Origin of the sequence: Chitinophaga filiformis, from assembly GCF_900102545.1 — a bacterium.
GTDB classification, from domain to species: domain Bacteria; phylum Bacteroidota; class Bacteroidia; order Chitinophagales; family Chitinophagaceae; genus Chitinophaga; species Chitinophaga filiformis.
The window spans coordinates 461371-519041 of record NZ_FNBN01000005.1 but is presented as its reverse complement, the minus strand read 5'-3'; the positions used below and the strand labels follow the sequence as shown (position 1 = coordinate 519041).

56 protein-coding genes (2 of these 56 only partly in view) are annotated in these 57671 nt (G+C 45.9%); 26 read left to right on the top strand and 30 right to left on the bottom strand.

What is annotated here, in order from left to right:
- The 5 genes from BLR32_RS22325 to BLR32_RS22305 form a co-directional block, all read left to right on the top strand.
- A protein-coding gene (locus BLR32_RS22325) for a DUF2339 domain-containing protein (protein ID WP_176842388.1) crosses the window boundary here: on the top strand, positions 1 to 104 show its 3' portion. The gene continues 2296 nt to the left of window position 1, outside the view; only the last 104 of its 2400 coding nucleotides appear in the window; its start codon lies off the left edge, out of view; it ends in the stop codon at positions 102 to 104.
- On the top strand, positions 82 to 963 hold the full coding sequence (locus tag BLR32_RS22320; RefSeq protein WP_089835065.1) for a hypothetical protein: 882 nt from the start codon (positions 82 to 84) through the stop codon (positions 961 to 963). Before BLR32_RS22325 ends, BLR32_RS22320 begins: the two co-directional genes overlap by 23 nt.
- 80 nt (positions 964 to 1043) lie before the next feature.
- Complete coding sequence (locus tag BLR32_RS22315) at positions 1044 to 1691, top strand: HAD family hydrolase (protein ID WP_089835064.1); 648 nt, start codon at positions 1044 to 1046, stop codon at positions 1689 to 1691.
- A gap of 339 nt (positions 1692 to 2030) precedes the next feature.
- Entirely contained in the window at positions 2031 to 2663 is a 633-nt protein-coding gene (locus tag BLR32_RS22310) for a DUF4136 domain-containing protein (RefSeq protein ID WP_089835063.1), read from the top strand.
- 24 nt (positions 2664 to 2687) lie between these two features.
- Positions 2688 to 3308, top strand: a complete 621-nt coding sequence (locus tag BLR32_RS22305) for an outer membrane beta-barrel protein (RefSeq protein WP_089835062.1) — start codon at positions 2688 to 2690, stop codon at positions 3306 to 3308.
- Positions 3309 to 3372: 64 nt separating this feature from the next.
- Here BLR32_RS22305 and BLR32_RS22300 read toward each other — a convergent pair whose 3' ends face one another.
- The 3 genes from BLR32_RS22300 to pyrF all read right to left on the bottom strand — a co-directional run bounded on the left by BLR32_RS22300 (position 3373) and on the right by pyrF (position 6585).
- Positions 3373 to 4395: an FAD:protein FMN transferase gene (locus BLR32_RS22300; protein WP_176842387.1), complete on the bottom strand. Its 1023-nt coding sequence runs from the start codon at positions 4393 to 4395 to the stop codon at positions 3373 to 3375.
- Positions 4396 to 4449: 54 nt separating this feature from the next.
- Positions 4450 to 5628 (bottom strand): acyl-CoA dehydrogenase family protein, encoded by a 1179-nt coding sequence (locus tag BLR32_RS22295; RefSeq protein WP_089835060.1) that lies wholly within the window; start codon positions 5626 to 5628, stop codon positions 4450 to 4452.
- Positions 5629 to 5757: 129 nt separating this feature from the next.
- Complete coding sequence (gene pyrF / locus BLR32_RS22290; RefSeq protein WP_089835059.1) at positions 5758 to 6585, bottom strand: orotidine-5'-phosphate decarboxylase; 828 nt, start codon at positions 6583 to 6585, stop codon at positions 5758 to 5760.
- Between the two features lie 288 nt (positions 6586 to 6873).
- Between pyrF and BLR32_RS22285 the strand changes: the two genes are divergently transcribed.
- Both BLR32_RS22285 and BLR32_RS22280 read left to right on the top strand, forming a co-directional pair.
- Positions 6874 to 7668 (top strand): sugar phosphate isomerase/epimerase family protein, encoded by a 795-nt coding sequence (locus BLR32_RS22285; protein ID WP_176842386.1) that lies wholly within the window; start codon positions 6874 to 6876, stop codon positions 7666 to 7668.
- Between the two features lie 21 nt (positions 7669 to 7689).
- Positions 7690 to 9045, top strand: coding sequence for a Gfo/Idh/MocA family protein (locus BLR32_RS22280; protein WP_089835057.1), 1356 nt, complete (start codon positions 7690 to 7692; stop codon positions 9043 to 9045).
- 72 nt (positions 9046 to 9117) lie between these two features.
- Here BLR32_RS22280 and BLR32_RS22275 read toward each other — a convergent pair whose 3' ends face one another.
- The gene (locus BLR32_RS22275) at positions 9118 to 10215 is read right to left on the bottom strand and encodes an Mrp/NBP35 family ATP-binding protein (RefSeq protein WP_089835056.1); all 1098 of its coding nucleotides are present in this window, start codon (positions 10213 to 10215) and stop codon (positions 9118 to 9120) included.
- A 168-nt stretch (positions 10216 to 10383) separates the two neighbouring features.
- Between BLR32_RS22275 and BLR32_RS22270 the strand changes: the two genes are divergently transcribed.
- On the top strand, positions 10384 to 11049 hold the full coding sequence (locus BLR32_RS22270) for a carboxypeptidase-like regulatory domain-containing protein (protein WP_245705499.1): 666 nt from the start codon (positions 10384 to 10386) through the stop codon (positions 11047 to 11049).
- Positions 11050 to 11085: 36 nt separating this feature from the next.
- Positions 11086 to 11988 (top strand): 3-hydroxybutyryl-CoA dehydrogenase, encoded by a 903-nt coding sequence (locus BLR32_RS22265; protein WP_089835054.1) that lies wholly within the window; start codon positions 11086 to 11088, stop codon positions 11986 to 11988.
- A 93-nt stretch (positions 11989 to 12081) separates the two neighbouring features.
- Here BLR32_RS22265 and BLR32_RS22260 read toward each other — a convergent pair whose 3' ends face one another.
- Genes BLR32_RS22260 through ribD form a run of 3 tightly spaced genes read right to left on the bottom strand, consistent with a single transcriptional unit; the run spans position 12082 to position 15273 of the window.
- On the bottom strand, positions 12082 to 12678 hold the full coding sequence (locus BLR32_RS22260) for an IMPACT family protein (RefSeq protein WP_089835088.1): 597 nt from the start codon (positions 12676 to 12678) through the stop codon (positions 12082 to 12084).
- Between the two features lie 4 nt (positions 12679 to 12682).
- Entirely contained in the window at positions 12683 to 14215 is a 1533-nt protein-coding gene (locus tag BLR32_RS22255) for a hypothetical protein (RefSeq protein ID WP_176842385.1), read from the bottom strand.
- Positions 14215 to 15273 carry a bifunctional diaminohydroxyphosphoribosylaminopyrimidine deaminase/5-amino-6-(5-phosphoribosylamino)uracil reductase RibD gene (gene ribD / locus BLR32_RS22250; RefSeq protein WP_089835052.1) on the bottom strand — a complete coding sequence of 353 codons (1059 nt, stop codon included), beginning with the start codon at positions 15271 to 15273 and terminating at the stop codon, positions 14215 to 14217. The genes BLR32_RS22255 and ribD overlap by 1 nt, the downstream gene beginning before the upstream one ends.
- Positions 15274 to 15359: 86 nt before the next feature.
- On the opposite strand from ribD, the gene prmC reads away from it, so the two are divergent.
- The gene (gene prmC / locus BLR32_RS22245) at positions 15360 to 16217 is read left to right on the top strand and encodes a peptide chain release factor N(5)-glutamine methyltransferase (protein WP_089835051.1); all 858 of its coding nucleotides are present in this window, start codon (positions 15360 to 15362) and stop codon (positions 16215 to 16217) included.
- Positions 16218 to 16285: 68 nt separating this feature from the next.
- Here prmC and BLR32_RS22240 read toward each other — a convergent pair whose 3' ends face one another.
- From BLR32_RS22240 to pepT, 3 genes are all read right to left on the bottom strand, one after another.
- Positions 16286 to 16696: an ExbD/TolR family protein gene (locus tag BLR32_RS22240; protein ID WP_089835050.1), complete on the bottom strand. Its 411-nt coding sequence runs from the start codon at positions 16694 to 16696 to the stop codon at positions 16286 to 16288.
- Positions 16697 to 16723: 27 nt separating this feature from the next.
- The gene (locus BLR32_RS22235) at positions 16724 to 17440 is read right to left on the bottom strand and encodes a MotA/TolQ/ExbB proton channel family protein (RefSeq protein ID WP_089835049.1); all 717 of its coding nucleotides are present in this window, start codon (positions 17438 to 17440) and stop codon (positions 16724 to 16726) included.
- Positions 17441 to 17560: 120 nt separating this feature from the next.
- The gene (gene pepT / locus BLR32_RS22230; protein ID WP_089835048.1) at positions 17561 to 18805 is read right to left on the bottom strand and encodes a peptidase T; all 1245 of its coding nucleotides are present in this window, start codon (positions 18803 to 18805) and stop codon (positions 17561 to 17563) included.
- Positions 18806 to 19039: 234 nt separating this feature from the next.
- Here pepT and metE point away from each other — a divergent pair, with 234 nt between their 5' ends.
- The 3 genes from metE (at position 19040) to BLR32_RS22215 (ending at position 22157) form a co-directional block, all read left to right on the top strand.
- Entirely contained in the window at positions 19040 to 21346 is a 2307-nt protein-coding gene (gene metE, locus BLR32_RS22225) for a 5-methyltetrahydropteroyltriglutamate--homocysteine S-methyltransferase (protein WP_089835047.1), read from the top strand.
- 155 nt (positions 21347 to 21501) lie between these two features.
- The gene (locus tag BLR32_RS22220) at positions 21502 to 21783 is read left to right on the top strand and encodes a cysteine-rich CWC family protein (RefSeq protein ID WP_089835046.1); all 282 of its coding nucleotides are present in this window, start codon (positions 21502 to 21504) and stop codon (positions 21781 to 21783) included.
- A complete protein-coding gene (locus tag BLR32_RS22215) occupies positions 21762 to 22157 on the top strand; it encodes an acyl-CoA thioesterase (protein WP_089835045.1) in 396 nt (131 codons plus the stop codon). Before BLR32_RS22220 ends, BLR32_RS22215 begins: the two co-directional genes overlap by 22 nt.
- Before the next feature lie 85 nt (positions 22158 to 22242).
- Here the strand turns inward: BLR32_RS22215 and BLR32_RS22210 are convergent, their stop codons facing one another.
- Positions 22243 to 22671, bottom strand: a complete 429-nt coding sequence (locus BLR32_RS22210) for an FKBP-type peptidyl-prolyl cis-trans isomerase (protein WP_089835044.1) — start codon at positions 22669 to 22671, stop codon at positions 22243 to 22245.
- Positions 22672 to 22807: 136 nt separating this feature from the next.
- On the opposite strand from BLR32_RS22210, the gene BLR32_RS22205 reads away from it, so the two are divergent.
- Both BLR32_RS22205 and fmt read left to right on the top strand, forming a co-directional pair.
- Positions 22808 to 23974 (top strand): exo-beta-N-acetylmuramidase NamZ family protein, encoded by a 1167-nt coding sequence (locus BLR32_RS22205; RefSeq protein WP_089835043.1) that lies wholly within the window; start codon positions 22808 to 22810, stop codon positions 23972 to 23974.
- Positions 23964 to 24911, top strand: a complete 948-nt coding sequence (gene fmt / locus BLR32_RS22200) for a methionyl-tRNA formyltransferase (RefSeq protein WP_089835042.1) — start codon at positions 23964 to 23966, stop codon at positions 24909 to 24911. The genes BLR32_RS22205 and fmt overlap by 11 nt, the downstream gene beginning before the upstream one ends.
- Before the next feature lie 81 nt (positions 24912 to 24992).
- Here the strand turns inward: fmt and BLR32_RS22195 are convergent, their stop codons facing one another.
- The 5 genes from BLR32_RS22195 to BLR32_RS22175 all read right to left on the bottom strand — a co-directional run bounded on the left by BLR32_RS22195 (position 24993) and on the right by BLR32_RS22175 (position 30480).
- A complete protein-coding gene (locus BLR32_RS22195) occupies positions 24993 to 26030 on the bottom strand; it encodes a LysM peptidoglycan-binding domain-containing protein (protein WP_089835041.1) in 1038 nt (345 codons plus the stop codon).
- Positions 26031 to 26078: 48 nt separating this feature from the next.
- Positions 26079 to 27473 (bottom strand): methyltransferase RsmF C-terminal domain-like protein, encoded by a 1395-nt coding sequence (locus tag BLR32_RS22190; protein ID WP_089835040.1) that lies wholly within the window; start codon positions 27471 to 27473, stop codon positions 26079 to 26081.
- Positions 27474 to 27580: 107 nt separating this feature from the next.
- Positions 27581 to 28975 (bottom strand): NAD(P)(+) transhydrogenase (Re/Si-specific) subunit beta, encoded by a 1395-nt coding sequence (locus BLR32_RS22185; RefSeq protein WP_089835039.1) that lies wholly within the window; start codon positions 28973 to 28975, stop codon positions 27581 to 27583.
- 20 nt (positions 28976 to 28995) lie between these two features.
- Entirely contained in the window at positions 28996 to 29310 is a 315-nt protein-coding gene (locus BLR32_RS22180; RefSeq protein WP_089835038.1) for an NAD(P) transhydrogenase subunit alpha part 2, read from the bottom strand.
- Positions 29311 to 29349: 39 nt separating this feature from the next.
- Positions 29350 to 30480 (bottom strand): Re/Si-specific NAD(P)(+) transhydrogenase subunit alpha, encoded by a 1131-nt coding sequence (locus tag BLR32_RS22175; protein ID WP_089835037.1) that lies wholly within the window; start codon positions 30478 to 30480, stop codon positions 29350 to 29352.
- 182 nt (positions 30481 to 30662) lie between these two features.
- Here BLR32_RS22175 and BLR32_RS22170 point away from each other — a divergent pair, with 182 nt between their 5' ends.
- The gene (locus tag BLR32_RS22170) at positions 30663 to 32117 is read left to right on the top strand and encodes a baeRF7 domain-containing protein (protein WP_089835036.1); all 1455 of its coding nucleotides are present in this window, start codon (positions 30663 to 30665) and stop codon (positions 32115 to 32117) included.
- A 63-nt stretch (positions 32118 to 32180) separates the two neighbouring features.
- On the opposite strand, the gene BLR32_RS22165 is transcribed toward BLR32_RS22170, so the two are convergent.
- The 6 genes from BLR32_RS22165 to hemH all read right to left on the bottom strand — a co-directional run bounded on the left by BLR32_RS22165 (position 32181) and on the right by hemH (position 38601).
- Positions 32181 to 33233: a hypothetical protein gene (locus BLR32_RS22165; RefSeq protein WP_089835035.1), complete on the bottom strand. Its 1053-nt coding sequence runs from the start codon at positions 33231 to 33233 to the stop codon at positions 32181 to 32183.
- A 131-nt stretch (positions 33234 to 33364) separates the two neighbouring features.
- Positions 33365 to 34144 (bottom strand): Fpg/Nei family DNA glycosylase, encoded by a 780-nt coding sequence (locus BLR32_RS22160; protein ID WP_089835034.1) that lies wholly within the window; start codon positions 34142 to 34144, stop codon positions 33365 to 33367.
- 9 nt (positions 34145 to 34153) lie between these two features.
- A complete protein-coding gene (locus BLR32_RS22155; protein ID WP_089835033.1) occupies positions 34154 to 34900 on the bottom strand; it encodes a hypothetical protein in 747 nt (248 codons plus the stop codon).
- 4 nt (positions 34901 to 34904) lie between these two features.
- Positions 34905 to 35645: a DUF72 domain-containing protein gene (locus BLR32_RS22150; protein ID WP_089835032.1), complete on the bottom strand. Its 741-nt coding sequence runs from the start codon at positions 35643 to 35645 to the stop codon at positions 34905 to 34907.
- Between the two features lie 563 nt (positions 35646 to 36208).
- On the bottom strand, positions 36209 to 37537 hold the full coding sequence (gene hemG, locus BLR32_RS22145; protein ID WP_089835031.1) for a protoporphyrinogen oxidase: 1329 nt from the start codon (positions 37535 to 37537) through the stop codon (positions 36209 to 36211).
- A 32-nt stretch (positions 37538 to 37569) separates the two neighbouring features.
- Entirely contained in the window at positions 37570 to 38601 is a 1032-nt protein-coding gene (hemH, locus tag BLR32_RS22140) for a ferrochelatase (protein WP_089835030.1), read from the bottom strand.
- Positions 38602 to 38805: 204 nt separating this feature from the next.
- On the opposite strand from hemH, the gene hemA reads away from it, so the two are divergent.
- From hemA to hemL, 7 genes are read left to right on the top strand one after another with little or no spacing between them, the layout of a single operon-like run.
- Positions 38806 to 40098: a glutamyl-tRNA reductase gene (hemA, locus tag BLR32_RS22135; protein WP_245705498.1), complete on the top strand. Its 1293-nt coding sequence runs from the start codon at positions 38806 to 38808 to the stop codon at positions 40096 to 40098.
- Positions 40099 to 40101: 3 nt separating this feature from the next.
- Positions 40102 to 41025 (top strand): hydroxymethylbilane synthase, encoded by a 924-nt coding sequence (gene hemC, locus BLR32_RS22130; RefSeq protein WP_089835028.1) that lies wholly within the window; start codon positions 40102 to 40104, stop codon positions 41023 to 41025.
- Positions 41012 to 41818, top strand: coding sequence for a uroporphyrinogen-III synthase (locus BLR32_RS22125; protein WP_176842384.1), 807 nt, complete (start codon positions 41012 to 41014; stop codon positions 41816 to 41818). Before hemC ends, BLR32_RS22125 begins: the two co-directional genes overlap by 14 nt.
- Positions 41819 to 41823: 5 nt before the next feature.
- Positions 41824 to 42849 (top strand): uroporphyrinogen decarboxylase, encoded by a 1026-nt coding sequence (hemE, locus tag BLR32_RS22120; RefSeq protein WP_089835026.1) that lies wholly within the window; start codon positions 41824 to 41826, stop codon positions 42847 to 42849.
- Between the two features lie 12 nt (positions 42850 to 42861).
- Positions 42862 to 43773, top strand: a complete 912-nt coding sequence (hemF, locus tag BLR32_RS22115; protein ID WP_089835025.1) for an oxygen-dependent coproporphyrinogen oxidase — start codon at positions 42862 to 42864, stop codon at positions 43771 to 43773.
- Between the two features lie 21 nt (positions 43774 to 43794).
- On the top strand, positions 43795 to 44760 hold the full coding sequence (hemB, locus tag BLR32_RS22110; protein WP_089835024.1) for a porphobilinogen synthase: 966 nt from the start codon (positions 43795 to 43797) through the stop codon (positions 44758 to 44760).
- 45 nt (positions 44761 to 44805) lie between these two features.
- The gene (gene hemL, locus BLR32_RS22105) at positions 44806 to 46095 is read left to right on the top strand and encodes a glutamate-1-semialdehyde 2,1-aminomutase (protein ID WP_089835023.1); all 1290 of its coding nucleotides are present in this window, start codon (positions 44806 to 44808) and stop codon (positions 46093 to 46095) included.
- Between the two features lie 129 nt (positions 46096 to 46224).
- Here the strand turns inward: hemL and BLR32_RS22100 are convergent, their stop codons facing one another.
- The 3 genes from BLR32_RS22100 to BLR32_RS22090 all read right to left on the bottom strand — a co-directional run bounded on the left by BLR32_RS22100 (position 46225) and on the right by BLR32_RS22090 (position 48670).
- Positions 46225 to 47031: a carboxylesterase family protein gene (locus BLR32_RS22100; RefSeq protein ID WP_089835022.1), complete on the bottom strand. Its 807-nt coding sequence runs from the start codon at positions 47029 to 47031 to the stop codon at positions 46225 to 46227.
- An 89-nt stretch (positions 47032 to 47120) separates the two neighbouring features.
- On the bottom strand, positions 47121 to 47912 hold the full coding sequence (locus BLR32_RS22095; RefSeq protein ID WP_089835021.1) for an O-methyltransferase: 792 nt from the start codon (positions 47910 to 47912) through the stop codon (positions 47121 to 47123).
- A 17-nt stretch (positions 47913 to 47929) separates the two neighbouring features.
- A complete protein-coding gene (locus tag BLR32_RS22090) occupies positions 47930 to 48670 on the bottom strand; it encodes a glycosyltransferase family 2 protein (protein WP_089835020.1) in 741 nt (246 codons plus the stop codon).
- Positions 48671 to 48939: 269 nt separating this feature from the next.
- On the opposite strand from BLR32_RS22090, the gene BLR32_RS22085 reads away from it, so the two are divergent.
- Positions 48940 to 50205, top strand: a complete 1266-nt coding sequence (locus tag BLR32_RS22085; protein ID WP_089835019.1) for a hypothetical protein — start codon at positions 48940 to 48942, stop codon at positions 50203 to 50205.
- 235 nt (positions 50206 to 50440) lie between these two features.
- Positions 50441 to 51388, top strand: a complete 948-nt coding sequence (locus tag BLR32_RS22080) for a hydrogen peroxide-inducible genes activator (protein WP_089835018.1) — start codon at positions 50441 to 50443, stop codon at positions 51386 to 51388.
- A gap of 74 nt (positions 51389 to 51462) precedes the next feature.
- On the opposite strand, the gene BLR32_RS22075 is transcribed toward BLR32_RS22080, so the two are convergent.
- From BLR32_RS22075 to prmA, 3 genes are all read right to left on the bottom strand, one after another.
- Positions 51463 to 52269: a M48 family metallopeptidase gene (locus BLR32_RS22075; RefSeq protein ID WP_089835017.1), complete on the bottom strand. Its 807-nt coding sequence runs from the start codon at positions 52267 to 52269 to the stop codon at positions 51463 to 51465.
- 199 nt (positions 52270 to 52468) lie between these two features.
- Positions 52469 to 53122 (bottom strand): glycerol-3-phosphate 1-O-acyltransferase PlsY, encoded by a 654-nt coding sequence (plsY, locus tag BLR32_RS22070; protein WP_089835016.1) that lies wholly within the window; start codon positions 53120 to 53122, stop codon positions 52469 to 52471.
- 130 nt (positions 53123 to 53252) lie between these two features.
- A complete protein-coding gene (prmA, locus tag BLR32_RS22065; protein WP_089835015.1) occupies positions 53253 to 54074 on the bottom strand; it encodes a 50S ribosomal protein L11 methyltransferase in 822 nt (273 codons plus the stop codon).
- Between the two features lie 160 nt (positions 54075 to 54234).
- On the opposite strand from prmA, the gene BLR32_RS22060 reads away from it, so the two are divergent.
- Positions 54235 to 54822 (top strand): hypothetical protein, encoded by a 588-nt coding sequence (locus BLR32_RS22060; protein ID WP_089835014.1) that lies wholly within the window; start codon positions 54235 to 54237, stop codon positions 54820 to 54822.
- 100 nt (positions 54823 to 54922) lie between these two features.
- Here the strand turns inward: BLR32_RS22060 and BLR32_RS22055 are convergent, their stop codons facing one another.
- On the bottom strand, positions 54923 to 55735 hold the full coding sequence (locus BLR32_RS22055) for an NIPSNAP family protein (protein WP_089835013.1): 813 nt from the start codon (positions 55733 to 55735) through the stop codon (positions 54923 to 54925).
- 171 nt (positions 55736 to 55906) lie between these two features.
- Positions 55907 to 57671, bottom strand: partial view of a polyribonucleotide nucleotidyltransferase gene (locus BLR32_RS22050; RefSeq protein ID WP_089835012.1) — the 3' portion only. The gene runs 605 nt beyond the window's last position; only the last 1765 of its 2370 coding nucleotides appear in the window; its start codon lies beyond the right edge, outside the window — the gene reads right to left on this strand; the stop codon is at positions 55907 to 55909.

Genomic DNA, 57671 nt, shown 5'->3' with positions numbered 1-57671 from the left:
TCGCAGCATTTATTTCCTTAGGTATTATCCTGCTGATCATTTCTTTTATGTATCAGCGACTGAAAAAAATATTGCTAACAGATGAGAACCAAACGAACGGTTAAGTTCATTCAATTATTCACGTTCCTGTTCACCATCACTGGTATACTACCTGCCAGCGCACAACAATTTACCTGGCAGGCAGGGCTACCTGCTATTAGTGAAACAGGCTTTTATAATATCTCTCTGCAACCGGCATTCATTGCTAAAAGTGATGATACTGCGCTGACAGATGTGCGGCTCTTTGACCGGGAAACAGCTGTTTCCTACATTTTGCGGCGCGATACCCCCTACGTTGTCCTGCCTTCTCCGGTGATAACTACCAGGAACGATGCGACATCCAGGAGAACAGTCATTCAACTGCAATTCAAAGAGGAATATCTTATCGAGCGACTGACACTGAGAGTGGCCACTCCGGCCTATTTTAAACGGTATGTATACATTACGGAGGATACCACCGGAATAACTCCTGGACAGGAATTTGTCCTCGTGTCTGGCCAGGCGGCTGTATTTAAATTACATACACCGCTCAAAACAAAGCAGTGTTTCATCATTATCAAAAATGAAGACAATCCTGCCCTGCATGTAAAAGACATCAGCGCCTGGCAGCAGCATATTTATCTTACTGCCTGGCTGGAACAAGGGAAAAGCTACCTGCTGAAGACAGGTGTTCCTGACCTACCGGCGCCGGTTTATGACCTGCCTTATTTCGCCAATAAACTACCGGATAAGATCACTATGCTAGAGGCAGGCAATATCACACCCATTCCGGCCGTTATAAAAAATATGCCTTCACCGGCAGCTGAAACAAATTCTACCGTTTTCACGAGTAAAGTGTGGATCTGGGCAGGGATATGCAGCATTATTGTGCTCATTGCCCTCCTAAGCATCAGACTACTCCGGGATATGCGGGAGCGGAAATAAAGAAGATATCTGAGATATCTTTTTAAATTGCAACAATTTATATTTTTCCATAATCTGTAAAATAGATTATCTTTATCCACATGAAGACTGCTGCTGTTAAAAATTATTCCAATCTCGTGTTTGATCTGGGCGCTGTGCTGATAGACTGGAATCCCCGTTATCTCTATAATAAGATCTTTGCGACAGCCGCAGAAACCGACTTTTTCCTTGCCAATATCTGCACCTCTGCCTGGAACGAGGAACAGGATGCCGGCAGAAGCCTGCAGGAAGCTACCGAGATGCTGGTAAGCGAGTTTCCGAAGTTTGAAGCGGAAATACGGGCTTATTATGGCCGCTGGAAAGAAATGCTGGGCGGGCCTATCCAGGAAACGGTGGATATTTTACAGGAACTGAAAGAAAGCAATCAATATAAACTCTACGCACTCACCAACTGGTCTAACGAAACCTTTCCGCTGGCTCTCCTGAATTACCCATTCCTGCAATGGTTTGACGGTATTGTGGTATCTGGCAGGGAGAAGATCCGTAAGCCAGACCCTGCGTTTTACAATTTGTTGCTCGAACGCTATGAACTGGATGCCTCAGCATCCCTCTTTATTGACGATAATGAGCGCAATATACGCGGTGCCGCAGCCTGTGGCATAGATGGTGTCCATTTTACCTCTGCAGCGCAATTAAAGGCCATTCTGGGGGAGAAATCAATCCTCCCTATCTCCTTGCTTCATTCGTAATTTTTTTTCACACAAACGTTGTTTCCCAGGTCAACGGACCAGCGCTACATATAGCACTTGTCAGTGGCAAGCTGAAATGCAGTGAATGCTCCTGTAAGCAGGATGGTATTAATTTCTCCGCCATGCTCTGCCTGCTATTCAGGCTTATCTTTCTATTTTAGGAATACCTTAACATTTCACAGATAAACTTCATGTAACATCCCCTGTTCAAATACGTTAAAAGGTTGTGCTACTCTGCTAACCAGCTGTTGGCACATTTCCTGTTAATGATCATAACAGCCTGTCTCATTTTCCTCCCTCTACCTGCCTGAAATAGCAACAAAATAAAAACCCGTGAATATGAAAAGAGTAATGTTATTAATGAGCGCAGCATTGGGCCTGGTAGTGTCATTCAGCAGCTGTGGGAAAGACCCACTCAAAGATATGACAGACGAAGAATCAAGAATTTACGTAACAAACCGTGCAGACAGTGTTGATTTTAGTTCCTACAAAACTTTTAGTATTGTCGACTCCGTAGCAGTCGCCTCTAATTCCAATAACGATGAGCGTGCCCTGACGGACTATGACAAGAAACTGATTGCGGATGTTACACAGTCATTAACAGCAAGAGGTTACACAATGGTGAGCAGAGCAGCCAAACCAGACCTCGCCGTAAACCTCACCCGTATTGACAACACCTACAGCGCTGTTTATTACGACCCCGGTTACTGGAGTGGTATAGGCGGTTATTTTGACCCATTCTACTGGGGCTATCCAGGCTATGGCTATTACTGGCCAACTTATTACCAGGTGTACCAGAAAGAACGTGCAGTATCCGTTGACATTGTTGACCTGAAAAATCCGAAGAACAACAAGCTGGTGGCCATATGGAATGCCATGTTGCGTGGCAGCGGTGTATGGAACATCAGTAATGTGGACAGTATGATATCTGCTGTTTTCGCACAATCTACTTACCTGAAGGCAAACAGTTAATGATTCACTTTAAAAAAGACAGAGATGAAAAGTATGAAGCTTTGGATACTGACGATGATCGCTTTCCTGGGAGTACAATCTGCTTTTGCACAGGTACGCTCTCCTTTATCCATTAATGTAGATTATTCAATAGGGCAACCGCTTGGTTCGCTGAAAGATTATACCGATAAAACCAGTTTCCGTGGCTGGCGGGCAGGCATACAATATCAGATAAACGACCAGCTGGCTGTTGGTCTCAGAAGCGGCTATCAGCAGTTCTATGAAAGAATGCCACGCGCAGTATATCCCACAAAGGGTGGAGATATTTCGGCAGTACAATCCCGCTCACTGGAAGTTACACCGATACTGGCTACTGTACAGTATCAGCTCACGAAACCTGATGCTGCCATTATTCCTTATGTAGGATTAGGCGTGGGTACAGTGAATATGTTGTACAATAAATACTGGGGGGAATTTACTGACAGGGATAACAGCTGGCAATTTGCCGCTTCACCTGAAGTAGGTATCAATATTCCTTTTGGCAAGGGCTCTCCACTGTTGTTCAATGCCAGTGTACAATATACTTATTCGCCATACAAGCTACAGGAAATTACAAGTTATAATGTGGTGCAGGCCAATGTCGGGCTGAGACTACATATCAACTAAGCAGGCATATTCTATAAAAAACCACTTTTCCGGAGAAGGTCCTGTAGCGATACGGGACCTTCTTTTATCTGATCAGTAACTTCTCAAAGCCGGGAGAAAAGCGTTCCTGTATTTTACCTTTCTCATCCTTGAAGATAAAATAAGCTTCCAGCCCGTATTCCGGATGCTGGCTGATAAAAGATAGTCCGCGCTCCACTCCCATTAAGATCAGTGCATTATCAAATCCATCCGCCGTGATAGCATCACGGGCAATGACCGTTACGCTGATAATATTACTATGTAATGCCTCGCCGGTAGCAGGGTTTATACTATGTGCAAAACGGGTACCTCCCTGATCGAAGAAACGACGGTAATTGCCACTGGTTGTAATGGCCTTATTATCAAGCGCCAGTAATGCCTGTACCGGATAATCATTATCGTCTGTGGCAGGACGTTCAATTCCTACGGTCCATACTTTGCCATGCTGGTTATGTCCTCTGCTGCACAATTCACCACCTACATCCACGAGGTAATTCGTGATCCCTTTCTGTTCCAGTAAACGCGCCATTACATCGGAAGTATATCCCTGTGCGATACCATTACAATCAATCTCCACACCTTTTTTCTTCTTCGTGAGTTGCTGACCGCGCACCTGTAAATACCTGTACCCTACATACTGCAGGACACGACGCAAAGTATCAGCCGCTGGTATTTTTTGTACTGCAGGTTTACGTACACCAAATCCCCAGACATCCACCAAAGGTTTTACAGTGATATCAAAAGCGCCATTGCTTGCTTTGCTGATCTGTAATGATCTTGTGACAACAGCCTGCATATGATGATCCATCTGCACCCCAATCCCTTCATTAAAACGATTGATAAGAGAACCCGGTTTGTATAGGGACAAAGACTGATCTATATCTGCAAAAAGGGAATCTATCGCATGCTGCAGCGAAGTCGTATCGTCAGACAGGTATTTGATGATGTAATAGGTGCCCTGCGCCTTTCCTTCCACTGTTACCAATCGCTGCGCGGAAGTAGCGGCACTGATGCAGAGGATAAAACACAAAATAAGCAGCTGTTTTACAATTGCCAGTCTGTTCGTCATTATATACATGAGCCTTTTGCCGAAAATTTTATTTACGAAAGATAGACAACTATATCAATGAAATGCATCCAGGCCGGTGATATCCTGCCCGGTAATCAGCAGGTGTATTTCATGAGTGCCTTCATAGGTGATTACGCTTTCCAGGTTCATCATGTGGCGCATGATGGAGAATTCTCCCGTAATGCCCATGCCGCCTAATATGCGACGGGCCTCCCTGGCAATATTGGTGGCTATTTCGCAGGCATTACGCTTGGCCATAGAGATCTGAGCAGGAGTGGCCTTTCCTTCATTTTTCAGTACGCCCAGGCGCCAGTTCATCAGCTGCGCTTTGGTGATCTCTGTGATCATTTCCGCCAGCTTTTTTTGCGTAAGCTGGAAACCGGCAATAGGTTTATCAAATTGAATGCGTTCTTTAGCATACCGTAAAGCGGTATCATAGCAATCCATAGCAGCACCTGTTACTCCCCAGGCAATCCCGTAACGGGCAGAAGAAAGGCAACTGAGCGGTCCCTTAAGGCCTTTTACGTTTGGCAGGATGTTTTCCTTTGGTACTTTTACATTGTCAAATACCAGCTCGCCTGTAGCGCTGGCCCTAAGGCTCCATTTGCCCTTCGTTTCCGGTGTAGAGAACCCTTCCATCCCTCTTTCCACGATGATACCTCTGATAACACCCTCTTCGTCTTTTGCCCATACTACTGCTATCTGTGCAAAGGGAGCATTGGAGATCCACATCTTGGCACCATTCAGAATCACATGGTCGCCGGCATCTTTAAAATGGGTGATCATTCCGGAAGGATTGGAGCCAAAATCAGGCTCTGTCAGTCCGAAGCAACCCATCCATTCTCCTGAAGCCAGTTTAGGCAGGTATTTACGCTTCTGCTCTTCACTACCGAAGGTAAAGATCGGGTACATGACGAGGGAGCCCTGTACTGAGGCGGTAGACCTTATCCCGCTGTCCCCCCTTTCGAGTTCCTGCATCATCAGTCCGTAGGCAATATGATCCATCCCTCCGCCGCCGTATTCCTGCGGAATAGTGGGGCCAAAGCAGCCTAATTCGCCCAGGCCTTTGATAATATGTGAGGGAAAGGTAGCGTGCTGGCAGGCATCTTCAATAATGGGAGAAATTTCTTTTTTCACCCATTGCCGTACGGCGTCACGCACCATCAGATGTTCTTCGGTCAACAACTCGTCTACGTGGAAATAATCGGGGGATTGAAACAGGTCTTTAAGCATGTGGAACACGTTTTATAAGTCTTTCTCAATTTAAGACTTCATCCACAAAAAAAGTCCATAGTCTGAAGAACATTCCCAAAAGGGACAATTCTACTGACTATGGACTGCATTATGATTGCCAACAGCAGATCAGCTGTTGGCTAAAGTCTGTTTTGCATCCAGGCACTCAGCCATTTCCTGCTGCAGCTGGAGGGCAGCAGCGCGGGCATCGTTGGCAAAGTCTTCACCGTTTCCAGCGTAGATAATTGAACGACTGGCATTTACCAGCAGACCGCAGTCTTTGTTCATGGCCTGGGATGAAATATCCTGCAGGTTACCACCCTGAGCACCAACACCGGGCACCAGGAAGAAATGGTCTGGCACCAGCTGGCGGATATAGCCTAACTGGGAAGTCTGGGTAGCACCCACCACAAACATCAGATTATCAGGCGTTCCCCAGCTCATACCGGCTTTCATGACCTTTTCATAAAGAAATTCATCACCGGACTGCTGTAACTGGAAGTCCTGGCTGCCCTCATTGGAGGTGAGGCCCAGCATGATAGTCCACTTTTCGTTGAAAGACAGAAAAGGCAGTACGCTGTCGCGGCCCATATAAGGCGCCACGGTCACTGCATCGAAATTGTATGTTTCAAAGAATGTTTTGGCGTATTGCGTGGAAGTATTGCCTATGTCACCACGCTTTGCATCAGCAATGGTAAACAGGCCGGAAGGGATGTACTCAACCGTGCGTTGCAGGCTTTCCCATCCGCGAATGCCCATACACTCGTAAAAAGCAGTATTGATCTTATAGGACACACAAAGATCCTTTGTCGCATCAATGATCGCTTTGTTAAAAGCAAATACGGGGTCGGGATGAGAGAGTAAATGGCGGGGAATCTTATGAAGGTCCGTGTCTAATCCCACACAGAGATAAGATTGCCTCTCCTTTATCAGATTCACCAGTTCCTGTCTGTTCATAAATGATTGATTTGGGGCGCAAAGTTAAGTAAAACTTAAGCAATGCCGTTTGAAATGAAATATTAGCAAATTCCGGAATATTGTTTCCGCTCTTATATAAATATAACAAAAGAATCTGAAAACAGCCTGACAGGTTATCCAGATACCGCTCATCCCGCACCCATTTGGATTTTTAAAATAATGTTCCTAACTTTTAGGCACTGCGTTTATGAAAAAAAAGATATGAAAAACTGTTCCGGATTGATTTTTTTAGCCCTCTTCCTTTGTGTTTTGCAATCGAATGCACAAGTGAAGGTTCCCTTGGTCGGAGTTGCTACCTCCCGTACGAATGATAGTCTTCTGCATGCTGCCGGCTATGATTACATTGAAGAAAATGTACAAAAACTCTTATCTCCCGCCATACCGGAAGATACTTTCCGCCTCCATCTTGCACAATTGCAGAAAATGCAGTGTAAGGTACAGGCATGCAATGTCTTCTTTCCCGGAGAGATCCGGCTAACAGGTAACAACGTCAACGAGCAGCAGGTGCTCACTTATGTGGATGGGGTAATGGCCAGGGCCAAACAGGCAGGCATCAGCGTGATCGTATTGGGCAGCGGCGGTTCCCGCAAACTGCCGGAGAACTACAATAAGGACACGGCGACGCTGCAATTCATCAATTTATGTCGCAAAATGGCTGTTGTGGCAGGGAAATATGACCGCGTAATCGCCATTGAAAACCTGAACAGTACAGAGACCAATTTCGTGAATACCCTGGCGGAAGCCGATGCTATCGTAACAGCCGTACATCATCCCAACTTCAAACTGACAGCAGACATCTATCATATGCTGAAAGAGCATGAATCGCCCGATATGATCAAAAAGGCCAGAAAGAACCTGGTGCATTGTCATATTGCGGAACGGGAGAAGAGAACAGCTCCGGGTTCCACCGGCAATGATGTAGCGCCTTATATCACAGCACTGGCAAGTATTCAGTATACCGGCAGGATCTCGCTGGAATGCCGTTGGGAGAATATGGCTACGCAGGGAAAACCTACGCTGGATTATATGCGTAACCAGATAAAAATGGCCTATAAACAATAAACCTCTTAAATCTATATAGAAATGAAATCACGTCGTGAATTCCTGAAAGATTCCCTGCTCACCGGTGCAGGTGTTACACTGAGTGCAATGGGGCTGCCCGCCAGCAGCTATGCCCGCATTATGGGCGCCAATGACAGGGTCAACGTAGGACTCGTAGGATTTTCTGATCGTGCGAGACAGACCTTGCTTCCCTGCTTCTTTAACAATCACAAGGAGCTGAACTTTGATATTATTGCCGTATCAGATATCTGGAATCGCAGACGTGAGGAAGGAAAGGCATTCCTACAGAATAAAGCCGGGCATGACATAAAAGCCTGCGTCAATAATGATGAATTATACAAAATGAAAGACCTGGATGCAGTGATCATTGCTACCGCCGATTTCCAGCACGCCTTTCATACTATTGAGGCAGTGGGTAACAGAATGGACGTATACTGCGAAAAACCATTCGCAGAAACCATGGACGATGCGCGGAAAGCATTGAAGGCAGTAAAAGCTTCAGGAAAGATATTCCAGGTGGGTACACAACGTCGTAGTGGCGACAGCTACCATGCTGCCAACAATTTCATTAAAGAAGGCAAGTTTGGTCCGATCACCATGGTGGAAATGACCTGGAACGTGAATCAACCCGGACGCTGGCGCAGACCATCACTGGTAAATGAGATCCGCGAATCAGACACCGACTGGCAACGTTTCCTGGCTGGTCGTCCGAAAGATACCTGGGATCCACGTAAATACCTGGAATACCGACTGTTCTGGCCTTATTCCTCCGGTATCTTCGGTCAGTGGATGACCCACCAGATCGATACTGTACACTGGTTCAGCGGTCTGAAACATCCGCGTACTGCGGTAGCCAACGGCGGTATCTATATGTGGAAAGATGGCCGTACCAATGCAGATACTATTACAGCGGTATTTGAATACGGTCCTGAAAATGATCCTACCACCGGCTTCCAGGTAGCTTACAGCTCCAGGTTCTCTAACTCTGCCGGCGGTATCAAGGAAATGTACTATTCCAATGGTGGTACTATTGATATCGACAAGAACAAGATCACTCCTACCGGAGGTCTTACGGAAAGAGAGGCAAAGGAAATGGGCATGCATGCCAACCTGTTGCCAGAAATGACACTGTCTTCCAATGAGACCAGGGTAGCTACCGCTGCCGACATGGGAGGCGATCCGCTGACCAATGCCCACATGCGTAACTGGATGCAGAGCGTACGTGACCGCAAGCCGGCCAACGCGCCAATTGAAGCAGCCTACTCTCACTCCATCGCACTTATTATGGCAAATGCGGCTTATCGTACCGGTCAGAAAGCCACTTTCGACGAGGCCAGCCAGGAAGTAATGGTAGGTGGCAAACCGTTCCTCTTATAGTTGTTTCTCTTGTTTATAATGAAAAAAGCCCTGCGCCGATGGCACAGGGCTTTTTCTTTCATATTTTACTGCTTATACGAAGACCTCTACAATCTTTGTAGGTGGTACATTCGCATTTCTCATCGCAATGTTGCGGGCTACCATGCTGGCGAAGCCCATAAATGCCAGCTGCGTGGCATTATCGCCGCCTACCATCGCCGGGATACCATCATCTCCACCTTCACGGATGCTCTGCACTAATGGTATCTGACCAAGGAACGGTATTTCCAGCTGTTCTGCCAGACGTTTACCGCCTTCCTTACCGAATATGTAATATTTGTTGTCAGGCAGCTCTGCGGGTGTGAAATAAGACATGTTTTCTACCAGCCCCAGGATCGGTACATTGATCTGTGAACCGCCAAACATGGCAATACCTTTCTTGGCATCTGCCAGTGCCACATCCTGAGGTGTGGTCACCATTACCACGCCTGTTACCGGTACTGTCTGTACCAGGGTCAGGTGGATATCGCCTGTACCGGGAGGGGTGTCAATTACCAGGTAATCCAGTTCTCCCCAGTTCACGTCTGTAAGGAACTGTCTCAGGGCGCTGCTGGCCATAGGGCCACGCCATACAACTGCCTGCTTCTCATCTATCAGCGACCCGATGGACATCAGTTTGATACCGTGTTTCTCCAGGGGGACTATCATGCCTTTACCTTCTACTGTTTCCATCATTGGACGTTCACCGCGTACACCAAACATAATGGGTACGGACGGGCCGTAAATATCTGCATCCATGAGTCCCACCTTGGCGCCGCCTTCAGACAGGGCCAGGGCCAGGTTAGCTGCAACGGTGGATTTACCTACACCTCCTTTACCGGAGGCTACAACGATGATATTTTTCACGTTTGGTAGTACACTTCTGCCATCTTTCCTGTTGGAGTTTACGTTGGCTGTCATATTCACCTGAACTTCCGCATCCTTGCTAACAAGGTGGTGTATCGCATTCACACAGGCATTCCTGATCAGATCTTTCAGCGGGCAGGCGGGGGTGGTGAGGACCACGGTAAATTTCACCTTATTACCATCAATCTCAATATCTTTCACCATATTCAGCGTTACCAGGTCCTTTCCCAGATCAGGCTCTTCCACATTGCTCAAAGCCTTCAATATCTGCTCCGTTGTGATCATAAATAGTTGTTAATTTTAATTCCAGAATGCAAAGTTAACCCAATTGCGACTTAATTTGTCAGCGCTGTCATAGTTTTTGTCGATCTCTTTTCCATTCATCATCTATAATGACTGGAACACAATCCTATGGCCACGGATTTAAAACAAATAATTTATCTTAGAGGCGGCATGAATAAAAAGAGTACCTACATACTGCTATTTTTCCTGTTTTTTCCTTTCCTGCTGAAAGCCCAACTCTCGCAGTTCAAAGACAGTATCATCCAGATTTCCGGTATTACCATGACGGCAGACAGTCTGAGAGCTGTGCCGGCAGTAAGTATCCTGGTAAGAGGTCAACACCGTGGTACTATTTCCAACAGCCAGGGCGTATTCTCAATCGTTGCTTTTAAAGGGGATACCCTTACTTTCAGTGCCGTAGGTTTCAAGCGAAAAGATTATAAGATTCCCCTGAATCTGCCTGGAAATAATTACTCCATGATACAACTGCTGGTGGATGATACAACTTATCTGCCGGTTACTATCATTAAACCTTACCCTACAAGGGAAGAATTTGAAAAAGCATTCGTCAGCTCGGACATTCCCGATGATGAGTACGAACTGGCACGCAAGAATACGGAAGAGGCCCGTATGCGCGCACTTTCACGTTATATACCTCCGGATGCCCGCGAAGCGACCAACATGTACATGAACAAACAGGCGCAATCGCTTTATTATGCTGGTCAGCAGGCTCCACAGAATATTCTTAATCCCCTTGCCTGGGCCCAGTTCATTCAGGCCTGGAAACGAGGCGACTTTAAGAGTAAGAATAACAATAACTACAGTTATGGTTATTAATCTGGCTTAGCTCCATCTCTTAAAAATCAATACACCATGCAACAAATTGCTGTCATCGGCGCAGGCACCATGGGAAATGGTATTGCGCATGTATTTGCACAGAACGGTTTTAAAGTCAACCTCATTGATGTTTCTGCTCCGGCGCTGGAACGTGCCCTGCAGACCATCGAAAAGAACCTCGACAGGCAACTGGCAAAGGCGTCAATTACTGAAGACGTTAAAAGTCAGACCTTACAGAACATTACCACGTTCACAGACTTAGCTACTGGTGTAAAAACCGCGGAGCTGGTGGTGGAAGCGGCCACTGAAAATGTGGATCTGAAGCTGAAGATATTCAAAGAACTGGATCTTCATACTTCTCCCGACACTATACTGGCAACCAACACCTCCTCTATTTCCATTACCCGGATCGCTGCCGTTACACAAAAGGCAGGTAAGGTAATCGGTATGCATTTTATGAATCCTGTACCGGTGATGAAACTGGTCGAGATCATTAACGGCTATGCTACTGAGCAGACTGTTACTGCCGCTATCGTGACGCTATCGGAGCAGCTTGGTAAAGTACCCTGCGTGGTGAATGATTATCCCGGTTTTATTGCCAACCGCATCCTGATGCCAATGATCAATGAAGCCATTTATTCACTATACGAAGGTGTGGCAGGTGTAGCAGAAATTGATACCGTCATGAAGCTTGGAATGGCGCACCCTATGGGCCCCTTACAGCTGGCAGACTTCATCGGTCTGGATGTATGTCTTTCTATCATGCGTGTATTACATGATGGCTTTGGCAATCCTAAATATGCGCCTTGTCCCCTACTGGTGAATATGGTCACTGCAGGTTACCTGGGTGTAAAAAGTGGCGAAGGATTTTACAGGTATGAGAAGGGAAGTAAAGACCTGGTAGTCAGTGAAAGATTTGCGAGAGAAGTTAATATCTAGGCTCGTATAATAACATTACAGGCAATTGGTACTACAGTAGACGCTGTATTACCAATTGCCTGAAGTACTTTAAGAAGCGACAGACATCCCTGATTATATCTTTTTTATCTCCAGGCCCCGGACATCATTCAGCTTTAACAGTGTTAGCTCCTGTACCGCCTTTGGAATACCGATTTCCATTTCACAAAACAGCTGCAACTCCTGCATGTATATGGTGCAATTCTGCTGTTTCAGCACAGTCATGATCTCATTCATGATAGTGTAATCAAAGCTCAGACGGTATTTCGCCTCTACATTTTTCTGTACCACAGGAATCAGCTGTAATACCATAGCGGTGGACATTTTATAGGCGTTGATAAGCCCCGGTGCACCCAGCAAAGTGCCTCCGAAATAACGTACCACTATTACCAGCACATCGGTCAGCTGTTTACTGTCTATTTGTCCAAGAATGGGTTTACCCGCAGTACCGGATGGCTCACCATCATCATTTGCTCTGAACTGCAATCCGTCAGTACCGAGACGGTAAGCAAAACAATGATGGGTAGCTTTGGGGTGTTCCTTCTTCACTTCCTGCAGACAATCTTTTACCTGGTCTACTGTTTTTACGGGCCAGGCATAAGCAAGGAACTTGCTGCCCCTGTCTTTGAATTCTGCGGTTGCTGTTTTTTCTATAGTAAAATAAACTTCCATGCTGTTATTGTTTACCGGTAGCATCAGCCTCCGGCTCATAAATGATCAGCAGCATATTGTTCTGCTGCAGATCTGTTTTTATTGTCACGTATTTCCTTAATGCTCCTGCTACTATTCTCATTACGGCGGTATTTGGAGGAATACTGCCAAGATTATCAGCCAACATGATCAGCCTGTTCTCTCCCTCCTGCAGTGTTACTTTCAGCTGCTGCCGTTGTCGCTTTACCGGAAATCCGGTCACTACTTCCAGTCCGTTCATCCGTATGGAGATACTATCCCCATCTTCTGCCGCATCATCCCACAATTCCAGCATTACTTCTGCCTGTTGTACATTGATCTTTTCCAGCAGACTTGTATGGCGTTCTGCGATACGCTTATCATTAACAGGTTTAAGCAAAGAAGACCTGATACTGTCCTTCGCAGGATGAACAGCATCCCGGCCCTGGATTTGCTTAATATCAGTTTTACCAGCTGTCAATATCTGTTGGCTGCTGGTATTTCCTGTTCCGGATACTGTCATTTCTATCCTTCCTGTACTATCCTTCGCAGTACTACCGGTTACCGGTATATTGTTCCGCTCTCCTGATGTATTCAGTGCCACTGCTTTCACTGTATCCTTAACGGGTTTGCGTAGCACGCGGTTCAGTTGTGCCACCAGGAAAGTAGCATACAAATTTGGTTTGTCTGTAAAGTCAAACAGGTAGGAACCCGTAGTCGTCTTTATTTTAAAAGTACCGGTATTAGGCGGCAGACGGCCATAGTTGTCGGCAAACAGTGCTACGATATTGATACCCGTATCCAGCGGCAATTGTAAAACCCGCCCTGTTTCGCTGATAAATGACTTGTCCAGCAACTGTTTACCATTCAACAAAAGGGTCACTGTATCCCTGTCAATAGCATCCTCATCTCTGATCGACAACGGCACGATAGAATCATAAACATCCACTTTATCATAAATACCGAAGTAAACAGAATCCTGCTCAGGATGCAACATCCGGTGAATGTCCTTATGTTGCCAGGGGGTATTGTTCTGTTTCTTCAGAACGATGTCTTTGCGTGAGAGTAAATCCCGCAGCAGGTCTTTCATATATGCATATATTTCATCGTCTGCATATAATCCCTGCATGTATAACTCATGCGAGTTGATCCACATGCGTTGCAAGCTCAGCTCCGGCGATCCCTTTGCCTGGTAGTTCAAAGTACCGTTCAGGTAAAGCATCCAGGCCCCAAGGTGAAAAGGTGTTTCCTCCACTGGATATTTTCCCCTGCCAATACCCAGCTGGTTATCATTCTTTTTGGCTAATAATACTTCGTAAGTGCCTGAGAAGGGAGAATAATTCACTTTCAGTTGCGCAGGATAGAGCATATCCCTTTCTGGTTTACCTATCTGCAACTGTAGTCTGATACCGCTTGTGGTAGGCCATGGTTTATACTCCATTGTCCAGGTACCCACCCACTTGTCAGTCTGGCCATATGCCCCCAGCATACAGCAACAGAACAATATCAACATACAAACCGGGCGCCTCAGCAAGTTCATTATACCGTTCCCTCCTTTCTGTTGCGGTAATACAATATCCTGTCGCCATCCAGCAAAGTCTCGTCAGTCAGCAAGCTGTGTGACAGTACCGGCGATTGCACACCATCCGGCAATGAATGACTTCCTATGATAACACGGGCTTCATCCCAAAGACCTGCTTTTATAAATTCATTCAACACATAAGGGCCGCCTTCCACCAATACACTTAATATGCGCCTTTCATGCAAAAGCTGCATTAACTGCGGAAGCAGTGGTTGCCCAAAGTCGGCCGTGACCATTTCTGTTTCCCCTTCCTTTCCTGCTGCTTCCCCTGTGATAAACAGTGTGGGGGCAGCGCCGTTCCACAAATGGTAATGACGTGGCGTTTTCAGCGTACGGTCTATTACTATTCTGACAGGGTCTTTACCTGTCCAGTAGCGGTTGTTCAGGCGGGGATTGTCTGCCACAGCAGTATTGGTACCAACCAGTATTCCCGTTTCTTCACTGCGCCAGCGATGTACCAGCCTGTCAGTCAGCGGGTTTGAAATACGCACCGGAGATCCATCCGCAGCGGCCATATAACCCGCCGCACTCTGTGCCCATTTCAGTATAATATAAGGACGTTGCTGCTCATGAAAAGTAAAAAATCGCTCATTCAGTTGTCGACAGGCAGCCTCCAGCACATGTGTCCTCACGTTAACACCTGCCTCTTTTAATATAGCAATACCGCGTCCTGATACCTGGGAGAACGTATCTACACAGCCAATTACCACCTCTCCTATTTTCTGAGCGACGATCAGTTCTGCACAGGGAGGGGTTTTACCATAGTGTGCACAGGGCTCCAGGCTTACGTACATGGTTGAAGCAGGGATCAGTGGCTGATCTTCCGGCTTTACGGATCTCACACAGTTTACCTCTGCATGTGCGTGGCCATATTGCTGATGATAGCCTTCCCCGATAATACGGCCCTCATGCACCAGTACTGCACCTACCATAGGATTAGGCGCTACATTCCCTGCCCCCAGCTTCGCCAGTTGCAGGCACCGTTGCATATAAAATTCATCAAAGGAGCTGTCCATGATAGCGTCTGATATTATACTTTTGTGTGCAAAAATATCGTTTCAGCAGGGATTTTCCCTGTACCATACATTTTTATACACTCCATATGACAATACAGGCCGCCTTTACACAGCTCATCACGTCCCTGGCTCCTATTCATGACCAGCGGGAAGCCGCTAATATCGCTCATATCGTGATGGAGCATATAACAGGCCTGTCAAAAATGGACAGGATCGTTTATAAGGACAGGGAGTTGACAGCTGAACAATCTGCGCTATTGGAAAAGTCCCTTGCTGCATTACTGGCACATCAGCCGGTGCAATATGTTACCGGCAGCAGCTGGTTTTATGGTATGGAGTTGCAGGTAAATGCCAATGTGCTTATCCCTCGCCCTGAAACGGAAGAACTGGTGGAATGGATCGTGCAGGATGTGCGTAACGACAGGGTACTTAACCGAAAGATACTTGATATAGGCACCGGCAGTGGTGCCATTCCTCTTGCTATTAAGAAAGAACTGCCAGCCGCGACCGTCTGGGCTGTCGATGTCAGTGCAGGCGCCCTGGAAACCGCCCGTACCAATGCGCGGCAACAAAAACTGGATGTTCATTTTGAGCAGATGGATATTCTTGATACAACTGCTACAAAATCATTACCTACATTTGATATTATTGTCAGCAATCCTCCGTATATCTGCCAGCGGGAGCGTACAGATATGCAGGAACAGGTAGTGGCTTATGAGCCATCTATTGCGTTGTTTGTTCCGGATGATGATGCCTTGCTGTTTTACCGGCAGATAGGGTTACTGGCGAAAGAGAAACTGTATCCCGGCGGGACTTTGTACTTTGAGATCAATGAAGCGTTTGGAGAAGAGACAGCGGCCTTATTACGGAGGCAGGGATATATTTATGTAGAAGTGCAAAAAGACCTGTTTGGAAAGGATAGGATGGTGAAAGCCCTGCTATAAAAAGATTCGCGGTTCCCTATAACATTTCAGCTGTTATATGGAACCGCGATCTATGTATTTAAGATATATTATCCTTTACTCTGTGGATTAGCTGTAGCCAGCACCACTTTAGCGCCTATTTCACGGGCCACTTCCATTACCTTCACCACATCTTCCACAGGCACTGTTTTCTCTGCATTGATCACAATGGTGGGATCTACGGTTTCACGTCCGATAGCAGGTATCAACATCTGTTTCAGGCTTTCAAAAGGTACTTTGTTGGTACCTACATAGAATTCCCTCTTATCATTGATACTGATCACCACTGTCTGCTTGGCTTTGGTATTGCTTTTAGCTTTAGGCAGTGTCAGCTTGATCACGTTAGGATTAGCCAGTGTGGATACGATCAGGAAGAACAGCAGGAGAATGAACAGGATATCATTCAATGCCCCATTGTGCAACTCTACATGCCGTTTGTTTCTTCTATTGCGTAGGTTCATATTTTACAATTACGAATTATCAATGAATTATCTCGTTGGTTCTTGCAAAATATCAATGAACTCTGCTGAAGCGCCTTCCATTTTATTAATAACCTTGTCAATCTGTGCATTCAGGAAGCTGTAACCGATGTAGGCCACCAACCCGATGATCAGACCTGTAGCAGAAGTGATCATCTTTACATAGATACCACCGGCGATAGTTCCCAATGTGATATCAGATGTGATGGAGATGTTGAAGAAGGTCTGGATCATACCGGCAATCGTACCAAGGAATCCAAACATAGGTGCAATACCTGCAATAATAGACAGGATTACTAAGTTCTTTTCCATCTTGTAAATTTCCAGTTTACCTACGTTCTCCATAGATTTTTCGATACTCTCGATCGGTTTTCCGATACGTTGTACCCCCTTATCGATCATACGTGCGATAGGACTGTTGGTGTTCTTTGACAAAGAACGGGCAGCGGAGATATTGCCGTTGGAGATATGATCTCTGATCATCGGCATAAAGTTATCTTCCAGCTTGCCTGCCTTTGAGATAGTAAGATATCTTTCCACGAAAGCAAAAACAGCGATAACGGAAAGTATTCCCAATGGGATCATCAATACTCCCCCTTTCATCAGCAGGTCGAGTAATTTGATCTGCTGATCAGCAGCTGCAGCATTTGCAGCCGCACTGGCAACCGTATCTGCCTTTGGCTGTAATAGAGAATCCTGTAGTAATGTAACGAGTCCTAAGAGCATGAAAAAAATTTTAACCTTGCAAAAGTATTAAATTCAGATGCAACAAGGCCGGAAGATACCAATAATATGGTAAACATTTAACGTATGTTCTGGCAAATTATTGCCAATCAACCAACTAAATCAGCTACGTTCTTCCCAAACCTGTGCCAGATGTACAATAGTCTGCACGGCTTTTTGCATGTCCTGGATACTTACATACTCATATTTGCTGTGTAAGGCCATTTCTCCGGTGAAGATATTAGGACAGGGTAATCCCATAAAAGAGAGCCTGGAGCCATCAGTTCCTCCCCTGATAATCAATCTTAAAGGTTCTACCCCTGCACGGCGGATGGCTTCTTCAGCGTTGGCTGTCACCTGTGGATGCAGGTCCAGCACTTCCTTCATATTCCGGTATTGTTGTGTAATGGTCAGCGTTGCACTGGCCTGTGGATGACGGGCCATCACCATATTCATAATATTCCGGAGAAAAGCAGCATGATCGTCCAGCTTTGCGGTAATAAAGTCCCGCAGGATGAAGTCTATCTCTGCATGTTCCACAATTCCCTGCATCCTTACAGGATGGATAAAGCCCTGGCGGTCTTCTGTTGTCTCAGGAGATAAGCCATCCTTCGGAAGGGCGTCTACAATCTCGCTGGCTATTTTGATAGCGCTTACAAGTTTATCCTTTGCAGTACCCGGATGTACGCTTACACCCTGTATAACAATCTTCGCCGCATCGGCAGAAAAACTTTCCTCTTCCAACGAACCGCGCTCTCCTCCATCCATCGTATAACCAAACTGCGCTCCTAATCTTTTCATGTCCAGTTTTTCAACACCACGACCCACTTCTTCATCCGGTGTGAAAAGGATACGGATATCGCCATGTTTGATCTCAGGATGCGTCAGCAGGAAGTGTGCGGCATCCATGATCTCTGCAACGCCGGCCTTATCGTCAGCGCCCAACAGGGTGGAACCACTGGCGGTAATGATGTCGTCTCCTTTTTTTGATTGCAGATATGGGTGTTCAGCAGCCTTAATCACTGTTCCTTCTTCAGGCAGGGTAATATCTCCCCCATCATATTGTTGATGGATGATGGGCTTCACGTTCTTACCACTACAATCACTGGAAGTATCCATGTGTGAGCAGAAGCAGATCACTGGCACAGACTTGTCAGTGTTGCCGGGAATAGTAGCAAAGACATATCCATGCTCGTCCATCACAGCATCTTTGATACCCATGGCCTGTAATTCTTCTACTAACAGTTTGCCGAGGTCCTTTTGCTTCTCTGTGGAAGGGAAGCTCTTACTCAGCGGATCTGATTGTGTATCGATCTGTACGTAGCGCATAAAGCGCTCTGTTACCGTGTATTTATAATTGTTGAACATAGTGCAAACGTAAGGAATTTCAGATTCCGGGGAATAGACATCGTATGATTTGCATGTTCAACAGAAAAAAACACTTGTTTCTATGTCACTTTTCCACAAAAACAGCATATTTATCTTCAAAAACTCATTAAAAAGAATAAAACACCAAATAAAAATATATTCACAATATTTTGTTCCGTAATTATAAGTTTGCACAGAAAAGACACCGGGTCATTATCATTAAAATTAGTAAGTATGCAAACCAACATTCTTGGCTACCCACGTATTGGTAGCAACCGGGAATTGAAGAAGGCAAACGAAGCCTACTGGGCGGGAAAGATCTCCTTAGAAAAGTTACAGCTCACTGCCAGGCAACTACGTCACCAGAACTGGGAAACCCTCCACAAGGCAGGCATAGACCTGATTCCTTCCAATGATTTTTCTTATTACGATCAGATACTGGATATGTGTATTATGACGGGTACTGTTCCGGCCCGCTTCAGGGCTTTAATGGAAAGCCTCGTAACACCCAGCAGTCCTGAGTTATATTTCGCTATGGCCCGTGGTTACCAGAAGAATGGATTTGATGCTACTGCTATGGAAATGACCAAATGGTTTGACACCAATTACCATTATCTGGTACCGGAGTTCGATCCTTCTCAGAAATACGGGCTGTTGTACAACAAATGCCTGGAGGAATTTAAAGAAGCCCTCTCATTGGGTATACATACCAAACCTGTGCTGATAGGACCTGTCAGCTTCCTGCTGCTGGGTAAGATCAAAGATGAAGAACTACGGGAAGCAGACCTGTTAAACCAGTTGCTGCCTGTTTATATAACATTGCTGCAATCATTACAACAGGCAGGCGCCACCTGGGTACAACTGGATGAACCAACACTGGTGCTTGATCTGACACCTGCACAACAAGAGTTATTTCATCATGCATACACGCAGATCAGAGAAGCCGTTCCTGCATTGAAGCTACTCCTGACCACCTATTTTGGTGGCCTGCAGGATAATGCATCACTGGCAGTACAACTCCCTGTAGATGCATTACATATTGACCTGGTACGGGCACCGGAACAACTGGACACCATACTGACATCTCTGCCTGACGCCCTGCAACTTTCTGTGGGCGTAGTGAATGGCCGTAACATCTGGAAGAACAATTATGAACAGTCGCTGCACCTGGTACGTAAAGCCATCGCTGCACTGGGAGAAGAACGGGTACTGATAGGCACTTCCTGCTCATTACTGCATACGCCTTATGATCTTGACCTGGAGACTGACGAAACAGTACTTACTCCACAGATCAAAAACTGGATGGCCTTTGCTAAACAGAAAGTATATGAAGTGATCGCATTAAAGGATATCATTGTTGGCAATGATGCTTTATTAAAAGCCAACCAGGTCACCATGCAGGAAAAAAGCACTGCTGCCATCATTCATAAACCGGCAGTGAAAGCAAGGCTGGCTGCTTTGACCGCAGCAGATGCTGAGCGTAAGAGCGCATTCCCCATCAGGCAGAAAGCCCAGGAGAAAGTGTTACAACTACCGCTGTTCCCTACCACTACCATCGGCTCTTTTCCTCAGACGGAAGATATCAGGAAACTGCGTGCCGATTTCAAAAAAGGAGCTATTAACAGGGAAGAATACGAAACCGCTATCCGTGCGGCTATACAGGATTCAATACAACTGCAGGAACACCTGCGCATTGATGTGTTGGTACACGGAGAATTTGAGCGCAACGACATGGTTGAATACTTTGGAGAACAACTGGAAGGGTTTGTATTCACGAAGAATGGCTGGGTACAGAGCTATGGTTCGAGGTGTGTGAAACCTCCCGTAATTTATGGCGATGTGCAGCGTAGTGCACCTATGACCGTAGAATGGAGCAGCTATGCACAATCATTGACAAACAAGCCGATGAAAGGCATGCTGACAGGCCCGGTTACCATCCTGCAATGGTCATTTGTACGTGATGATCAGCCACGTGCTGATACCACCCTGCAGATAGCACTGGCTATCCGTGATGAAGTGGTTGATCTTGAAAAAGCTGGTATCCGTGTGATCCAGGTAGATGAACCAGCGATCAGAGAAGGCCTGCCGTTACGTGAGGCTGACTGGCAGTCTTACCTGGACTGGGCGGTAAAGGCATTCCGTGTATCAGTATCCGGTGTCGAAGATGCCACACAGATCCACACGCATATGTGTTATGCTGAGTTCAATGATATCATCAGCAATATCGCCGCCATGGATGCAGATGTGATCACTATAGAAACATCCCGCTCACAGATGGAGCTCCTGGAAGTATTCTCCACTTTCAGATATCCGTATGAGATCGGCCCCGGCGTATATGATATACATTCACCACGGGTACCCACTGTAGCTGAAATGACAGCGCTGCTGGAAAAAGCCATACAACTGCTACCCGCACGTAATATCTGGGTAAATCCTGACTGCGGGCTAAAAACACGTAAATGGCCAGAGACAGAACAGGCATTGCGCAACATGGTAGCAGCCGCCCGTAATATGCGCCAGGCTGTTAATGTAACGGTATAACCATACCCTCTACATAAACATTTATCCGCCATTCAAAACCAGGAGTGTAGCAGAAGCATTTGCTTTTGCTGCACTTTCCGTATTACAACTGTTACGCGCCCAGCTATTTATGAAACAAATCCTGTTTCATGATCCCTGATTCGTAACTTTACAGTATGGCTTGTCATGAAACCATCAACTGTCCCCGCTGTAATACAGCTTTTGAGTGCCGTGTTGGTTCTATCCTCCGCTGCCAGTGCCAGCAGGTAAAGCTGACAGAAGAAGAGCGCACATTTATAGCCGGCGCTTATGCAGGGTGCCTTTGCGCCGGATGTTTGAACGACATGAAGATATCCTACAGACAGACACAATTTAAACAACGCCTGCTACAACTGCATATCCTGCGTCTAAAAGATAAAAACAGCAAATCAACAATATGGCATACGAAAAACAGATAGCCGATTCCGTTACCCGGATCTTCAAAGCAGTATTCCCTAACACAGTGAACCATTATGATACGCTCTTTGGCGGCACAGCGATGCAGCTGATGGATGAAGCAGCTTTTATCACCGCTACCCGTTTCAGCCGTATGCGTATGGTAACAGTTTCAAGCGACAGGATAGATTTCAAGATGGCCATTCCGCACGGCACTATTATAGAGCTGGTGGGAACAGTAGTACATGTGGGCACTACCAGTCTGAAGGTAGAAGTAGATATTTATGTGGAGCAGATGTATAATACACACCGGGAAAAAGCTATCTCGGGCACATTCACCTTTGTGGCCATTGATGAGCAGAAAAGACCTACAAGGATCGTATTACCTCATGAATAGTGCAATATTACAACATGGCTTCAAATGCAAAACGCTGATCACCATTCCGGCAATCAGCGTTTTACATTAAGAATTTCGGTTACTGTTATTTGATCTCTACCAGTTCGATGTCAAATATCAAGGCTTCACCTGCCAGTGGATGGTTTGCATCCAGGGTGATGAAGTCGTTGCTTATAGCCGCCACTTTTACAGGGAAAACCTGTCCCTGAGGATTGCTCATCTGCAGATCCATCCCCACCTGAGGATTCAGATCAGCTGGAATATTCTCTTTTGGAAATTCCATGATCAGCTCATCATTTTTTGGGCCGTATGCTTCTTCTACAGGAATATTTAGCGTTCTTTTATCACCAACCTTCATGTCCACCACACCATTGTCGAAGCCTTTAATAACCATACCGGCGCCAACCTTGAACTCCAGTGGGTCCCTGCCCTCGGAAGAATCAAATGTAGTTCCGTTGGTCAGGCGGCCATGATAATGCACACGCACCGTATCTCCGTTTTTAACTGCTTGCATAAGAATTTAATTATAAGTGTTACAGGATTTAATTGTTGCAAGGTAAGAAAATAGTGAATAGATATTCAATTTAGGATAAATCCTGTAAACTACCAATCGTTAATATATCTTCCTTTATTTAAGCTATTTTTACGCCATGTATAAGATCATAATTCCTCTCTTATTATGGCTGGCAGCCACTACTGCTGCTTGTGCACAGGTTATAACAGGCGCCGAAAGGACCAGCGAATACCTGCCGCTGTTGAAAGACAAAAGAGTAGCATTGCTTGTTAATCAGACTGCTACATTGGGCAATTCACACCTGGTGGATTCACTGCTGAAACTACATGTGCACATCCAGAAAATATTCAGTCCTGAACATGGCTTCAGAGGCAATGCAGATGCAGGTGAGAAAGTAGGCAATACAAAAGATGAACACACCGGGCTGCCTATTGTCTCTCTTTATGGCAAACACCGCCAGGCAACAGCAGACGATCTGAAAGATGTAGACATTCTCATCTTCGACATACAGGATGTAGGCGCACGCTTTTATACCTATATTTCCTCTTTGCAGGAATTGATGGAATCTGCTGCGGAAAACCATAAACCATTGATCATATTGGACCGTCCCAATCCCAATGGGCATTATGTTGATGGCCCGGTACTACTCGACACTACATTGCGCTCCTTTGTAGGTATGCAGGCTATTCCTATTGTACATGGTATGACTGTTGGAGAATATGCAAAAATGCTGAACGGAGAAAAATGGCTGAAAAATGGAGTACAGTGTAAGCTGACAGTGATCACCTGCCAGCATTATGATCATCATACCTACTATCAGCTACCGGTGAAGCCTTCACCTAACCTACCCAATATGGCAGCAATCTATCTGTATCCTGCTACCTGCCTGTTTGAAGGAACAGCGTTAAGTCTGGGCCGTGGTACGGATCTTCCATTCCAGGTGTTCGGACATCCTTCCTACGCGAAAAACCTGTTTTCCTTCACTCCACACAGCACTCCCGGAGCAAAGGAACCTCCGCTGAAAGATGTGACCTGTTATGGATATAATCTCACAGGTACACCAGATGCAGTCAGGAAGGAAATGAATGGCAGGGTACAGCTGAAATGGTTAATACAGGCATATCAGCAATTCCCCGAAAAGGATAAATTCTTTATTCCTTTTTTCAATAAACTGGCTGGTAATACTATTTTACAGCAACAAATAAAAAAAGGCCTCAGCGAGGCGGAAATACGCAAAAGCTGGGAACCTGCTTTGAGTCAATTTAAAACTACCAGGAAGAAATATTTATTATATGCAGAGTGAGTTAACGGATCAAAAGAACATCAGGATCATTTTCATGGGTACCCCCGATTTTGCGGTGGCATCACTGGATATCCTGGTACAGAACGGATATAATGTAGTAGGCGTGATCACAGCACCTGACAAACCCGCGGGAAGAGGATTACAACTGCAACAAAGCGCTGTTAAACAGTATGCCGTATCAAAAGGTATCCGTGTATTGCAGCCGGAAAAGCTGAAGAATCCGGAATTCCTGGAAGAACTGCGCGCACTGAAAGCAGACCTGCAGGTAGTAGTAGCCTTCCGTATGCTACCGGAAGTTGTATGGGATATGCCTCCTTTAGGCACTATCAATGTCCACGCCTCTTTACTGCCTAATTACAGGGGCGCTGCGCCTATCAACTGGGCCATCATTAACGGCGAAAAGCAATCAGGTGTAACTACGTTCAAGCTACAGCATGAAATCGATACGGGTGATATTCTTTTCAGTCAGTCAGTAGATATCCGCGATGATGAAACTGCCGGAGAACTGCATGACGACCTGATGGCCACCGGCGCTGGCTTGTTACTAAAGACGGTACAGGCGCTTGCTTCCGGCAATGCCAAAGGAACGCCACAGGCGCATATCAAGGCAGAAGACATCAAACATGCGCCGAAGATCTTTAAGGAAGATTGCCAGATAAAATGGGAACAGCCTGTAGAACAGATCTACAACCTGGTACGTGGCCTTAGCCCCTATCCTACTGCCTGGACAACACTCAATGGCAAGGGACTGAAAATATTCAAAGCTACCAGGGAACATGCTACGCCCAGTGTAGCACCCGGACAGGTGATCAGTGATAATAAAACCTACCTGAAAATTGCAGCAGCAGACGGTTATCTTTCTTTACTGGAGATTCAACTGGAAGGGAAGAAACGGATGGATATTGAGGCGTTTTTAAGGGGAAACAAGATCAATTAAAAGTATCCGGATAGTACTTAATCAGTAATTAAGTATCAGGTTAATGAATATTTCCCTGATACTTAATTACTGATTTTTTATTTAGTCTTCATAATTCAGCTGGCAATAGAACTTCGCTTCATTGGTTCCTAATGCCTCTAATGCTGAATCACTCAGTTTGATGATCAGACCTTCATTTTGTTTTATCTGTGGAATGGCTTCCAGCACTTTTGCATAGATGGATCTGCCATTCAGCGGATTGGTCACTTTGATAATGGTACCTCTCGGTGCAGTATTGTGCAGCGCATAATACTTACCCGGGCTTGCATTGCTCTTGAACCATCCTCCCGGACCTTTTTCAGAAGTTACATTCTTACCGTTGCCTGTCTGCTGGTTGTATAACACCTCAAAGGAAGATCCGGCTGGTGCGGATGTTACCGGTGGTTTGCTACCGGTATTATTGCTATCCGGAGTTTTTACTGGTTCCGGTGGTGCCTGCTGATCCGGTTTAGTAACCGGAGGCGCTGGTGTTGTACTTGCCGGAGGTGTTGCTACCGGAGTTGTTGGCGCTGGGTTGGACGGCGCCGGATTAGATGGTGCAGGTGTAGATGCAGGTGGTGTAGTAACAGGATGATTTGCCGGAGGTGTAGTTGCCGGTGCACTAGCTACCGGTGCAGATGGAGCAGGAGCACCACCACCACTTTTCAGCCATCCAACTATCACATAACTATCTTTCTGTAAACCATCACCGGTCATCTTATTCCAGTGGCGGATATTATCCAGCGGCACTTTGTTATTGTTAACACTCAGACGGTAAAGTGTTTCTTTCTCTTCAACCTTATGATACACAGGCGTGCCACTTGCGTCTGACTTCTGTGAAAAGTTGGTGTTATTCAGCGGGATCTTTACCTGTTGTCCCAATTGCAAACCTTGTTCAAAAGAAATATTGTTCTCAGTTGCTATTTGTTTTGGAGACAAACTGTAGGACCTGCCCAGGCTGTAAAAGGTTTCCCCTTTTTTTACAGTGTGCAGTACATACAGATCGGGAGAGGTACCTTGTACCTGCAGCCTGTCCTGTGCCTGTACTCCACCGGCTACACATAATACAAGTCCTGCAATTGTCATGAACGTTTTTACCATTACTACGCTGTTTATACCTTTCGGGTAACTAAATTAAAAATTATTTGCCTACACTTCTTTTAGAATACGGAGTTCTTTAGGATAGTAATTGTTGATACGGTTCGGTAATATTTTTGCCCATCCGAGGGCCATCCCTTCATACATCATCAGTGCCCAGCCCTTCACGGCTGTTGATACTTCCGGATCTTCTTTTCTCAGATAACGCAAGGCCTGTTCTCGGGTCAACCCTATCTGCGGGATTGTTTCACTTAGCATAGTGCTCATTGCCAGCTGATGATCAGGTATCAGTTCCTTTGCCGCCAGCTGACCGGCTTTAATGCCAGCTTTCCGCAAATATAAGTGCTGTTGTAATAAAGAAACAACAGGCGCCATATTTTCCGGAAATATTAATACCTCTCCCTGATGATCCATCAGGAAAAGATTGTCCATATTTTTCACCCATTGCGCTACCTTTCCTACATCTTTTTTAGCGACCGCAGAAAGCGTATCACGTTGCCTTTTAGCAGTGTATATATCACCAGCTGTCTTGCGGAAACAGGTGATAAAAAAGCCCTCCCCTTTTACTTTATCAGGATAAAAGCGATATCCTTCTGCCGCTTGCGGCCCTGCTTTTGTCTTTACAATATGCCAGCTATCATCAACCGGTATGGCAATATTCTCCACTGAAAAGTTCTGCTGTATCCATTCCATGATCTCCTCATCTTCCTCCTTTGAATAGGAACAGGTGGCGTAAATCATGATGCCGTTCTCTTTTAACGCATTCCATACATCTGCCAGTATGCGCTGCTGTCGCTGGCTACAGAGTATCACATTCTCGGGCGACCACTCCTCTACTGCTTCCGGTTCACGACGGAAAAGACCGGAACCGGAACAGGGGGCATCCACTACCATCACATCAAAATATCCCTGCAGTTTTGCAAAATCCCTGGGATCATTGTTCGTCACAATTACATTGGCAGCACCCCATTTGCTGATATTATCCGCCAGCAATGCGGCCCTGCTTTTGATCACTTCATTGGAGACCAGCACACTATCAGCACTAAGAAGGGATTGCAGCAGGGTGGATTTACCGCCTGGCGCAGCACACAGGTCCAGCACTTTCAATGATGCACTCAGATCGCAGACATGACGCATTACATGTTCCAGGAACATAGAGGAAGCTTCCTGTACATAGTAAGCGCCTCCATGAAAAAAAGGATTGAAGGTAAATGAAGGCCTGGAGGGCAGATAATATCCATACTTTGACCACGGCACCCGGCTTACAGCGTCTTCTGTCAGTGAGGCAAGCACCTTTTGTACTGCACCTTCATCCTGTATTTTGTTTGGATTGATCCTGAGAGAAGTCACCTTTTCACCTGCCTCATGTACACGCAAAAAGGCTGCCAAATCCATGCCTGGCAGTCCTGTGAGTGTATCCGTAAATTTTTTTGGTAAGAAATCCACCCCTTATTTTTGCGGCAAAATACTGAAAAAAAGGGGATGACCGATACTATGATGCTGTGGCTGTCAATCCGATAAGAGCGGCAGAACCCTGCCGGAAGGCTGCATTACTACAGGGAGTTAACAATTTCGGCCACCAGCTGCTGCAAGACCTGCTTTGCATCTCCAAACAGCATAGAGGTCTTAGGCTGAAAAAACAAATCGTTTTCAATACCCGCATATCCAGGTTTCATACTTCGTTTATTGACAATCACGCTCCTGGCGTTTTCCACATCCAGAATCGGCATTCCGTAAATTGGACTGGCAGGATCCGTTTTGGCAGCGGGGTTCACCACATCATTCGCTCCCAGCACCAATACTACATCCGTCGTGTTAAACTGCCCGTTAGCCTGTTCCATTTCCAGCAGTTTATCATAGGGCACATCCGCTTCCGCCAGCAGCACATTCATATGTCCGGGCATACGTCCCGCTACGGGGTGAATGGCGTATTTCACTTCTACGCCTCTTGCTTCCAGCAGGGTTTCCAGTTCATGACAGGCATGCTGCGCCTGTGCTACTGCCAGACCGTATCCAGGTACGATCATCACTTTCTGGGCATATGCCATTATAACCGCGGTATCCGACAAAGTGATCTCCTTATACGCCCCCTGTTCCCTGCTGGCCCCCGCGGCTTTTGGTCCGCCGAAAGAACCAATCAGTACATTCTTCAGAGAGCGGTTCATCGCCTTACACATCAGGATCGTCAGAATAGTACCTGCCGAACCTACCAGTATCCCTCCCGTCAGCATCACCGGATTGTTATACAGGAAACCGCCGCAGGCAGCTGCTACCCCGGTAAATGAGTTTAACAGCGAAATCACTACCGGCATATCCGCACCGCCTATGGGCAATACAAAACATACGCCGTATAAAAGCGACAGTAAGAGTATTACTACAAAAAGTATAACCGTTGCTGCTGGCAGAGCAACCGTCACAACTATAGCGAGCAACAAAATAACAGCCAGTATTACCAGATTGAAAATATGCTGGCCTTTAAACGAAATGTCTTTGATACTGCCGTTTAGTTTTCCCCAGGCAATGACAGAACCCGCAAAAGACACTGCGCCAATCACCATACCCGCCAGGATGATCACCAGCTGCATCCTGACCGGCGCTCCTGTGAAGATCACCGCTGTCATATATTCAAATTCCACAACAGAGATCAGTGCGGCACATGCACCTCCCATGCCGTTGAACAGACTAACCATTTCAGGCATTGCTGTCATCTTCACCCGCTTGGCCGATACCAGCCCTACAACACCTCCGATAAGCAGCCCAGCCATGATCCACCCGTAATTATGTAATCCCTGCCCATGATGCCTGTAGAGAAAAATAGTACCCAGTATGGCCAGTGTCATGCCTCCCGCGGCAATAGCATTACCTCTCCGCGCAGTAGCGGGATTACTTAACATCTTTAACCCTATGATAAATGTAACAGAGCCTATCAGATAGATCAGCGATAACATAGTGTAATGATTAGATACAATTATTTGGTCTTTTTTGACTTGAACATTTCAAGCATCCTGTCTGTCACCACAAAACCACCCACTACATTGATGGTACCCAGTATAACGGCAAGGAAACCTAATACCAGTGCCAGGTAATTATCAGCTTCGGCTTCTCCCATCACGATAATGGCGCCGATGATCACAACACCATGAATGGCATTGGCGCCACTCATTAGCGGCGTATGTAGTACGGATGGCACCCGCGATATAACCTCCACTCCCAGAAAGACAGAGAGAATAACGATGTATACCGCTTCCAGGTGTTGCTGTAGAAAAGAAAAAATAGCGTCCATTATTGGGGGATAATTGATTTCAGTAATAGGTGAACAGCCTTATAATTTCACACTATCCGCTTGTCTGAGCCGTTCATTTGTAATACCACCGCTATGGGTGATACAGGCGCCCTGCACGATATCATCAGAAAAATTCAATACCAGGTCGCCGTCTTTTACCAGTAACTGCAAAAAATTAAAAATATTCTTTGCATACAATTTACTGGCATCTGAGGGCATGGAAGAAGGTAGATTGGAATCACCGATAATGGTAATGCCTTTATGCACAACCGTCTTGTCATTTTCCGTAAACGCTGTATTACCACCGGTAGCTGCTGCCAGGTCAACGATCACTGCTCCGGGTCTCATTCTGTCCAGCATATCTGCAGTGATGAGGAGAGGTGCTTTTTTACCGGGTATTTGTGCCGTTGTAATAACGATATCAGATTTGGCAATGCTTTCCGCGATCTTTTCCTGCTGCCGCTGTCTATATACTTCCGTTTGCTCCACGGCGTACCCGCCTGCGGCGGATGCATCTGCCGCCCCCTCTACTTCAATAAATCTGGCGCCCAGGCTCATCACCTCTTCCTTTACGGCTGGCCGGGTATCAAATACCTCCACCACGGCGCCGAGACGTCTGGCCGTAGCAATGGCCTGTAATCCGGCCACACCGGCTCCCAATATCAACACCTTTGCCGGGGCAATACTACCCGCTGCTGTCATGAACATGGGCAAATAACGGCTATAACTCCATGCCGCCAGCAATACAGCCTTATAACCTGCAATATTCGCCTGTGAACTCAGCACATCCATGCTCTGTGCACGGGTGGTACGGGGTATACTGTCAAGACTGAAAGTAGTCAACTGCCTGTCGGCCCATTGCTGCATGGTTGCAGTATTGCTAAATGGCTGGTAGATGCCGGTCAACACTTTCCCGGCTGGTATGGACTTCCAGGATTGCTCATCAGGGATCTGAATGCTGAGGATGATATCTGCCTGTTGCAGGATTTCAGTGGCAGGCTTTATAACGGCGCCTGCCTGTACATAGGATTCATCAGGATAATATGCCCGGGTTCCGGCATCCGGCTCTATCCAAACCGTCACTCCCTGTTTTCCTAACTGCTTAACAATCTCCGGCACTAAAGAAACCCTGTTTTCTCCTGGCTGTTCTTTTAGGACGCCTGCAATCATCTAATGGAATTTATAAACTGAATTTACGGTAGTTTTTCTAAATATAACGTATAACGGCAAGTTGAACAAAAACTCCTCTTAGACTCAGCAGGACACGCTTGGCAGGATATTGGTGTGCTCAAAATAGTATCAGTCCTTATTCAGGCTGAGTTTGATTTAGCGGAAATTTAAACTTATATATTATGCCAAAAGATCAAAAGGGAAAATTTACGCCAATTAAAGGGAAACCTTCTGGTAATGGAAAAGAAGGTCTGGGATTAAGAAGGTCTATTTCGCCGGATGAGCTGGAGTCTGATCTTGCAATGACCGATAAATACACTATGGGACCGGATGAACTGCAACCTGCTGTGCATATGCGGCATCCGAACAGGGATACAGCTAAAAAGGCGGTGCAACAACAAAATGTCCGCGAAGCGCCCGCAGATAAAACCGTCGAGGAAACCTATGATAAGGAACACCCGGTCGTTAACTCCCAGCGAATATCCGGCAGACCTGACAAAGAAATATTTGCCGATCTGGCTGCTCAGAAAGGCGCTGTATGCCTGTCAATCTATCTTCCTACCCATTCCTCAGGTAAGGAAGTGAATGAGCAACAGGATATTATTGTATTCAAAAACATGCTGCAGAAATCGCAGAAACTGCTTGAAGAGAAGAAGACAGATCCATCATTAATACAACAAATGCTGCAACCAGGATATGAGTTACTAAGGGACGACCAATTCTGGCTCAATCAACAGGAAGGATTAGCCTGTTTCATCACAGAAAATTCATTCCGTTACCTGCAGCTTCCGATATCGGTTCAGGAACAGGTATACTGCAACAATTCGTTCATGCTAACTCCGCTGATGCCTGTTATGACCAGCAATGAACAATTCTATCTTCTGGCCTTCAGCAAGCACAATGCAAAGCTATTCCTTGCTGATGCATTTGGGATGCAGGAAATAACTGTGGAAGGCATGCCCGATGGTATGGCTGATGTTATACATTTTGAAGAAAAAGGAAACCAGCTGTTGTTCCGTACAGGAAGTTCCGGCGGCGGAGAGGGCGCCAACTATCACGGGATGAACTCTAACCCTGATCACAAAACAGATATCGCCATTTACCTGGAGGAAGTGGATAAGACCATCTGGAAGGAAGTGCTGCACGATAAACATATTCCACTGATGCTGGCAGCCGTAGATTACCTGCAACCCATCTACCGGAAAATCTCCCGCTATCAGCATATTGCGGAAGAAACCCTGACAGGTAATTTTGAACATGAAAAACCAGTGAATATCTATAAACAGGCAAGAGAAAAGATGCAGCCGTATTTCGACAAAAGACAGCAAACTGCATTGGAAAGATATTACAATGGCTCTGCCGGCGCACTAACCTCATCCATACCTGATGATGTGATTCCGGCTACCTATTATGGCCAGGTAGATAGCCTGTTCGTCCAAAAAGGTGCCCATGTGTGGGGGACCTTTGATGCGAATGCAAATGAAATTGCTATCCATGAAACCGAACAACCAAAGGATGAGTGTTTATTGAATAATGCAATAACACAGACGATTCTCCATAATGGTGATGTATTCATACTGGAGAAAGAAAAAATGCCGGCTGAGAGTAGTGTAGCAGCTACATTGCGCTATCCGTAAATAAGAAGGCTGACCAGCATCAACCCTGGTCAGCCTTTTTCAACAGCAGCAGCTGTGGTATCGTTAGTCTGCAGATACAGCTTTTATTTTTAAAGGATAACTATTGCCCGTAACAGCGTTTTCAGGTTTCACCGAAAGTAGTACCGTATCCTGGCCTTTAAGTGTCTCCGGCAACGTATACGCAAAACTGATACTATCCGGCTTGCGCTCTATATTTTGTATGACATCATCTCCGACTGAAATATCTACTTTTCCTTCATCCATCTTTTCCCCTCGCAGCGTAATAACTGTTGATTGCCCTGCTTCCAGGGGTGCTGCCTCCACGGCAGTTACCTTTAATCCACCATTCTTCAGCTGGTCAGGACGATCATCTTTGGGCCGGAACAGCACTTCAAATACCTCTTTTAACTTAAGCGTGGTACGGTCAGTAAACAAACCTGATAGTATCGAAATAGTCATCAAACCATAAATATTGATGTTCGAACTGTCGTCACTCATGTTCAGGAATCCTCCGCGGAAAACGAAATAGACAGCTATTGCCAGTGCCGCCGCAGTGAAGGGTTTCACGCAATACCAGAGTATCCAGCTTTTCCGGAATTTTCCTGCGCCTATATAACTGGTGAAAGAAGCTGAAAGATGGATCATACTACCCAGAAATCCCGCTACACCTACCATGATGAGCAGCAGCGTATTGATATGTATCAGATTATCGCTGCTTCCTGCATATACGACCGGAGCTGCAGTTTCCTGTGCAGGTGGCGGCATATCTCCTACCGGTGGACTCATGGCGCCAGCAGCACTGTCTGACTTTGCCTGCGTACTATCTATTTCACCTTTTACTGCGGGAGGCACTGCCTGCCTGCGCACGCTGGTATCCACCAGGCTGTCGATAAGCCGGACATGAAACCACCTGAAGGTATAAAGTGATGTAGTATTATCCTTTGGTCCGGGTATCCTATCCGGCCAATGGCCAACAAGATAGAACGCACTAAAAAATGTAAAAAAGATGATAAGTAATCCTGCAAATGCTTTTCCTATGGGAGTTATTTCGTTGCCATCATTGTCTTTATAAGGAGGCCGGGAGGCTGTGGGAGAAGCATTTTGTGTTTCAGCCATAACAATGAATTAAATACTGTTGAATAAAGACAGCACTTCTTCCAGTCATCACAGTAATGCTATTCGGCTATTAATGTTGTAGTTTCAACACTCCTGTAAACATTCAATATACCGGTATGTGAATATACGCTTTATTCAAATAACTCCTGCTCATCGGTGTAATAGGTCTTCCGGCTGTTCAGTTCCTTCTGCGATATTACACCTCCCGTAGGACTATGGGTTTCTCTGGGTTGATGTATCTTTAAGAAATCCCGTATCTCTCCTGCAATGATGTCAGGGTGCTCTTTGCGGATATTCTTCTCTGCATCCTTCAATACCTTGGGTATAGCACGATGCAAGGCCTTGATCTTTGCCGCAGGTATCTTATTGCTGATAGAAAACGGCGAGATGCCGGCTTCCCACAAGATCTCGTCCGCATAGGCGTTTCCTATACCGCGAATGATATGTTGATCCAGTAATATCTTTTTAACAGCAGTTTTCTTCTTGCCCAACTGCTCTTCCAGGTATTTCACTGTTAAGTCGTCCGACAGGGCATCCGGAACATCTGCCTCTTCAGGATTCAATGTAGGCACTGCAAGCCCCTGGTAGTCGGTCAGTGCAAGTCCTGTTCCGTCCTCAAACAACAATTCGAGGATGGTATTTTTATTGGTATTCTTTTCTTCAAAGAAATAAAGTTTGCCATGCAACATGAGGTGTATCCCCAGCACCACATCATTTTTAAATCTGAAGCGCAGTTCCTTCCCTTCCCGGTACACTTTATCCAGCTCTTCTCCTTTAAGGGCTTTCTTAAAAGCAGCAGGTGAATCCTTTGCTTTTTTTGTACTCTCTAATACCACGTCCTTCACAACCTTCCCTCCCAGTTTCTTATCAAGGTTATGGCTGAATATCTGCAGATCTGGTAATTCCGGCATATGTTATAGTTATTTGTTTGATGATTCAACTATTGCGTCTCCTATCGCACCAACAAATTTCTTGTCTTCAACACCATCTATCTTCCATCCTTTCTTCATTCGCCTGATAATACCCATACTGGCATCATTGAGAATAATATCATACTCCTCGCAAAGTCCGTCATGACAAGTTTGTCCAATAGGAATTGCTTCACCAAGATAATGGTTTTCGTTGTATGTAAAATCAAGTGGAGCAGGTTCCTTTTCCAGCTGAGCGATCATTTCCTGCAGAAATTCAATGAGGTGCTTCCGTTGTGTTTTTCCCGAAAGGCTCCATTTCTCTTTATCTGCCCGTTTATGTGCCAGCTTTAACTTCAGACCTGCCAGGGATGTTGTATAGTCATTTGCATTCAATTTGCGGACATTCTGATGCGCCATGATGTACCAGTGATACTCTGTTCCTACAGGCACTCCTGATCCTTCCGGTGCATGTCCTGCCCTGCGTTTGGTTACGGCGTAAGAGATCTCCCACAAGTCGGGTGTGATCTTCGTCTCTCTCCAGACGCCCGCATCATAATTCCATTTATGGCTCCGCCCTATTTTCATACCTGTATACTGCTGTCCTTCAAACTCCTTGAACTCGTTATATGTTTTGGATAGATCTTCCTTTACAGCTTTTTTCTGAGCCGCCGGGCTTTTCTTTACCAGGTTTTTGGGTACAGCAGTTCCCCGCTTTGTCACTTTTTTTGCCGCAGGCTTTTTTGTTGCTGTCTTCATATTTTTATGGTTTTGTCAGTTCAATCAATGTCTTCGCATTCTCAATCGCATATCCATGCACATCATTATTAAAAAATACCCAAATGGTATGCCCTTCCTCCTGCCACGCCAGCATCTTTTCTGCATATTGCTTCATTACCTTATCAGAGTAAGACTTGGCATAAGAACCATCCGGACCATGAAATCTCACATAAATGTGTTTCGCTGTTACAAATTCTCCATATGGCCACCGCTTCCCTGACTCCGCAATTACGAACGCGATTTTGTATTTCTCCAGCAATGCAATAGCTGCATCCTCCAGCCAGGTATCATGACGAGGTTCCAGGGCAAATGTGTACCCTTTATATGTCTTAAGTGTTTCAAAAAAGTGGGCGACTTTCTCTTCATTGAATCCCAGATTCGGCGGCAGCTGTAACAGCACAGGCCCCAGATGTTTATGCACCGGGTCAAAAATATCGAAGAACTTAGGCAGGGTTTCTTCCGGGTCATTCAGCTTCTTGATATGCGTAATGAAGCGGCTGATCTTGGGACAAAAACGGAATCGGGCATTGACAGTTTCCGTCCACTTTTGAATGGTAGATGGTCTTGGCAGATGGTAGAAGCTGGTATTGATCTCAGTGGTCTGAAAATGATCAGCATAATAAGCGAGGTAGTCTGTTGGCTTCAATTCTGCTGGATAAAATATCTCTCTCCAGTGTTTATAACTCCATCCCGATGTGCCTATATGTATTTTACCTGCTGCCATATGAATATGCAACGGAAAAGCGTGCCAATGCAGGCGTGCTCTGCGTAATATGTCTTACCATTCCGTTCGTAGATAGTGAATTGTTTGCCAAAGGGCACTCCGCACAAGCTGCATGAGAATATTGTCTTTAACAATGGCCATAAAAAGGGTCTGAGGTTGTCAATACAAAAAGCTTGTTGTCTTAGTGCGACTAATACAAAAATAGTTATGCAACCGGGCATCACAATAGTATTTAGAGGTCACTTCAATATCCCTTTGATATATAGGTGCCCTCTAAATAGCCTCTTGATGCAATATTAGTACTCTAATGAAAAGCCGACTCCAGGCCGATGGTAAACCGACAGTAAGCCGACAGACAGCTGTCAGAACGCTGCAGAAAGTTATTAGCTTGTGTAGTCTATTTGATGTGCCTGGTAGTTCTGGCCGGATTGTCAAAACCATTCGGTGCAGGAATGCGATGCGCGGGCAGGGAATATAAAATATCCTGGTCGGATGTTCTTAATTAGAGCTAAATAGGGGTATTCAGATATGTGGCAGCAACGAACAGGCTTTAAAGGGCTTTCTCAACTATACCCCTTTGCCGCCTGTATAATCGCCGGCACAGCCACGCCTGTCACATAATTCCCCGCCAGTCTTATCCCCGGATAGCGTTGCTCAAAAAAGCGTATTTGTTGTCTTATCTGCGCATACCCCACATTCAATTGTGGTATAGCCCTGTTCCACTGGCTGAAACGTTGCATTTCGGGTGGCTGCTGTAATCCTAATAGCTCCATCAGCTCTTTCACCACTGTCTGCTGCAACTTCTCTGCCCCTAACTGATCAAACAGTTGTTCCTGACGAGCGCCTCCAACGAAAACGGTAAACAGGGTCTTGCCTTCCGGTACGCGCGCCGGGAATACTGCGGTATTACAAAGCGCTCCCAGAAAATGTTTACCTGCTGCGTGCGGCACAAGGAAGCCAAAACCTTCCGGTGCTTTCCCCTGCGCCTCAGCGCCAAATCCCAGGTGTAGCACCCCCATACGTGGATAGGGAATATCATGCAGCTGTGCTGCCAGAGAAGTATCAAGGCCTTGTATAGCAACGGCGGTGCTGTAAGCAGGAGTAGCAAAGATGATACGTTCGGCGTTTAACATACCGGTACTACCATTTTCATTGTATTGTACGATATAATCTGACGCACCGCGGGCAACGCCTGTTATAGCACAGTTTAGTCTTATCTTACCTGTCAGCAGAGATAACAGCTTTTCTGTCAGTACCGCATTACCGCCTTTAAAAGCAATGATCTTACGGCCGCCCATCGTTTTCATATTCTTCATGAGCCCCTTGGTCACACTACCATACTTCTTTTCCCACTGCGGCAGCATGGGTAATACCTCTGCGATAGACATCAGGTCAGGATTACCGGCATAGATACCCGACAAAATAGGCTCAAACAGATACTCATTGATTTCACGTCCGAAGCGGCGGCTCACAAAAGAACTTACCGATTCCTCACCCTCAGCAGGATTGGCCTTGCGGAATCTCTCTGTAAACAGACGCCATTTAGCGCCCCCGCTTATATAGTTTGATTTCAGTATTTTAAGCGGATGAGGAGATACCGCGTGTAGTTGATTATTTCTGACCAGGAAACGGTGCTTGCTTGCAGCAGTTGCTTCCAGCACCTGGTCCTGCAATCCCAGTTGATCAATATAGGCCATTATTTCCGGTGAAGCAGCAAAAGAATTCGGCCCCGCATCCAGTTCATATCCATCCACATGCAATGATTTTATCACACCACCTGCGTGAGATCCTGCTTCCAGTATCTCGTAAGGAATACCTTTCTGCTGTAATTCATAAGCAATGCTTAGACCGGCAATACCGGCTCCGGCAATGATAACGGGTTGCGTTTTCATGGTAACGGCTATTTGTATAATAATAACTCAGATCAGGACTGCAGGCTCGTCATCCACTTTACAACTGCCTGTACCCATAAAGGATGTACATTCATACAGGGGATCATCGTAAAACTGTCGCCGCCGCTGTTGATAAAGGTATGCTTACCTTCCACGGCTATCTCTTCCAGTGTTTCAAGACAATCAGAAACGAACGCAGGACAAGCCACCAGCAGCCGCTTCACGCCTTTCTTTGGCAGTTCTTCCAACGTAGCGGCAGTATAAGGTTTCAACCACTCTTCCCTTCCCAGACGGGACTGGAAAGTCACACTCCACTTCTCCCTTGGTATATTCAGTTTCTCTGCTACCAGCTCTGACGTCACATGTACCTGGTGACGATAACAGAACTCATGGGCAGGAGAATCTACCTTACAACAATTTTCTACCTGCAGACAATGCTTCCCGGTGATATCACCTTTTCGTATATGCCTCTCAGGTACGCCATGATAGCTGAACAACAGGTGATCATACTCCTGTGCCAGATATGGACGCATACTTTCTGCTAATGCATTGATATAATCAGGTTCATTATAGTAAGGAGGAACGATAGACAGATTGAATGTATAGCCTTTCTTCTTATGTACCGCTTTGGCATGTTCTACCGCTGTTTCATAAGAAGACATGGCATAATGTGGGTACAAAGGCAACAGGATCACCTCTTTCAGATTAGGGTTCTGTTTCAGCAGACTATCATAGGCGGCCTCCTGCGACGGATTACCATAACGCATAGAAATCTCCACCGGCATCTGCAGATCATGCTGCACTGCGTTTTGTAATTGTTTTGTCAGCACAATCAATGGAGAGCCTTCTTCCCACCAGATGGATTTGTATGCTTCAGCTGATTTAGGAGCGCGTTTAGGCACGATGATCCCTTTTATCAATAATAAGCGGAACAGATACGGATAATCAATCACCCGTTTGTCCATCAAAAATTCATTAAGATAACGCTTAACATCAGGTACAGCCGTAGAATCCGGCGATCCCAGGTTCATCAGAATAATTCCTTTATCAGATTTAGCTTCCATCCTTTACTTTAAATTGTTGCAAATGTAATAGCTTATCCAAGCTGCAAATGTCATACAATTGTTGAAATAATTTAATTATTCGTTATAGGGCAATAGATAACACCTATCAGTGTGTAAACTGACAAAAATCATTTTTCCGCAAGCCTTGTTACCATGTGTAGAAATGACACACTAATGACAGCCTGTTGCCCTTTCTTGCGGTCTATGCGAGTATTTTTGCACCCGGAAGCTTATAAGAACAAAATGCAGGGTAGTCATTCAAAAGATATAGCCCATTTTCATATCGTTGGTATCAACTATAAGAAAACAGATGCTGCTATAAGAGGATCGTTTGCTATTAACCAGGTACAATACCAGCACTTAATTGACAGTGCTAAGTCGCAGGACCTGGATGATATATTTGTACTCTCAACTTGTAACAGAACTGAGATCTACGGGTTTGCCGATGATCCACAACAGCTGATAGAACTTGTGTGTCATGAAACCGAAGGAGATTGTAACATGTTCAGTCAGTTGTCGTACGTGAAATCCGGCGAAGATGCCATTAAACACCTATACCAGGTAGGAACAGGACTTGATTCACAGATCCTTGGCGATTATGAAATCATTGGCCAGATACGTACCGCTACTAAATTCGCTAAAGCGAATGGATGCTTTGGCGGTTTCCAGGAAAGGCTGGTCAACAGCGTCCTGCAGGTATCTAAACTCATCAAGAATGAAACAGGCCTCAGCTCCGGCACCGTATCAGTAGCTTTTGCTGCTGTACGTTTACTGGAACATAAAGTGCCTGACATCCTTCATAAAAAGATCCTGCTGGTGGGCGTCGGCAAAATAGGACGCAACACCTGCAAGAACATGATGGACTATCTGGGCGTAAACCAGGTAACGCTCGTGAACCGGACTACCTCAGTAGCAGAGGAATTTGCAGCACAGCATGGCCTCCGTTATGCGCCATATGAACAGCTGGCAGAAGAATTACAGGCGGCTGATATCATTCTGGTAGCTTCCAATGCACCGGAACCAAACATCTTACCTGCGCACTTTCAGCAGTCCTCTCCTAAACTGATCATCGACCTGTCTATCCCTTTCAACGTAGCGCCTGAAGTAAAGGATTTGCCGCATATTGAACTGGTAAATGTGGATGAACTGTCCAGGATACAGGATGAGACATTACAGATGCGCCTGCAGGAAGTGCCTAAAGCATTAGCCATTATTGAAGAACACATGAACGAGTTCCTCTACTGGTACAAAATGCGTAAACATGCTGTGGTGCTGAAAGCGGTGAAAGATAAGCTGACGGAGATACATACCAAGGAAATACAACAACAGAAGAACGGCAACCAGTACAATCTCGAAGATATTGAAGCAGTATCTTCACGTATCATCCAGAAGATGATCAACCTGATGGCTGGAAAGGTACGCCGGGAAACAGATAAAAGTGATCAATATATCGCCATGATCAATGATATCTTTGAGACGGGCGTTAATCAGGAATAATTCATGAACAGAGAAATACGGATAGGTACAAGAGAAAGCCAGCTGGCACTGTGGCAGGCTAATAAGGTAAAAGGCCTGCTCGATGCGCAGGGATATACAACTACACTGGTACCTATCAAAAGCGAGGGAGATATCGACCTCGTCACTCCACTTTACGAAATAGGCGTTCAGGGTATTTTCACCAAAAGCCTGGACATCGCTCTCCTCAACGGCCGTATTGATATTGCCGTTCACTCACTCAAAGACGTTCCGACACAATTACCTAAAAATATTATACAGGCTGCAGTCCTGGAAAGAGGCCCTGTAAAGGACCTGCTGGTATACAGACAGGATACCTCCTTTCTTGACAAACCCGGATATATCGCTAATATCGCCACCAGCAGCGTAAGACGTAAAGCTCAGTGGCTGCGTAAGTATCCGCATCACCAGCTGCATAACCTGCGTGGCAATGTGAATACCCGCCTGCAAAAGCTGGCAGCTGAAAACTGGGACGGCGCCATCTTCGCGGCTGCCGGACTGGAAAGAATAGGCATACGTCCCACCACCTCTATAGAGCTGGACTGGATGCTGCCCGCTCCCGCTCAGGGCGCCGTGGTAGCTGTATGCCGGGAAGACGATAATTTCTGTCAGCAGGCCTGTTCACCAATGAACGACCTGGCTACAGCCCTTTGCACCCGTATAGAGCGCGACTTTCTGCGTACACTGATGGGTGGCTGTACCACTCCTATCAGTGCTTATGCTACAGTAAATGAGGAGACCTTACATTTCAGCGGAGAGCTGTGCAGCCTCGATGGCCAGCAGCTGTTCACCATTACAGAACAGGCACCGCTACAGGATGCCGGCCATATTGGTAAAATTGCCGCAGAAAAGATCCTCGCACAGGGCGGCGATAAAATTGTTGCACAAATCAGGGATGCCATCAAATAAAAGATATCGCATATTAAGCACTAAAGCGGTCGACCGACGATTGGTCGTGATAGCAGCAGCGCAAAATATCGATATCGAGGCTAAGGGATTCATCAGCACACAAGCATTGATCACAGACAGCCTGAAACAACGCATACACCAGCTGTTCCAGGAAAAGGCAACTGTCGTTTTTACCAGCGCCAATGCAGTACAGGCACTGCTTGATCATTACCTGCACCCGGACGGAAAATACTATTACGGCACCTGGACAGCATTCCCTCCAACAGTAACAGATGAAGAGTTTGATGCATTCAAAAAGGGAGGTTTCTTCTCCCCCGGATGGAATGTATACTGCCTGGAAGGAGCTACACAAGAGGCATTAAAGCACCAATATGACATCCGGCACAAAATAGCCGGCACCGCAGCTAACGCTGCCTCGCTGGCGCAAGAGATCATCAGAAATGAAGAGAAAGGCCCGTTGGTATTCTTTTGTGGCGACAAACGCAGGGATGAGCTGCCAGACCTGTTACAGCAACACAATATCGTCTTAGAAGAACTGATTGTATATGAAACAACGGAAACCCCTGCCCTCACAGGACAGGAATATGATGGGATCCTCTTCCTCAGTCCCAGCGCCGTAGAGAGTTTCTTTTCAGTCAACAGTCTGCCACCGCATACCGTCTGTTTTTCAATAGGTCCTACTACTGCCCGGGCCCTGCAGGAACATACCAGCAATATGATTATTACCAGTGCAAGCCCCTCTATGGAACAACTTGTACGAACAACGATATTTCACTTTAACAACATTAACTGATAAGAATGAGCGCCTTAAAGAATGACCTTTTACTGAGAGCCTTACGCGGAGAAACAACAGAACGTGTCCCTGTATGGATGATGCGTCAGGCCGGCCGTTACCTGCCCGACTACATCAAACTGCGGGAGAAATACTCTTTCTTTGAACGCTGCATGAACCCTGAACTGGCCACAGAGATCACTGTGATGCCGGTACACCAGGTAGGTGTAGACGCGGCCATCATCTTCTCTGATATCCTCGTGGTTCCACAGGCCATGGGCATGGAAGTACAGCTGATAGAAAAGATCGGTCCCGTACTGCCTGACCCGGTAAAAGGTGCGGATGATCTGAAGAAACTCCGTGTACCCGATGTAAAGGACACTCTCAACTATGTATTTGAAGCGCTCGCCTTAACAAAGAAAACACTGGATGGTGCCGTTCCCCTGATCGGTTTTGCAGGCGCCCCCTGGACCCTGCTCTGTTATATGGTGCAGGGTAAAGGCTCCAAAACATTCGATAGTGCCAAAGCATTCTGCTATCAGCAACCGGAAGTAGCCCATCAGTTGCTGCAGATGATCACTGATACTACCATCGCTTACCTGAAAGAGCAAGTGAAAGCAGGAGCTGATTGCATACAGCTGTTTGACTCCTGGGGCGGGTTATTAAGTCCTCAGGACTTCGAAACCCTCTCTCTCCGGTACATGCGCCAGATCGTGGCTGCATTGAAAGACGTCTGCCCCGTTACTGTATTTGCAAAAGGAGCCTGGTTTGCACTGGAAGAAATGGCCGCTACCGGCGCTAATTGCCTGGGCGTTGACTGGTGTATCCAGCCTGCCCGTGCAAGACAGTTTGCAGGCAATAACGTGACACTGCAGGGTAACTTTGATCCGGCCAAACTGCTGGCGCCTATTCCTGAGATCAAAAAAGCAGTAAAGGAAATGCTGAATGGCTTTGGCAAACATCGCTATATTGCGAACCTCGGCCATGGCATCCTGCCAAATGTGCCTGTTGATCACGCCAAAGCTTTCATTGAGACCGTAAAGGAATTCTAAAGGAAACCTGCCATGAACATTAAAGACAACTTTATTTCCCTCATACATCGCCTGCAGAATGAGATCTGTACAGCGCTGGAAGATATTGATGGTAAAGCCAGATTCCGTGAGGACATCTGGGAACGTCCCGGCGGTGGTGGTGGTAAATCCCGTGTCATCGCCGACGGTAATGTATTCGAAAAAGGCGGTGTGAACACTTCTGTCGTATCTGGCGAACTGCCGGAACTGATGGCGAAACAATTTGGTGTAGGCCAGGCACAGTTCATGGCCTGCGGCATCTCCCTTGTTATTCACCCGGTAAATCCTTTTGTACCCACAGTACATGCCAACTTCCGCTATTTTGAGCTGTACGATGACAACGGTGCACTGAAAGACTCCTGGTTTGGCGGTGGAGCAGACCTGACGCCCTACTACCTGGATGAGCAGGATGGTATCCACTTCCATCAGACATTCAAAAATGCCTGCGATCGTTTCGGCACGGAACTTTATCCGGCATTCAAAAAGCATTGCGACGAGTATTTTGTCAATAAACACCGGAACAACGAAGCCCGCGGTATTGGCGGCATTTTCTACGACTACCAGCGCCCAGGTGAAAAAATGAGCGCTGAACAGTTGTACAATCTGGCGAAAGCCAATGGCGAAGCCTTCCTGGCCGCCTATCTGCCCATCGTAAAGAAAACAAAGGATATACCGTATACTGAAGCCCACAAAGACTGGCAGGAATACAGGCGCGGACGCTATGTGGAGTTTAACCTGATTCACGACAGGGGCACCCTGTTCGGCCTGAAAACCAACGGACGTACGGAATCCATTCTGATGAGCCTTCCGCCACGGGCCCGCTGGGAATATGATTATCATCCCACACCCGGCAGCAGGGAAGCTGAACTGGTTGAATTTCTGAAACCCAGGGAGTGGGCCATCTGAACATATTAAAACACATTTATCATGATACGTAGAAACAGGATATTGAGAACTTCTCCCGCCATCCGTGCGATGGTTGCAGAAACAGTACTGACGCCCAGCGACTTTATTGCACCGTTATTCATTGTGGAAGGAGAAAATGTGAAAGAAGAGATCATTTCAATGCCCGGCTATTTCCGCCATTCACTGGACCTCACCGTGAAAGAAGTGAAAGAGCTTTGGAGCATGGGTATCAAAAGTGTATTACTGTTCATCAAATGCGCTGATGAACTGAAAGATAATAAGGGTACGGAGGCAGTGAATCCCAACGGTTTGATGCAACGCGCCATCAAAGCGATCAAAGATGCTGTTCCGGAAATAGTAGTGATGACCGACGTAGCGTTGGACCCCTACTCCTCTTACGGCCATGATGGCATTGTTGAGAATGGAGAGATCGTGAACGATATCACCGTGGAAGTGTTATCCCGTATGAGTCTCAGCCATGCCGAAGCAGGCGCGGACTTTGTAGCGCCCAGCGATAAAATGGATGGCCGCATTCTTTCCATCCGCACTATCCTGGAGCAACACAGCTTCCATAAAGTAGGTATTATGTCGTACAGCGCCAAATATGCATCCTGCCTCTACGGTCCTTTCCGCGATGCACTGGACTCTGCTCCGGGCTTCGGCGACAAAAAGACTTACCAGCTGGACTTTGCAAACAGCGATCAGGCATTGAAGGAAACCCTGATGGATGTAGAAGAAGGAGCTGATATTGTGATGGTAAAACCAGCGTTGTATTACCTGGATGTGATCCGGAAGATCAAAGATCATGTACACGTACCGGTAAGTGCCTATCATGTGAGCGGAGAATATTCCATGATCAAGGCAGCAGCTAAAATGGGCTGGCTCAACGAAGAAAAGGCCATTATTGAAGCGCTCACCAGCATCAAACGTGCAGGAGCAGACCTGATCGCTACCTATTTTGCAAAAGATGCGGTGCGATTATTGTAAACAACAGCACATGCTTTTCAGTTAAAAATACTTATCACTACCACCATGTACACGCAAAGCAGATCATTATTTGAAAGAGCAAAACAGCTCATTCCAGGCGGTGTAAACTCACCCGTTCGCGCATTCAAAGGTGTGGGCGGCTCACCCATATTCATGAAAAACGCTAAAGGCGCTTATATGTATGATGTGGACGGGAACCGCTATATAGATTACATCAATTCATGGGGGCCGATGATCATGGGACATGCCTATGAACCGGTAGTGAAGGCCATCCAGGAATATGCCACCTACTCCACCTCTTTCGGAGCGCCTACCGAGCTGGAAATCAGCATCGCAGAGCTGATCATCAGCATGGTGCCCAACATTGAGCAGGTACGTATGGTGAATTCCGGTACAGAAGCCTGTATGTCAGCCCTGAGGCTGGCCAGAGGGTACACCGGCCGCAATAAGTTCATCAAATTTGAAGGTAACTACCACGGCCATGCAGATTCTTTCCTGGTAAGCGCAGGTAGCGGAGTAGCCACTTTAGACATACAATCTGTTCCCGGCGTTACGCAAACCGTCGCAGCCGATACGCTTACCGCTCCTTACAATAATTTACCGGCTGTGGAAAAGTTGATAGCAGCACATCCCGACCAGATAGCCGCTATCATCGTTGAACCTGTTGCCGGTAATATGGGCTGTATCCTTCCACAGGAGGGCTTTTTACAGGGCCTGCGCAATCTCTGTGATGAACATAATATCCTCCTGATCTTCGACGAAGTGATGACAGGTTTCAGATTAGCACGCGGAGGCGCACAGGAACTATTCGATATTAAAGCAGATTTGGTTACCTTTGGCAAGATTATTGGCGCAGGTATGCCAGTGGGCGCCTTCGCCGGAAGTAAAGAGATCATGGAACATATCGCCCCTGCCGGGAAAATTTATCAGGCAGGAACATTGAGTGGTAACCCGATTGCAATGATTGCTGGCTATACGCTGCTGAAAACGTTGAACGAAAACCCGGATATTTACCGGCAACTGGCGGAAAAAGCTGCTTATCTGGCCGGAGGATTGCAATCTGTACTGAGTGCTGCCGGGATTGTTCATCAGGTCAACAATCTGGGCTCTATGATGAGTGTTCATTTTGCAGAATATCCTATCATTAATTTTGAAGCTGCTTCGGGTGCTAACAATGAGTTGTTCAAACATTTCTTTCACGCTATGCTGGAACGCGGCATATATCTGCCACCTTCCGCATTTGAAAGCTGGTTCCTCAGTACCGCGCTGACAATAGAAGATCTCGACGCGACCGTAGAGGCTGCAAAATCAGCCATACAGTCTATACATAGTTAACAATTCAAATCCTGTGCAGAGTGGAAAAACGCCCCGGTCATGTGCCGGGGCGTTTTTAGTTTCTTATAGGTCCACCTCAAAGGCATGTCAAAGCCATAGTAAAGGCATGTCAAAGCCACCCTTCAGGTATTATTTCTTCTTGTGAGAAAAGAGCCAGGGCAACAAGTCAGGTTCAGCAAAAGCATTATCCCAGCTGTTATGCCCCACACCCGGATATTCGGAATATTTTACATCCGCCTTCAGTTTTCTCAACGCTGCCACATAATCCCTTGAGCCTGAAACAGGTACTGCATTATCTGCATCTCCGTGAAAAATCCATAAAGGTACTTTTGAGAATTTCGCTGCAGTGCTGACATTCCCTATTCCGCAAATCGGGAAAGCTGCTGCCCACATCTTCGGATAACGGGCCAACATATCGTAGGTTCCTATACCTCCCAGGGATAATCCGCCGAGATATACCTGCTTACTGTTCACTTTCTCCGTCTTCACCAGGCTGTCCACCAGCAGTTTCACCAGCAATCCCGGCGTTGACTGTCTGTCGGTACCATCTGAGAACTCCCGTTTTATTGCCTTCCCCGTACTATCCCTGGTCACTTTCATTGACGCCCACATCGAATCCGGTGGACACTGCGGGAATATAACAAAGGTAGGGAACCGCTGACGCAGGGAATCCTTCAGGAACAAGCTACCGCCATGCAGCAACTGAGCAGCATTATCAGTACCCCTCTCGCCGGAACCATGCAGAAATACGATCAGGGGATAAGGCTTCTGCGAATCATACCCCTCCGGCTCTAACATGCGGTAACGCAATGTATCGCCATTATGTATGAACGTTTCGTAACTATAAGCGCTGAAATCAGGGTTTGTCTGCGCACCTGCATACAGGCAGGAAAACTGTACTGTCAGTAGTACAATCAGGGCTCGGAATATTTTCATAATGGAATGTTTGGATGTATACAAAAATAGAGATTCCGGATAAAACATACATTTCATCCGGAACCTCTTATTTAAAATAGTTGACAACGTTAATACTTCAGTATAAAATGCTGTTTCACCTTCATATCCGGGCGGAAAAATACCAACCCGATGAAGAACAGATCTACCGTAAAAGTCACCTTTGGATGTTGCTGGATAATATGCCATGCAGCCTCCATATCAGGCGTCCAGTGAATATCATCAAAGATGAATAGCGACCCGTCATGTACTTTAGTCAGGCACTGCTCAAAATAATTCAATGTAGGTACTGAGCGATGATTCCCATCAATATACACATAGTCCAGCCGGGGCAATTCTTTCAGCAGAGCTGGTAACACCGTATCAAAGTTTCCCACATGCTGTTTGACATTCTGCAGCTGTAAAGCCTTAAAATTGGTACCGGCACGCGCAGCAATATTAGGACATCCTTCAATGGTATGCACAGTAGCGGAAGGTGCTGCCTTTGCCATATAGGCGGTAGACATCCCCATAGAGGTACCTAATTCAAGCAGGTATTCCGGTTGGAAGTGTTGTATCAGGCGATAGAAAAGCTGCCCGAATTTAGGCGGTTTTGCTGCATGGCGGGTAATATCGCTTACGCTACGTTCCCTTCCTGCATTCGTGTGTGACCCTGCCCCCAGATCGGTAACCTGCAAGGTTTCCGCACTGTGCAATAAAGATTTCCGTAGCTGTTCAATTTCCCAGAAAACTGCCGGTTTTTTCTTATCCCGTAACACTTTCTCCACAAGGTCAAATACAAAGGGAGAATGTACATCATGCCGGTTGCCCGCTGTGAAATAATAATGCAGGTATTTTTTAGCTAATTCCCACTGTAGGCCCAAGATAATTAATCAGTTTATCAGTTATAAATTTTCGATCTAACCCATCCCCACATATGCAGGCGATGTTGCAGAGACACCCGCAATACGCCCATACCGTAGATAGTGCTGCGTTTAAAGTTAATACTCGAGGCGTCCTCAAAGTATTTGGTGGGGCAAGTTACTTCACCTATTTCATAACCCTTCATAAAAATCTGAGAAATCATCTCATTATCAAAAATGAAATCGTCATCATTGGCCATAAAGTTGATGTTTTTCAGCACTGTACCAGAAAATGCCCTGTAGCCGGTATGATACTCACTGAGTTTCTGGTTAATGAGCAGGTTCTGCACAAATGTCAGGAAAAGGTTACCAATGTATTTATATATAGGCATCCCTCCTTTCAGCGCACCTTTTCCAAGAATACGGGAACCAAGCACTACAGGATATACATCATTTGCAATGATACTGCACATGGCTATAATCAGCTTTGGAGTATATTGATAATCAGGATGTAACATAATCACAATATCGGCTTCCAGTTCTAATGCCTTATTGTAGCAGGATTTCTGGTTTCCGCCATATCCTTTGTTATTATCATGGCGGACGATATGCCTGATCCCCAGTTGCTTTCCGACAGCAACCGTCTCATCTTTACTGGCGTCGTCAACCAATACGACTTCGTCAACAATGTCAAAAGGAATTTCATTATAGGTTTTCTCAAGTGTTAAAGCGGCGTTGTAGGCTGGCAATACTACCACTATCTTCTTATTGTTTAACATGAAAGTGGGTAATTTGCGGCTAAAGGTAATAAAGTAGTTGAAAGACTGGCAATTTCAACTTATTATAAATTGTTATCTTTGTGTAAACTCGTTTTTTGGCACCATATTTTCATGGATTGCTGAAGAACGCAAAATATTTTTGCATGCAAAAACAATTACAGGTCGCAACTGAAAGCGGACATCCTGACTGTCGGCTTTGTGGGAAGAATGTATCCTATTGTGAGTGTTTTGCATTTTTTAAATCAGTCAAGATCACGCATTTAAATTCTATGAGATATCTGACACTACTACTGATTTTACTTTCAAGTTTCCATTATGCACAGGCACAGGAACCAGAGAAACCTAAGCCGCCGACCGAACAATCTAAAGGTGATCCAAATTCAGAACTGAAGAATGTGGTAATGCCTCAGGTAAGAACGCAGGACACTACTATCCGCAGGATTATGGAGGAACTGCAACGCATTAACGATAGCGACAAACAAAATTCAAACGCTATCCAGGGCTTATTGCAGGGACGTGAGATCGATAACATTACCAAGTATGAACTGATCCGTAACAACATCGTATTTGCGAGTGAAACATATTACCTTCTCAATAAAAAGATCATTGACCTGAAGTCTCGTACGACTACCAATAATCTCGACGTATTCATCACTTCACTGAACAACCCGGAAAGTAAAGAGCTGGGCTTCTCCCTGAGTGACCGTATCGTAGAACTGGTAGAGAAAGTAGTATTGAAGGGCAAGGCTGACAAAAACGAAAAGAACAGTAAGATCGTTGAGTCTACCAAATCTATCATTGCCAGCCCCATCTTTCAGAGTTTTACCTCTTTAACGCCTCCCCTGGCTATTGCTAACTCAGTAATGAACTTTCTGCATAGCATCAGTGTGAATAATAAAGAGATCAATCAGAATACACTGAAAGAATTCGAGAAAGAGCTGAACAAATATGTTGTATACTACACCGCTTTGAACGATGCGAACCAGAAATTCGAATATGGTCTGAACTTCAACAAAGATCAGCTGAATCTCCTGCAGGACAACCTGTATGATCACCTTATGTTCACGGCGAGCGCCCTGAAATACCAGCTGCCTCAACGTGGTAACAAGTCTCTGGGTGAGACTATGAACGATTTCTTCTTTGACTTCAAAAGAGACAAAGTTGTTACGTTCTTCAATGACTTAGAAACTAAATATACTAAAGGCAAGAAGGTTGATTACGAAGCTTTGCTGCGTGAGAATCCCAACCTGAAAGAAGTGAACAACCAGTTAGAAGATCTGATCCTGCAGACTAAACGCTTCGAGAATCTGTACAACGAATACTTTACCCTGTTGGATTCCTACTATGGTAAAGTGAACAACTCTCTGAAGATCGCACAGGATAATGGTTTGGCTGACAAGAACACCATTGACACCAAGCAGGCGGAATTCCGTAATCTGAAAGATGAAGCGGTGAAAGAGATACAGGCTTCTATTAATATCAGGGAACTGTATAACAATACAGATAAGATCAAATACAGATACAGAATATTCTAGCAGTCATTTCTGCATAAATAAAAAGGACGGATTACTCCTGGTAGTTCGTCCTTTTTATTTATGTCAATTTTTACGCTAAGTAGCAGCGGCTTCCGCTGGACGGTACCACCCCATCACTATGAAATGCAGCACGCCGGGTCGCAAAAGCAAGCACTGACGACCGTTACCCAAAGCATCCGCGAATTCCTGACTCAGATCATACACATTTCGTCATTCTTATTCGTAATTTTGACGCATGACCACTGTTCAATTAGAATATATCGTTGCGGTAGACACTTACCGAAGCTTCGTCATAGCAGCCGAAAAATGCTTCGTCACGCAACCTACGCTCAGCATGCAGATACAGAAGCTGGAAGACGAGCTGGGGGTCAAGATCTTCGATAGAAGTAAGTTACCTGTGATCCCAACGGAAATAGGTATAGAGATCATAGCACAATCCCGTATCATTCTGAAAGAGAACGGGAAAATTAAAGAGATCATCGGCGAACATAAAAAAGAAGTACAGGGTAATCTGCGTGTAGGCATTATCCCAACGCTGGCACCTTATCTCCTACCCCGCATTCTCACAGGTTTCATGAAAAAATATCCAAAAGTGAAACTGGAGATCTGGGAATATCCTACAGAACAGATCATACAGCAACTGAAACAGGAACAACTGGACTGCGGCCTGCTGGCCACACCACTGCATAATCCCAACCTGGATGAACAACCACTGTTCTACGAATCGTTTGTAGTATATGCAGCAAAAACCAACAGCCTGTTCGAAAAGAAATATATTAAACCGGAAGATATCGACGTACGCGAAGTATGGCTGCTGAACGAAGGACATTGTATGCGTAATCAGGTGCTGAACATCTGCCGCGATAAATTTACCATGGGAGAATATAAGAACCTGGAATATAACACCGGCAGTGTAGAGACACTGAAAAGAATGGTAGACCTGAATGCAGGATATACTATTTTACCGGAGCTCTCCCTCCAGGAGATGTCTGCCCGCCAGATGAATATGGTTCGCTATTTTAAGACGCCTGAGCCGGTAAGAGAGATCAGCATAGTGACACACAGGTTCTTTATTAAACAGGCGCTGATTGCCGCCTTTAAGAAGGAAATACTGGCACATGTACCAGAGAAGATGAAAATTCAGAAGAACAAAAAAGTAGTAGAAATCACAGTGGATAAATAATCCATGAAACAAGTTATAAAAGAAAAAGCATCCGTTCATTGCGGATGCTTTTTCTTTTGATATCGACTATCAGGTTATTTCTTGATAGGCGTATAATACTTCATTGCCTCTGGCATAAGCTTTTGCAGTTCTGATACACGACGCTCATCGCTAGGGTGTGTGCTCACCAGCTCAGGTGGTTTATTACCGCCACCCGCTGACGCCATACGCTGCCAGAAAGGAATAGCCTCCTGAGGATTATAACCGGCCATTGCCATGAAAATAACACCCAGATGATCCGCTTCCAGCTCGTTCTTACGGGAGTATGCCAGCATACCAAGGTTACCGCCTACACCGAAAGACTGCAGGAAGATATTCTGCGCTTGCGGATTACGATTGAGTGCTACGGAACCAGCTACCTGGATACCCTGTGCCACTACCTGCTGACTCATACGCTCATTACCATGACGGGCAATAGCATGGGCAATCTCATGCCCCATTACACAGGCAAGCGCAGTTTCGTTCTGTGTTACAGGCAATAAACCGGTATACACCACTACCTTACCACCCGGCATACACCAGGCATTCACTTCCTTACTATCTACCAGGTTAAATTCCCATTTGTAATTTGCTACCTCACCAGCCAGATTATTCTGAGTCATGTACCTGGTAACTGCTGTAGCGATACGCTGTCCTACCCTTTTCACCATTTCAGCATCCTTGCTGGTTGTAGCGGCTATTGTTTTATTCTGGGATAGGAACGTCTGATATTCCTGCAGCGCCATTGATTGCATGGTGCTTTCAGGGATCAGGTTCAACTGGCTACGGCCAGTGATAGGTACTTTGGCGCAAGCAGTGATAAGCGCAAGGCCGGTACCGATAAGAAGAAGTTTCTTTTGCATCTGACAATTTGTTTTTGATGGGTATTACCCCATCCGAAAAGTGCTACTACAGTGTTTAAAACAACTTTGATCGTTGCCCTATAAAGCATCTCAACACCCTATACGCAACAATCAAAATCCGAGGAAAGTTAAATATTTATATCATCCAGTACAAGAGATATGCCAGAATGGATACGGCATACCGGGTCGCAGTAGCAGATTATTTTTTGTCCCTCCTGTTTTTAAATAGGGGTACCTTGCTCTCATTACCGTTTATAAGACGGAAAATGTTCTTCTGATGTGTCAGTACTACCATCAGTGCAACAGCAATAGCGAAAATGCGATAGAATACTTCTGGTTCATTGAAGATATAGAGAATCAGTATCGGGAAAGCGATACTAGCTGAAATGGAGCTCAGCGATACATACCTGGTCAAAGAAAGGCTCAGCAGGAACACGCCTACACAGCAGATAGCCACCAGTGGCTGGATGGCCAGCACCAGGCCGAACAGGGTAGCAATACCTTTACCGCCACGGAAATTTGCCCAGATAGGAAAGATGTGACCTATCACAGCTGCAAGACCCAGACCAATCTGGAAGTTCACCAGCTGTGTTGTTACTTCCTGCAGATGCTCAGGGTTCTGATAATAACCCACCAGGTAAGCCAGACGCACGGCCATTACTCCTTTGAGCATATCCACCAACATCACAAAAGAACCCGCTTTTGGCCCTAATACACGGAATGTGTTGGTAGCACCGGCATTGCCGCTGCCATACTCCCGGATATCCATGCCAAAAACGCCTTTACTTACCCATACCGCAGTAGGTACGGAGCCAATCAGATAAGCACAAAATAGTAACAATAATTCTGTCATACAACAAGTTAGGTTTTGCTAAGATAGTAAATTCGTTCGTTAAAATTAAGAAAACATTAAGAATTTCGTTAACACGAAAATTGTATAGTTTTCAGTATAATATTAACTAAATTATCTAGAGCGGCCGCATCTATCGTGCTAATAATTTCATAGCCAGCCAATTATCTTTTTCCAGTTGGGTTTCCAGCACCAGCGCATTTCTTCTGGCTGCCTCCAGGATCGCAGTCTCATCCTCCTTTAAAATACCGCTCAGCAATAAAATACCATCTCTGACGAGTATACGGCGCATATCTTCCATATACTCAAGTAAAATATTACGATTAATGTTGGCAAGCACCATGTTATAACTGTTCCGTATACCCTTCAGGCTGTCTGCCTGCCATACTTTAACCGGTAACGCGTTGTTATTGGCAATGTTTTCCTTCGTATTTTCCACAGACCAGGTGTCAATATCTATGGCATCTATCACAGCTGCTCCCATCTTATAAGCCAGAATAGCCAATATGCCCGTACCAGTGCCAAAATCAAACACATTCTTTCCCACAAAATCTATTCCCTCCATCAGTTTGATGACAGAATAAGTGGTGGCGTGATGACCTGTTCCAAATGACATCTTTGGAGTGATCAGTATTTCATGCTGTGGCGCCGGAACAAAAGGGGGATGAAAAGAAGCCCTGATGCCGCAGAAATTATCTACCAATACAGGTTGAAAATTACTCTCCCATACCGCATTCCAGTTTGTCTGCTCAATACGTTCCCGCGTATACGTCACACCAAAACCAGCTGTCAGCTCATTCGTTTCTTCTTCATTGAAATCCTCTTCAGGAATGTAAGCAACGAGAACATTGCCGGGTTGTTCCTCAAACCCCTCAAAACCTTTTTCTGACAACACTGCAACCAGAATATCTTTCGTATCATCGGTACAGGTCAGGGTAATTGCTATATGTGCCATAGCAGCAAATATAGAGAAAGTAAATGCATCATATGTAACGCGTACGTGTCAACCTGCACCCCTACCTGTTATTGTAATGTTAATAACTAATGTGGCAACTGATAAATGCATAAAGTTATTTTATTATATTTGCAATATCTTTAATTGAAAACCATATTTTATGAGAACCTTGTTTTTAACAGCGGTACTACTGGTAACAGCCCTCGCCAGTCAGGCCCAGGAGATTGTCAAGTTGTACCCGGATGATACCATGAAAGATTCAATCGTTTACAAGAATGGCACTAGTATCCTCGTTATCAATCGTGTAGATCTGGTAAACTACATGAAAGGAATGGACACCGTATTACAGAAAACCTGTTACAGCGATAACAGAGCTTTCCATAACGTACAGTTCAGCCATCTGACCGCACAGGAAATTGAATCACACTTCACCAGCGCACAGGCATTCCTGGCAGATTCCACACACACTAACCTGGAATACAGCACAGATAAGTTTGTACAGTTCTGGACAGAAGGTGAGAACATTCTCCTCCCCTACATTGAGGATATGTTATCAAGTCTGCTGACAGACGGAAGGATTAAAGTGATCGACAAGAGCACACAAAAGTCTGTACCACAGTACACTATTTTCTGGGAAGATATTGCTGGTCAGCCATTCAAGATCTATAAATTACCTTCCGGTAAGATCATCTTCAGAGAAAGTAATCATTACATAGAGCAGTTCGCAGGAAGCGGCGCTGCCAGATAAATCACAATAGTAAATTCACTAAAGGATAGATAGTCGATAGTCAACAGAAAAGGCCAGAGCGTTGCTCTGGCCTTTTCTGTTTGCACGTTGCAGCATCGGTTTATATTTCAGAATACTCAGCTGGCTGCAGGAATATGATTTCTGCTTTAGACACATTATGGCTGTACTCCGGCTTTGCCAGCAGGGTTTTCCATTGTGCATCACTACTAAAGGCTTTCCAGTGTTCATCCCTGGAAGCACGGTTATCAAAAGTGGTCATGTACATCAGGTTCGGCATATGACTGCCACTCAATACTTCTGCGTAAAACACCGCGTTGAAGCCCAGTCTTTTGAAAATACCGATTTCATCCCCCTTGTTGAACATATCAACCTTATTACGGTATAGCTTATCCGTCGGACTTTCATAACTGCGCAATTCGTATATGCGTTCGCTTTTAGGACCTTTTAAACCCGGCAGTTCCATTTTAGTCATGCCCGGAAATGCCTCAAGGATAATGGTTTCCTGACGTGTATACGTTGGCTTGTCCCATGCAGCATCAATGAAATCTTTTGCTGCGGTCTGATAGGCAGTATTCTGCAGCAATGTTCCGGGCAGATGTAATAACTGTTCAGAAGAATTGCCAGGAATAAAAACATACACTCTGCGATCGGCAGTAGTATCATTTCCAACAGGTTTAAATACGCCTACATGCGCAGCGCCGGCTTTGTGTAAAGCTGGTATCAGCGCATCTTTCAGATAGTTGTCCATGCGTGTTTCCTGTTCTGCATCCTTCAGATGATAGATCAGGATGCTGTAAAATTCTTTCTTCGGTGGAGCATGATGAGCGGCCTGTAACAGACATGGCAACAGGAACAGGATTATACCCAGCGCCAGGCCATGATAAGCGTTTAACGAAAAATGTTTTGTTTTCACTGATGTGGAAATTTTAGTCTTGAAATATAGAATGAATTATCCGGTAGTAAGATACAATTTACAGGAATGGTCATACTGTGCGACAAGTTTCGCTCCAATAAAATAGCCTGAAAATAAAACAGCCGCCCTGTTGTACAGGACGGCTGCTGAGTGTATTAGTCGTTCGGATAATTATTCTTCATCGAACATTGGTTCCTGCGGCTGGTCCGGCGGAGGCGTAGGACGACCACGCTCTCCTCTGTCGCCACCATCGCGAGGGGCACGACGGTCACCGCGATCTCCACCACGGTCGCCACGGTCACGATCTCCACGAAAATCTCCACGTCCGCCGCGATCACCTCTATCACCACGACCACCACGGTCTCCTCTGTCACCACGATCGCCTCTGTCGCCACGTTCGCTACCTTCAGGTCTTTCTACATAACCCTCTGGTTTTGGCATCAGTACGCGACGGCTCAGTTTGAACTTACCTGTCTTAGGATCTGTACCTACCAGTTTCACTTTCACCTTTTCACCTTCAGACAGTACACCGTCCATTGTTTCCAGGCGTTTCCATGAAACTTCGGAGATATGTAACAGTCCCTGTTTACCAGGCAGGAATTCTACGAACGCACCGTAAGGCATTACTGATTTCACAGTTGATTCGTATACTTCGCCGATCTCAGGAACAGCAACGATACCTTTTATCCATTCGAGTGCCTTCATCAGGCCTTCTTTCTGTGCAGAGAAGATACTTACTTCACCGGTTTCACCAACTTCTTCGATGTTGATGGTTGTTCCGGTTTCGCGTTGGATCTCCTGTATCACTTTACCACCAGGTCCGATCACAGCACCGATGAATTCGCGGTCGATGATCAGTTTTTCCATGCGTGGTGCATGTGGTTTTGGCTCAGGACGTGGTGCTTCCATACATGCATACATTGCATCAATGATATGCAGACGGCCTTTACGTGCCTGTTCCAGCGCTTTACGCATTACGTCCATGCTCAGGCCATCTACCTTAATATCCATCTGGATACCGCAGATACCATCGCGTGTACCGGTTACTTTAAAGTCCATATCACCCAGGTGATCTTCATCTCCCAGGATGTCTGTAAGTACCGCCCACTTTCCATCAGAAGCACGGGAGATCAATCCCATTGCCACACCGGAAACGTGTTTAGGAAGAGGCACACCAGCATCCATGAGCGCCAGTGAACCGGCACATACGGTAGCCATGGAAGAGGAACCGTTGGATTCGAGAATATCAGATACCACACGCACAGTATAGGCGTATTCGCTGCCTGGCATCATCTGCCTCAGGGAACGCATCGCCAGGTTACCATGACCTACTTCGCGACGGCCAGGGCCACGCATAGGTTTCACCTCACCTGTAGAGAATGGAGGGAAGTTATAGTGCAGTATGAACTTTGAATATTTTGATGTAGCAGCGCTTTCGATCAGCAGCTCGTCATCCGGAGTACCCAGGGTCACAGTAGTGAGGGATTGGGTTTCACCACGGGTGAACAGGGCGGAGCCGTGTGGGGAAGGCAGTATATCCACTTCCATGTTCAGCGGACGAACCTGATCCAGGCTACGGCCATCCAGACGAACGGATTCATCCAGGATCATGTTACGGATCACTTCTTTCTCAAGATCGTGGAAGTATTTGCCTACCAGTGGAGCATCCTCTTCAGACAGCTCTCCCAGTGATTCTACCAGCTCTTCGCTGATCTTGTCGAATGCATCGCCACGGTCGTGTTTCGCAGACGCAGATTTTGCTACAGCGAGGATACGATCCTTCGCAAAAGCAGCTACTTTCGCTTTCAGTTCTTCGTTGGCGTAAGGCAGATCAAATGTACGTTTGCCGGTAACGCCAGCTTTATCACGCAGTTCTTCCTGTGCCTTAACCTGTACTTTGATAGCATTGTGGGCGAATTCAATCGCTTTGATGATA

Coding starts and splice junctions, on each gene's coding strand:
- BLR32_RS22260 (WP_089835088.1), bottom strand. CDS start 12,678: ATGGAAGTTTATTTTACTATAGAAAAAACAGCAACCGCAGAATTCAAA.
- BLR32_RS22210 (WP_089835044.1), bottom strand. CDS start 22,671: ATGCAAGCAGTTAAAAACGGAGATACGGTGCGTGTGCATTATCATGGC.
- BLR32_RS22275 (WP_089835056.1), bottom strand. CDS start 10,215: ATGATCACAACGGAGCAGATATTGAAGGCTTTGAGCAATGTGGAAGAG.
- BLR32_RS22310 (WP_089835063.1), top strand. CDS start 2,031: ATGAAAAGAGTAATGTTATTAATGAGCGCAGCATTGGGCCTGGTAGTG.
- pyrF (WP_089835059.1), bottom strand. CDS start 6,585: ATGAACAGACAGGAACTGGTGAATCTGATAAAGGAGAGGCAATCTTAT.
- BLR32_RS22195 (WP_089835041.1), bottom strand. CDS start 26,030: ATGGTAAAAACGTTCATGACAATTGCAGGACTTGTATTATGTGTAGCC.
- metE (WP_089835047.1), top strand. CDS start 19,040: ATGCAAACCAACATTCTTGGCTACCCACGTATTGGTAGCAACCGGGAA.
- hemL (WP_089835023.1), top strand. CDS start 44,806: ATGTACACGCAAAGCAGATCATTATTTGAAAGAGCAAAACAGCTCATT.
- BLR32_RS22100 (WP_089835022.1), bottom strand. CDS start 47,031: ATGAAAATATTCCGAGCCCTGATTGTACTACTGACAGTACAGTTTTCC.
- pepT (WP_089835048.1), bottom strand. CDS start 18,805: ATGTTCAACAATTATAAATACACGGTAACAGAGCGCTTTATGCGCTAC.
- BLR32_RS22220 (WP_089835046.1), top strand. CDS start 21,502: ATGGCTTGTCATGAAACCATCAACTGTCCCCGCTGTAATACAGCTTTT.
- BLR32_RS22270 (WP_245705499.1), top strand. CDS start 10,384: ATGAATAAAAAGAGTACCTACATACTGCTATTTTTCCTGTTTTTTCCT.
- BLR32_RS22085 (WP_089835019.1), top strand. CDS start 48,940: ATGAGATATCTGACACTACTACTGATTTTACTTTCAAGTTTCCATTAT.
- fmt (WP_089835042.1), top strand. CDS start 23,964: ATGCAGAGTGAGTTAACGGATCAAAAGAACATCAGGATCATTTTCATG.
- BLR32_RS22240 (WP_089835050.1), bottom strand. CDS start 16,696: ATGAACCTACGCAATAGAAGAAACAAACGGCATGTAGAGTTGCACAAT.
- BLR32_RS22170 (WP_089835036.1), top strand. CDS start 30,663: ATGCCAAAAGATCAAAAGGGAAAATTTACGCCAATTAAAGGGAAACCT.
- BLR32_RS22160 (WP_089835034.1), bottom strand. CDS start 34,144: ATGCCGGAATTACCAGATCTGCAGATATTCAGCCATAACCTTGATAAG.
- BLR32_RS22320 (WP_089835065.1), top strand. CDS start 82: ATGAGAACCAAACGAACGGTTAAGTTCATTCAATTATTCACGTTCCTG.
- hemG (WP_089835031.1), bottom strand. CDS start 37,537: ATGAAAACGCAACCCGTTATCATTGCCGGAGCCGGTATTGCCGGTCTA.
- BLR32_RS22125 (WP_176842384.1), top strand. CDS start 41,012: ATGCCATCAAATAAAAGATATCGCATATTAAGCACTAAAGCGGTCGAC.
- BLR32_RS22090 (WP_089835020.1), bottom strand. CDS start 48,670: ATGTTAAACAATAAGAAGATAGTGGTAGTATTGCCAGCCTACAACGCC.
- BLR32_RS22300 (WP_176842387.1), bottom strand. CDS start 4,395: ATGACGAACAGACTGGCAATTGTAAAACAGCTGCTTATTTTGTGTTTT.
- prmC (WP_089835051.1), top strand. CDS start 15,360: ATGACAATACAGGCCGCCTTTACACAGCTCATCACGTCCCTGGCTCCT.
- hemE (WP_089835026.1), top strand. CDS start 41,824: ATGAGCGCCTTAAAGAATGACCTTTTACTGAGAGCCTTACGCGGAGAA.
- hemH (WP_089835030.1), bottom strand. CDS start 38,601: ATGGAAGCTAAATCTGATAAAGGAATTATTCTGATGAACCTGGGATCG.
- plsY (WP_089835016.1), bottom strand. CDS start 53,122: ATGACAGAATTATTGTTACTATTTTGTGCTTATCTGATTGGCTCCGTA.
- hemA (WP_245705498.1), top strand. CDS start 38,806: ATGCGAGTATTTTTGCACCCGGAAGCTTATAAGAACAAAATGCAGGGT.
- BLR32_RS22075 (WP_089835017.1), bottom strand. CDS start 52,269: ATGCAAAAGAAACTTCTTCTTATCGGTACCGGCCTTGCGCTTATCACT.
- hemC (WP_089835028.1), top strand. CDS start 40,102: ATGAACAGAGAAATACGGATAGGTACAAGAGAAAGCCAGCTGGCACTG.
- BLR32_RS22305 (WP_089835062.1), top strand. CDS start 2,688: ATGAAAAGTATGAAGCTTTGGATACTGACGATGATCGCTTTCCTGGGA.
- BLR32_RS22215 (WP_089835045.1), top strand. CDS start 21,762: ATGGCATACGAAAAACAGATAGCCGATTCCGTTACCCGGATCTTCAAA.
- BLR32_RS22080 (WP_089835018.1), top strand. CDS start 50,441: ATGACCACTGTTCAATTAGAATATATCGTTGCGGTAGACACTTACCGA.
- BLR32_RS22060 (WP_089835014.1), top strand. CDS start 54,235: ATGAGAACCTTGTTTTTAACAGCGGTACTACTGGTAACAGCCCTCGCC.
- BLR32_RS22165 (WP_089835035.1), bottom strand. CDS start 33,233: ATGGCTGAAACACAAAATGCTTCTCCCACAGCCTCCCGGCCTCCTTAT.
- BLR32_RS22185 (WP_089835039.1), bottom strand. CDS start 28,975: ATGTTATCGCTGATCTATCTGATAGGCTCTGTTACATTTATCATAGGG.
- ribD (WP_089835052.1), bottom strand. CDS start 15,273: ATGGACAGCTCCTTTGATGAATTTTATATGCAACGGTGCCTGCAACTG.
- BLR32_RS22280 (WP_089835057.1), top strand. CDS start 7,690: ATGAAATCACGTCGTGAATTCCTGAAAGATTCCCTGCTCACCGGTGCA.
- BLR32_RS22315 (WP_089835064.1), top strand. CDS start 1,044: ATGAAGACTGCTGCTGTTAAAAATTATTCCAATCTCGTGTTTGATCTG.
- BLR32_RS22175 (WP_089835037.1), bottom strand. CDS start 30,480: ATGATTGCAGGCGTCCTAAAAGAACAGCCAGGAGAAAACAGGGTTTCT.
- prmA (WP_089835015.1), bottom strand. CDS start 54,074: ATGGCACATATAGCAATTACCCTGACCTGTACCGATGATACGAAAGAT.
- BLR32_RS22255 (WP_176842385.1), bottom strand. CDS start 14,215: ATGAACTTGCTGAGGCGCCCGGTTTGTATGTTGATATTGTTCTGTTGC.
- BLR32_RS22295 (WP_089835060.1), bottom strand. CDS start 5,628: ATGCTTAAAGACCTGTTTCAATCCCCCGATTATTTCCACGTAGACGAG.
- BLR32_RS22180 (WP_089835038.1), bottom strand. CDS start 29,310: ATGGACGCTATTTTTTCTTTTCTACAGCAACACCTGGAAGCGGTATAC.
- BLR32_RS22235 (WP_089835049.1), bottom strand. CDS start 17,440: ATGCTCTTAGGACTCGTTACATTACTACAGGATTCTCTATTACAGCCA.
- BLR32_RS22205 (WP_089835043.1), top strand. CDS start 22,808: ATGTATAAGATCATAATTCCTCTCTTATTATGGCTGGCAGCCACTACT.
- hemB (WP_089835024.1), top strand. CDS start 43,795: ATGATACGTAGAAACAGGATATTGAGAACTTCTCCCGCCATCCGTGCG.
- BLR32_RS22150 (WP_089835032.1), bottom strand. CDS start 35,645: ATGGCAGCAGGTAAAATACATATAGGCACATCGGGATGGAGTTATAAA.
- BLR32_RS22155 (WP_089835033.1), bottom strand. CDS start 34,900: ATGAAGACAGCAACAAAAAAGCCTGCGGCAAAAAAAGTGACAAAGCGG.
- hemF (WP_089835025.1), top strand. CDS start 42,862: ATGAACATTAAAGACAACTTTATTTCCCTCATACATCGCCTGCAGAAT.
- BLR32_RS22265 (WP_089835054.1), top strand. CDS start 11,086: ATGCAACAAATTGCTGTCATCGGCGCAGGCACCATGGGAAATGGTATT.